55 protein-coding genes and 3 tRNA genes (1 of these 58 only partly in view) are annotated in these 57,671 nt (G+C 39.9%); 23 read left to right on the plus strand and 35 right to left on the minus strand.

The window, feature by feature from the left end:
* Positions 1-1,022, minus strand: the 5' portion of a protein-coding gene (rnr, locus tag PR809_RS10265; protein ID WP_102138241.1) for a ribonuclease R. Its footprint begins 1,441 nt before the window's first position; 1,022 of the gene's 2,463 nt are visible here — the first part of the coding sequence; it begins with the start codon at positions 1,020-1,022; the stop codon falls past the left edge of the window.
* 42 nt (positions 1,023-1,064) lie between these two features.
* Complete coding sequence (nsrR, locus tag PR809_RS10270) at positions 1,065-1,487, minus strand: nitric oxide-sensing transcriptional repressor NsrR (RefSeq protein ID WP_125890703.1); 423 nt, start codon at positions 1,485-1,487, stop codon at positions 1,065-1,067.
* Positions 1,488-1,988: 501 nt separating this feature from the next.
* Here nsrR and PR809_RS10275 point away from each other — a divergent pair.
* Entirely contained in the window at positions 1,989-3,191 is a 1,203-nt protein-coding gene (locus PR809_RS10275; protein ID WP_102138243.1) for a mechanosensitive ion channel family protein, read from the plus strand.
* A 103-nt stretch (positions 3,192-3,294) separates the two neighbouring features.
* Here PR809_RS10275 and PR809_RS10280 read toward each other — a convergent pair whose 3' ends face one another.
* From PR809_RS10280 to tsaE, 9 genes are all read right to left on the minus strand, one after another.
* Positions 3,295-4,593, minus strand: a complete 1,299-nt coding sequence (locus tag PR809_RS10280; RefSeq protein WP_102138244.1) for an adenylosuccinate synthase — start codon at positions 4,591-4,593, stop codon at positions 3,295-3,297.
* A gap of 280 nt (positions 4,594-4,873) precedes the next feature.
* Positions 4,874-5,875, minus strand: a complete 1,002-nt coding sequence (hflC, locus tag PR809_RS10285; RefSeq protein ID WP_102138245.1) for a protease modulator HflC — start codon at positions 5,873-5,875, stop codon at positions 4,874-4,876.
* 2 nt (positions 5,876-5,877) lie between these two features.
* Entirely contained in the window at positions 5,878-7,083 is a 1,206-nt protein-coding gene (gene hflK / locus PR809_RS10290; protein ID WP_102138246.1) for an FtsH protease activity modulator HflK, read from the minus strand.
* Positions 7,084-7,221: 138 nt separating this feature from the next.
* The gene (hflX, locus tag PR809_RS10295) at positions 7,222-8,502 is read right to left on the minus strand and encodes a ribosome rescue GTPase HflX (protein WP_004906004.1); all 1,281 of its coding nucleotides are present in this window, start codon (positions 8,500-8,502) and stop codon (positions 7,222-7,224) included.
* A 92-nt stretch (positions 8,503-8,594) separates the two neighbouring features.
* The gene (gene hfq / locus PR809_RS10300; RefSeq protein ID WP_102138247.1) at positions 8,595-8,888 is read right to left on the minus strand and encodes an RNA chaperone Hfq; all 294 of its coding nucleotides are present in this window, start codon (positions 8,886-8,888) and stop codon (positions 8,595-8,597) included.
* 107 nt (positions 8,889-8,995) lie between these two features.
* Positions 8,996-9,937 carry a tRNA (adenosine(37)-N6)-dimethylallyltransferase MiaA gene (gene miaA, locus PR809_RS10305; protein ID WP_206276167.1) on the minus strand — a complete coding sequence of 314 codons (942 nt, stop codon included), beginning with the start codon at positions 9,935-9,937 and terminating at the stop codon, positions 8,996-8,998.
* Positions 9,930-11,918, minus strand: coding sequence for a DNA mismatch repair endonuclease MutL (gene mutL, locus PR809_RS10310; protein WP_206276168.1), 1,989 nt, complete (start codon positions 11,916-11,918; stop codon positions 9,930-9,932). Before mutL ends, miaA begins: the two co-directional genes overlap by 8 nt.
* Before the next feature lie 9 nt (positions 11,919-11,927).
* Positions 11,928-13,214 carry an N-acetylmuramoyl-L-alanine amidase AmiB gene (amiB, locus tag PR809_RS10315; RefSeq protein ID WP_206276169.1) on the minus strand — a complete coding sequence of 429 codons (1,287 nt, stop codon included), beginning with the start codon at positions 13,212-13,214 and terminating at the stop codon, positions 11,928-11,930.
* Positions 13,215-13,228: 14 nt separating this feature from the next.
* Complete coding sequence (gene tsaE / locus PR809_RS10320) at positions 13,229-13,693, minus strand: tRNA (adenosine(37)-N6)-threonylcarbamoyltransferase complex ATPase subunit type 1 TsaE (protein WP_004906013.1); 465 nt, start codon at positions 13,691-13,693, stop codon at positions 13,229-13,231.
* 287 nt (positions 13,694-13,980) lie between these two features.
* Here tsaE and queG point away from each other — a divergent pair, with 287 nt between their 5' ends.
* Complete coding sequence (queG, locus tag PR809_RS10325) at positions 13,981-15,162, plus strand: tRNA epoxyqueuosine(34) reductase QueG (protein ID WP_206276170.1); 1,182 nt, start codon at positions 13,981-13,983, stop codon at positions 15,160-15,162.
* 691 nt (positions 15,163-15,853) lie between these two features.
* On the opposite strand, the gene PR809_RS10330 is transcribed toward queG, so the two are convergent.
* From PR809_RS10330 to orn, 6 genes are all read right to left on the minus strand, one after another.
* Positions 15,854-15,929, minus strand: a tRNA-Gly gene (locus tag PR809_RS10330).
* Positions 15,930-15,992: 63 nt separating this feature from the next.
* Positions 15,993-16,068 (minus strand) — tRNA-Gly (locus PR809_RS10335).
* Between the two features lie 40 nt (positions 16,069-16,108).
* Positions 16,109-16,184 (minus strand) — tRNA-Gly (locus PR809_RS10340).
* A gap of 224 nt (positions 16,185-16,408) precedes the next feature.
* Positions 16,409-16,699 carry a type II toxin-antitoxin system RelE family toxin gene (locus PR809_RS10345; protein WP_206276171.1) on the minus strand — a complete coding sequence of 97 codons (291 nt, stop codon included), beginning with the start codon at positions 16,697-16,699 and terminating at the stop codon, positions 16,409-16,411.
* Positions 16,689-16,943 (minus strand): type II toxin-antitoxin system RelB/DinJ family antitoxin, encoded by a 255-nt coding sequence (locus tag PR809_RS10350; RefSeq protein ID WP_206276172.1) that lies wholly within the window; start codon positions 16,941-16,943, stop codon positions 16,689-16,691. Before PR809_RS10350 ends, PR809_RS10345 begins: the two co-directional genes overlap by 11 nt.
* A 126-nt stretch (positions 16,944-17,069) precedes the next feature.
* Positions 17,070-17,615, minus strand: a complete 546-nt coding sequence (orn, locus tag PR809_RS10355; protein ID WP_102139907.1) for an oligoribonuclease — start codon at positions 17,613-17,615, stop codon at positions 17,070-17,072.
* A gap of 108 nt (positions 17,616-17,723) precedes the next feature.
* Between orn and rsgA the strand changes: the two genes are divergently transcribed.
* The 4 genes from rsgA to PR809_RS10375 all read left to right on the plus strand — a co-directional run bounded on the left by rsgA (position 17,724) and on the right by PR809_RS10375 (position 23,552).
* Positions 17,724-18,776 (plus strand): small ribosomal subunit biogenesis GTPase RsgA, encoded by a 1,053-nt coding sequence (gene rsgA, locus PR809_RS10360; RefSeq protein WP_206276173.1) that lies wholly within the window; start codon positions 17,724-17,726, stop codon positions 18,774-18,776.
* A 157-nt stretch (positions 18,777-18,933) separates the two neighbouring features.
* Positions 18,934-19,830 carry an archaetidylserine decarboxylase gene (asd, locus tag PR809_RS10365; RefSeq protein ID WP_102139905.1) on the plus strand — a complete coding sequence of 299 codons (897 nt, stop codon included), beginning with the start codon at positions 18,934-18,936 and terminating at the stop codon, positions 19,828-19,830.
* A 33-nt stretch (positions 19,831-19,863) separates the two neighbouring features.
* Complete coding sequence (gene mscM / locus PR809_RS10370; protein ID WP_102139904.1) at positions 19,864-23,205, plus strand: miniconductance mechanosensitive channel MscM; 3,342 nt, start codon at positions 19,864-19,866, stop codon at positions 23,203-23,205.
* 8 nt (positions 23,206-23,213) lie between these two features.
* Positions 23,214-23,552, plus strand: coding sequence for a hypothetical protein (locus PR809_RS10375; RefSeq protein ID WP_206276174.1), 339 nt, complete (start codon positions 23,214-23,216; stop codon positions 23,550-23,552).
* Between the two features lie 3 nt (positions 23,553-23,555).
* On the opposite strand, the gene PR809_RS10380 is transcribed toward PR809_RS10375, so the two are convergent.
* From PR809_RS10380 to pldA, 5 genes are all read right to left on the minus strand, one after another.
* Complete coding sequence (locus tag PR809_RS10380) at positions 23,556-24,359, minus strand: SEL1-like repeat protein (RefSeq protein ID WP_102139902.1); 804 nt, start codon at positions 24,357-24,359, stop codon at positions 23,556-23,558.
* 256 nt (positions 24,360-24,615) lie between these two features.
* A complete protein-coding gene (gene yigL, locus PR809_RS10385; protein ID WP_206276175.1) occupies positions 24,616-25,428 on the minus strand; it encodes a sugar/pyridoxal phosphate phosphatase YigL in 813 nt (270 codons plus the stop codon).
* Between the two features lie 13 nt (positions 25,429-25,441).
* Positions 25,442-26,437, minus strand: a complete 996-nt coding sequence (gene pldB / locus PR809_RS10390; protein ID WP_206276176.1) for a lysophospholipase L2 — start codon at positions 26,435-26,437, stop codon at positions 25,442-25,444.
* Positions 26,438-26,457: 20 nt separating this feature from the next.
* A complete protein-coding gene (gene recQ / locus PR809_RS10395; protein ID WP_206276177.1) occupies positions 26,458-28,284 on the minus strand; it encodes an ATP-dependent DNA helicase RecQ in 1,827 nt (608 codons plus the stop codon).
* A gap of 110 nt (positions 28,285-28,394) precedes the next feature.
* Positions 28,395-29,288: a phospholipase A gene (gene pldA / locus PR809_RS10400; protein WP_166263963.1), complete on the minus strand. Its 894-nt coding sequence runs from the start codon at positions 29,286-29,288 to the stop codon at positions 28,395-28,397.
* Between the two features lie 155 nt (positions 29,289-29,443).
* Here pldA and PR809_RS10405 point away from each other — a divergent pair, with 155 nt between their 5' ends.
* Positions 29,444-29,914: a thioesterase family protein gene (locus PR809_RS10405; RefSeq protein ID WP_102139896.1), complete on the plus strand. Its 471-nt coding sequence runs from the start codon at positions 29,444-29,446 to the stop codon at positions 29,912-29,914.
* A gap of 323 nt (positions 29,915-30,237) precedes the next feature.
* Here the strand turns inward: PR809_RS10405 and PR809_RS10410 are convergent, their stop codons facing one another.
* Both PR809_RS10410 and PR809_RS10415 read right to left on the minus strand, forming a co-directional pair.
* Positions 30,238-31,209, minus strand: a complete 972-nt coding sequence (locus tag PR809_RS10410) for a phage integrase (protein WP_147675426.1) — start codon at positions 31,207-31,209, stop codon at positions 30,238-30,240.
* A gap of 79 nt (positions 31,210-31,288) precedes the next feature.
* Positions 31,289-31,591 (minus strand): helix-turn-helix transcriptional regulator, encoded by a 303-nt coding sequence (locus PR809_RS10415; protein ID WP_147675427.1) that lies wholly within the window; start codon positions 31,589-31,591, stop codon positions 31,289-31,291.
* Between the two features lie 100 nt (positions 31,592-31,691).
* Between PR809_RS10415 and PR809_RS10420 the strand changes: the two genes are divergently transcribed.
* The 11 genes from PR809_RS10420 (at position 31,692) to PR809_RS10470 (ending at position 40,488) form a co-directional block, all read left to right on the plus strand.
* Positions 31,692-31,973, plus strand: coding sequence for a DNA-binding protein (locus PR809_RS10420; RefSeq protein WP_230083700.1), 282 nt, complete (start codon positions 31,692-31,694; stop codon positions 31,971-31,973).
* A 27-nt stretch (positions 31,974-32,000) separates the two neighbouring features.
* Positions 32,001-32,198: a host cell division inhibitor Icd-like protein gene (locus PR809_RS10425; protein WP_147675428.1), complete on the plus strand. Its 198-nt coding sequence runs from the start codon at positions 32,001-32,003 to the stop codon at positions 32,196-32,198.
* Between the two features lie 12 nt (positions 32,199-32,210).
* On the plus strand, positions 32,211-32,438 hold the full coding sequence (locus tag PR809_RS10430; RefSeq protein ID WP_147675429.1) for a hypothetical protein: 228 nt from the start codon (positions 32,211-32,213) through the stop codon (positions 32,436-32,438).
* 10 nt (positions 32,439-32,448) lie between these two features.
* Positions 32,449-32,742 carry a hypothetical protein gene (locus PR809_RS10435; protein WP_147675430.1) on the plus strand — a complete coding sequence of 98 codons (294 nt, stop codon included), beginning with the start codon at positions 32,449-32,451 and terminating at the stop codon, positions 32,740-32,742.
* 12 nt (positions 32,743-32,754) lie between these two features.
* On the plus strand, positions 32,755-32,985 hold the full coding sequence (locus PR809_RS10440) for a hypothetical protein (RefSeq protein WP_051420211.1): 231 nt from the start codon (positions 32,755-32,757) through the stop codon (positions 32,983-32,985).
* A gap of 72 nt (positions 32,986-33,057) precedes the next feature.
* The gene (locus PR809_RS10445; protein WP_147675431.1) at positions 33,058-35,718 is read left to right on the plus strand and encodes a toprim domain-containing protein; all 2,661 of its coding nucleotides are present in this window, start codon (positions 33,058-33,060) and stop codon (positions 35,716-35,718) included.
* A 670-nt stretch (positions 35,719-36,388) separates the two neighbouring features.
* Positions 36,389-37,432 (plus strand): nucleoid-associated protein, encoded by a 1,044-nt coding sequence (locus tag PR809_RS10450; protein ID WP_147675432.1) that lies wholly within the window; start codon positions 36,389-36,391, stop codon positions 37,430-37,432.
* Positions 37,425-39,014 carry a hypothetical protein gene (locus PR809_RS10455; protein ID WP_147675433.1) on the plus strand — a complete coding sequence of 530 codons (1,590 nt, stop codon included), beginning with the start codon at positions 37,425-37,427 and terminating at the stop codon, positions 39,012-39,014. Before PR809_RS10450 ends, PR809_RS10455 begins: the two co-directional genes overlap by 8 nt.
* Before the next feature lie 168 nt (positions 39,015-39,182).
* Positions 39,183-39,893, plus strand: coding sequence for a hypothetical protein (locus tag PR809_RS10460; RefSeq protein WP_147675434.1), 711 nt, complete (start codon positions 39,183-39,185; stop codon positions 39,891-39,893).
* 63 nt (positions 39,894-39,956) lie between these two features.
* Positions 39,957-40,235 (plus strand): ogr/Delta-like zinc finger family protein, encoded by a 279-nt coding sequence (locus PR809_RS10465; protein ID WP_261984763.1) that lies wholly within the window; start codon positions 39,957-39,959, stop codon positions 40,233-40,235.
* Positions 40,236-40,302: 67 nt separating this feature from the next.
* Positions 40,303-40,488, plus strand: coding sequence for a hypothetical protein (locus PR809_RS10470; RefSeq protein ID WP_272524522.1), 186 nt, complete (start codon positions 40,303-40,305; stop codon positions 40,486-40,488).
* 108 nt (positions 40,489-40,596) lie between these two features.
* Here the strand turns inward: PR809_RS10470 and PR809_RS10475 are convergent, their stop codons facing one another.
* Together PR809_RS10475 and PR809_RS10480 are read right to left on the minus strand one after the other, a co-directional pair.
* A complete protein-coding gene (locus tag PR809_RS10475) occupies positions 40,597-40,722 on the minus strand; it encodes a hypothetical protein (protein WP_261984863.1) in 126 nt (41 codons plus the stop codon).
* Between the two features lie 381 nt (positions 40,723-41,103).
* Positions 41,104-41,736 carry a DUF3164 family protein gene (locus tag PR809_RS10480; RefSeq protein WP_036976295.1) on the minus strand — a complete coding sequence of 211 codons (633 nt, stop codon included), beginning with the start codon at positions 41,734-41,736 and terminating at the stop codon, positions 41,104-41,106.
* A gap of 311 nt (positions 41,737-42,047) precedes the next feature.
* On the opposite strand from PR809_RS10480, the gene rarD reads away from it, so the two are divergent.
* The 5 genes from rarD to prfH all read left to right on the plus strand — a co-directional run bounded on the left by rarD (position 42,048) and on the right by prfH (position 49,478).
* Positions 42,048-42,953 carry an EamA family transporter RarD gene (rarD, locus tag PR809_RS10485; protein WP_272524523.1) on the plus strand — a complete coding sequence of 302 codons (906 nt, stop codon included), beginning with the start codon at positions 42,048-42,050 and terminating at the stop codon, positions 42,951-42,953.
* 753 nt (positions 42,954-43,706) lie between these two features.
* Positions 43,707-45,059: an APC family permease gene (locus PR809_RS10490; protein WP_102139894.1), complete on the plus strand. Its 1,353-nt coding sequence runs from the start codon at positions 43,707-43,709 to the stop codon at positions 45,057-45,059.
* Positions 45,060-45,160: 101 nt separating this feature from the next.
* The gene (locus PR809_RS10495; protein WP_206276178.1) at positions 45,161-46,879 is read left to right on the plus strand and encodes an amidohydrolase; all 1,719 of its coding nucleotides are present in this window, start codon (positions 45,161-45,163) and stop codon (positions 46,877-46,879) included.
* 854 nt (positions 46,880-47,733) lie between these two features.
* Positions 47,734-48,867 carry an RNA ligase RtcB family protein gene (locus tag PR809_RS10500; RefSeq protein ID WP_102139892.1) on the plus strand — a complete coding sequence of 378 codons (1,134 nt, stop codon included), beginning with the start codon at positions 47,734-47,736 and terminating at the stop codon, positions 48,865-48,867.
* Entirely contained in the window at positions 48,867-49,478 is a 612-nt protein-coding gene (gene prfH / locus PR809_RS10505; RefSeq protein ID WP_166263959.1) for a peptide chain release factor H, read from the plus strand. Before PR809_RS10500 ends, prfH begins: the two co-directional genes overlap by 1 nt.
* Before the next feature lie 83 nt (positions 49,479-49,561).
* On the opposite strand, the gene PR809_RS10510 is transcribed toward prfH, so the two are convergent.
* The 9 genes from PR809_RS10510 to lptM form a co-directional block, all read right to left on the minus strand.
* Complete coding sequence (locus tag PR809_RS10510; protein ID WP_206276180.1) at positions 49,562-49,831, minus strand: hypothetical protein; 270 nt, start codon at positions 49,829-49,831, stop codon at positions 49,562-49,564.
* 214 nt (positions 49,832-50,045) lie between these two features.
* The gene (locus tag PR809_RS10515) at positions 50,046-50,630 is read right to left on the minus strand and encodes a 2OG-Fe(II) oxygenase (protein ID WP_102139889.1); all 585 of its coding nucleotides are present in this window, start codon (positions 50,628-50,630) and stop codon (positions 50,046-50,048) included.
* 253 nt (positions 50,631-50,883) lie between these two features.
* A complete protein-coding gene (locus tag PR809_RS10520) occupies positions 50,884-51,648 on the minus strand; it encodes a hypothetical protein (RefSeq protein WP_272524525.1) in 765 nt (254 codons plus the stop codon).
* A gap of 195 nt (positions 51,649-51,843) precedes the next feature.
* Positions 51,844-54,015, minus strand: a complete 2,172-nt coding sequence (uvrD, locus tag PR809_RS10525; RefSeq protein WP_206276149.1) for a DNA helicase II — start codon at positions 54,013-54,015, stop codon at positions 51,844-51,846.
* A gap of 78 nt (positions 54,016-54,093) precedes the next feature.
* A complete protein-coding gene (yigB, locus tag PR809_RS10530; protein WP_102139886.1) occupies positions 54,094-54,810 on the minus strand; it encodes a 5-amino-6-(5-phospho-D-ribitylamino)uracil phosphatase YigB in 717 nt (238 codons plus the stop codon).
* Positions 54,810-55,739, minus strand: coding sequence for a tyrosine recombinase XerC (gene xerC, locus PR809_RS10535; protein ID WP_102139885.1), 930 nt, complete (start codon positions 55,737-55,739; stop codon positions 54,810-54,812). Before xerC ends, yigB begins: the two co-directional genes overlap by 1 nt.
* The gene (locus PR809_RS10540) at positions 55,721-56,425 is read right to left on the minus strand and encodes a DUF484 family protein (protein WP_206276150.1); all 705 of its coding nucleotides are present in this window, start codon (positions 56,423-56,425) and stop codon (positions 55,721-55,723) included. The genes xerC and PR809_RS10540 overlap by 19 nt, the downstream gene beginning before the upstream one ends.
* 24 nt (positions 56,426-56,449) lie before the next feature.
* Positions 56,450-57,274, minus strand: coding sequence for a diaminopimelate epimerase (gene dapF, locus PR809_RS10545; RefSeq protein WP_102139884.1), 825 nt, complete (start codon positions 57,272-57,274; stop codon positions 56,450-56,452).
* Positions 57,275-57,295: 21 nt separating this feature from the next.
* The gene (gene lptM / locus PR809_RS10550) at positions 57,296-57,481 is read right to left on the minus strand and encodes an LPS translocon maturation chaperone LptM (RefSeq protein WP_004906065.1); all 186 of its coding nucleotides are present in this window, start codon (positions 57,479-57,481) and stop codon (positions 57,296-57,298) included.
* Positions 57,482-57,671: the final 190 nt, after the last annotated feature.

Below are 57,671 nucleotides of genomic sequence, written 5' to 3' on the forward strand. Positions count from 1 at the left end.
AGGCCGTTCGATAGGACTTCCGGTAGCATAGGAACGACTTGAGATGGGAAATATACCGAGTTACCACGGCTACGGGCTTCTGTATCCAGAGCCGTTTGCTGGCGAACATAATAGCTTACATCCGCAATTGCCACCCATAAGCGCCAACCCCCGCCTTTTTTCGGTGCACAGTATACTGCATCATCAAAGTCGCGAGCATCTTCACCGTCAATGGTGACTAACGGTAAGTCGCGTAAATCCACGCGCCCTTTTTTCGCAGACTCAGGGACGTGTTCGCTCAGGTCAGCGACTTGTTTTTCAACTTGTGGTGGCCATGAGTGTGGAATTTCATGAGTACGTAAAGCGATTTCTACCGCCATACCTGTTCCCATGGTTTCGCCTAATACTTCAATGATATTCCCCACCGCTTGCGAGCGACGTTGTGGACGAGTGACTAATTCAACCACCACCACATTACCCATGCGAGCGCCAAGAACACGATCTTTCGGTATCAAAATATCAAAACTTAAACGGCTATCATCCGGTACGACAAAGCCCATACCCGATTCGATAAAATAACGGCCAACAATTTGGTTATTACGTGGTTCTAACACACGAACAACCCGAACCTCTGTGCGTCCCTTACGATCTTGTCCGTAAGGTTGCGCAAGAATAACGTCGCCATGCAGGGCGCGTTTCATTTCGTCTTGAGATAAATAGTAATCTTCTTTTTTACCATCAACGCGCAGGAAGCCGTAACCATCACGGTGACCAATGACTTTTCCTTTTAATAAGTCTAAACGCTCCGGTAATGCATAGCACTTACGACGAGTGAAAACCAATTGACCATCACGTTCCATGGCTCTTAACCGACGACGCAACGCCTCTAATTCATCTTCTGTCGATAAATTCAATAATTGTGCGATTTCTTCGCGATTGGCTGGTGCAGTACGCTTCGAGATAAGGTCAAGAATATATTCTCGACTTGGAATTGGGGACTCGTATTTTTCTGCTTCTCTTTCCTGAAAAGGATCTTGTGACATCGTTACCTCCGTTGTCATCAGAATTCATAACTACCGCGAATGCTAATCAAGCAGTAGTTGATAGAGCGGGCTGTTGTCTTTCACCATGTCCGCCAGCGTGTATTGATCAAGTTCTTGTAAAAACTGCTGTATTGCTTGGTGTAGCACACCTTTTAAACGACACGCAGGTGTAATGTGGCAAAATTCACCACTACAATTAACAAGGGTCAGGGGTTCTAGTGATCTAACGACATCCCCTATACGAATAGATTCTGCTGGTTGGCCAAGTGTGATCCCGCCATTTTTGCCTCGAGTGGCTTTAATATAACCTAAGTGACTGAGCTGATTAATAATTTTAACCATATGGTTACGAGAGACACCATAAACTTCAGTGACTTCTGTGATACTGGTCATTTTCCCTTCAGGGAGAGATGCCAAATAGATCAACGCACGTAATCCATAGTCTGTAAAACTTGTTAGCTGCACAATCACCTCAAAATTTTTTGGCTAAGCCAATAGCTATCTCGTCATGTATGTCTTATTAATCTCAAATTATAGACAAATTACTTTCTATCTTTTTGTCTTAGGCCAATATTTAGGTACAAGATAATGAAATTTACTGAGACTAATTTCGCCTCAGTTTGACATCGCAAGATAGCATTTTATTAGCGTTTAGCTTATCTACTCTACAAAGAAAAAACAGTTTTATCATGGAATAACTGGATGACCTGTTACCTTTATAGGGTATTTATTGCTCAATCTTTCTGCTATACATTTACAACAAATAACATCAAAGAACAATCGAACACATAATAGCACATATTTTTTGGCGACTCGTGTTTCTTGAGCTTACTCCACTTTATCTATACTGTTTAAAAGGGTTTACAGAGAAATCACCACTGACTTATCACTTTTAACATCAAATCTTTTTATTTGATTCGCTATACAATAAAGAGCCAGTATCATAAAGAGGTGACTTAGGAGAATATGGAACAAATCATTGAAATATATAATGATATATCAGAAAACACTTTCTTAATGGCCTCTTTTTTAGTCGTCATATTGCTATTAACATGGTTTGTCGGAAAAGTCATTTTTTTACGGGTTGCGAGAAGGTTATTACCATTATTCACTAATTTAAGTGACGATGAGTTAATTGATGGTATCGCTCGGAAAATTGCATCGATCGTCGCGGTAACGCTTGTACTTTATATTAACCAGATGCTGCCTTCCCTTTCTGATGAAGTAAACATTACATTTAAAACTATCTGCTGGGCGCTGATTATTATTAATGTTGCCGCATTAGTTAACGATGGCTTAGATGTGTTTATTATCCGTCAGTCAAAAAAAATATTACATCGTAATAATTCGATAAAAGGCTATATCGAAATAGCGAAAATTATTGTTTGGATAATTTCCTTTATCTTGATCATTGCGTTGATGACCGAACAGTCCCCGATTATTATTATTTCCAGCTTCGGTGCTATCGCTGCGGTATTAATGTTTGTATTTCAGCACACGCTATTATCGTTTGTGGCCAATATATTAGTATCAAACGGAAAGGTGTTAAAACTGTATGATTGGATTGAGCTACCAAGCAGTAATATCAGTGGCGAAGTTATCGATATCGCGCTACATACTATTACCGTTCGAAACTGGGATAACACCATTTCACGCATTCCTACCAAAGATTTTTTAACTGAAAAATATACCAACTGGCAGCCCATGTTTTCCTCTGGAGGCCGTCGCATCAAACGTAGCTTTTATATTGATCAATCGTCAATTTCATTCGCAACAGAAGATCTCTTCAACGAATTAAAAAATACCCCTCCCTTGCGCCAAAGCATAGAAAGTATGTTAGAAGCACGAGGTGAAATTGGGGATGTAAATGAATGGATGATAAATAATGGCGTCACTAACCTACAGCTATTTAGAAAATACATTCTAAATTGGATAAAGCTGCGCGGCGATGTCAGAACAGATATGTATTTGGTCATACGAACAATGCCGCCAACACCAAATGGTTTGCCTGTTGAAATCTATTGTTTTACACGCTCAACCACTTGGGTTGATTATGAAGAGGTTCAATCCGAAATTTTTGAGTATGTTAATGCATCTGCTAACTACTTTAAGCTACGTATTTATCAACACCCAGCTGGGAGTGATCTCGCTAATTTAAAATATCAGTAGTAGATAACAAAAAACACCGAACAAGTCGGTGTTTTTTTTCATCTAATTAAAAGTACTTGCTAATACATGCTATGAGCAAGCCAGTACCTAATCAGCCATTAGACTATGCGTCAAACGGGTCACGTAGAACCATAGTTTCTGAACGATCTGGGCCCGTTGAAATAATATCAACTGGAATACCCGTTAGTTCTTCAACGCGTTTGATGTAATCCAGAGCTGCCTGTGGCAGTAATTCTCTTTGTTTCACACCAAAAGTCGTTTCTTTCCAACCTGGCATTGATTCATAAACTGGCTCTAAACCATCCCACTCATCTGCAGCTAAAGGTGTTGTTTCAAGCACTTTGCCATCTGGACGACGGTAGCCTACGCAAATTTTAACTTCTTCTAAACCGTCTAAAACATCCAGTTTAGTCATACAGAAGCCCGACAGTGAGTTGATTTGCACTGCGCGATTAATCGCAACGATGTCTAACCAACCAGTACGGCGTTTACGACCCGTAGTTGCACCAAATTCTTGGCCTTTTTCACGCAGGAATTCACCCACTTCGTCAAACAGCTCAGTAGGGAATGGGCCCGCACCAACACGAGTTGAGTAAGCTTTAATGATACCCAATACGTAGTTAACATAGCGAGGACCTAAGCCAGAACCAGTTGCCACGCCGCCAGCTGTCGTATTTGAAGAGGTTACATAAGGATACGTACCGTGGTCGATATCTAATAATGTCCCTTGTGCGCCTTCAAACATCACGAATTCATTCTTCTGATTTGCTTTATAGAGCAGATCAGAAACATCAATTACCATGCCAGTCAGGATATCAGCCACAGCCATGATATCATCTAACGTTTTTTGGTAATCTACAGCAGGTTCTTTATAGTAATGAACAAGTTGGAAATTATGGTATTCAACGATTTCTTTTAATTTTTCTGCGAACGTTGCTTTATCGAATAAATCACCAACACGCAAACCACGACGAGCAACTTTATCTTCATAAGCAGGACCAATACCACGACCTGTTGTTCCAATCGCTTTGGAACCACGTGCTTTTTCACGCGCATTATCTAATGCGATATGATAAGGCAGGATCAGTGGGCATGCTTCAGAAAGACGTAAACGTTCCCGAACAGGAACACCGCGGTCTTCCAATTCTTTCATCTCTTTCATTAATGCGTCAGGCGATAAAACGACGCCATTAGCAATAATACTGATGACATTTTCACGAAGAATACCGGATGGAATTAAGTGGAGAACGGTTTTTTCACCGTTTACAACAAGAGTATGGCCAGCATTATGGCCGCCCTGATAGCGAACTACGTATTTAGCACGCTCTGTCAGCAAGTCAACGATCTTGCCCTTCCCTTCGTCACCCCATTGGGTGCCCAGTACGACAACGTTCTTACCCATTTTGAAATACACTCGGTTGCTTAAAAATGAATTCTACCATCAAAAATGAACTGTTCCAGTGATATTTTGGCAATACAAAAATTTTTTTCTGGAAAGCAAGTAAAATGGTATTTTTTATTTCTGCCGTAAACTCAAAATGAATGCCATCAGTTGAGCAGTTCAAATTTTCCCTGAAAAATCCTATACTTAAAACGACAGGCGAAAAAAAGCCCACCGAAGCGGGCTTTTCTTTAATAGATTAACAGTTATTTTGCTAGGTTGCACGCAACTTAGCTTGTTATTAATCTGTCGCGCGAAGCTTAGTTGGTGCCTTCATAAAGCGGAAGAAATCAGTGTCTGGGCTTAATACCATCACGTCTTCACCACTCTTGAAGCTTTGCTCATAGGCACGCAAGCTACGAATAAACGCATAGAACTCGGGATCTTGGTTGAATGCATCAGCAAACAGTTTCGTTGCCATCGCATCACCTTCACCTCGGTAAGTCAGTGCGGTACGCTCTGCTTCAGCCAACGTTTCTGTTACTGTTTTATCAGCCACAGCACGGATCTTAGTTGCTTCTTCTTGGCCTTGCGAACGATGCTGACGCGCGACTGCTTCACGCTCTGCACGCATACGCGCATAGATAGCTTCAGAAACTTCGTTTGGCAGTTCGATACGTTTAATACGTACGTCGACAACCTCGATACCTAACGCTGCCATACTGTTTGCATTCACAACCAGTGGCTTCAGGTTCGTTTCTTCTTCAACACGTTTTGCCGCATCCGCAATCGCTGCATCCGCTTCTTTAGTTGCGTCGTCAATTGCAGTACCTTTGTTCAAGGCATCACGCACATCAACAGTTAAACGGCCACGTGAGTCGGTGATGATATCCTTAACGCTTAAACGACCAAACTCAGAACGTAAACGGTCACTAAATTTACGTTTTAACAGGGTTTCCGCTTGGAATGGGTTACCACCGCCAGTTGCTACATAGTAGCGACTGAAATCAGTAACGCGCCATTTCAGGTAGGAGTCCACCATTAAGTCTTTGTTTTCGCTTGTCAGATAACGGTCAGCTTGAATTTCAAGAGTCTGAATACGTGCATCTAACATTTTCACAGTTTCAATAAATGGAACTTTGAAATGCAGGCCTGGCTCATAAATGATCGGTTTATTTTCAGAATCACGTAGAACCTTACCGAAACGCAATACGATACCGCGGTCAGTTTGAGGAACAATAAAGATAGATGCGTATGCAACTGCCAAGATGGCAATAACGATAACAATTAGCGATTTACGCATGATTATTGTCTCCCTACTCTAACAGCATCACCACGAACAGCGTTGTTTGGCTGTGCTGGTGTTGCAGCAGATGATGACGAATTGTTGCTTGGCGTCGCCATTCTTGCTGACGGATTAGCTTTTGACGTTGAAGCTGCATCTGAATTTGTACCGCGCATGATTTGGTCAAGCGGCAGCACTAACATGCTGTTGCTCTTATCATTCGCAATCACTTTACGTGTATTACTTAACACACGTTCCATCGTGTCGATATACAGACGCTCACGGGTGATCTCTGGTGCAGCACGATATTCAGGTAACATTTTCGCAAAGCTTGCGACCTCACCCTCTGCTTTGAAGACCACACTCGCTTTATAGGCTTCGGCTTCTTCAATCAAGCGTTGTGCGTTACCTTTTGCCAGTGGAAGAACTTCATTTCGATAAGCGTGCGCTTCACGAATAGTTTTTTGTTCTTCTTCCCTTGCTGAGATTACGTCATCAAACGCTGCTTTAACATCTTCAGGTGGACGCGCTGCTTGGAAGTTGACGTCAAGCAGTGTGATCCCCATTTTGTATGGTGCAATTGTTGCTTCGAGCTCTTTCTGTGTAACATCACGGATAAAAGCACGATTCGTAGTCAATACTTGCTCCATAGCAGATTGACCAATTACACCACGCACAGCGCTATCTAGCGCCTGACGCAGACTATTGTCTGGGTTTGTGACACTAAATAAATATTGTGCAGGGTCAGTAACACGATACTGAACGTTCATTTCAACGCGGATCACGTTTTCATCGGACGTTAACATCATGCCATTTGTTGCTTGTTCACGAACAGTTTCCACGTTGACAGGAACAACCCTATCAATGAAGGTTGGTTTCCAGTTCAAACCAGGCCCAACAACACCACTGTATTCACCAAAACGTAATACTACGCCACGGTCACTTTCTTTGATGGTGTAGAAGCCTGAACCTGCCCATACAACAACGATAGCAGCAAGAGCTAACATACCTAAACGACCGCTGATTTGTGATGGCTGTTTATTATCGCCATCACCGCCGCCGCCTTTATTTCCACCAAGCTTGCTGCCTAGTTTACGAAAGAGATCGTCGAGATCATAAGCCCCACGTTTTCGACCACCTTTGTTCCCGCCAGAGTTGCCGCCTTTATTGCCGCTTCCCCACGGATCGCGGTCTTGTCCGTCATTACCGGGCTGATTCCACGCCATGTTTTAGCTCCATTCTTTATGATTGATTTTCAGGGCTAAGAGCGATAGGGCTCTTAATATCAATTCCATTGCCTAACTATATTATTAACGACCAAAGCATATTATTAACGGCCAAAGCATTATTAATAACCAAAGCAACTAAATAACGTAGTCAGGTAATTGCTGCTCTTGTTTGCACAGACGCCGCCAATCCACCATTGGCATACGCACCTCAAGGCCAATTGAGCCGTCTTCTTCCTGCCATTCACGTTCGATTGACTGAAGTTGATAGAAACGGCTACGTAAACGGCCTTCATTCGGTGGTAAACGCAATTCAACATGTGCGATTTCACCTGAAAGACGTTCCGTCAATGCCTGTAGCAACAATGGGATACCATCACCCGTTTGCGCTGAAACCCAGACACGAACCGGCTTGTTATCCTCATCTCTGTCAATACGCGGGACGAAATCCTCCAGCATATCGACTTTGTTCATCACTAAAAGTGTTGGTATTTCATCCGCTTCGATCTCTTCTAACACGCTTTCAACTGCATGAATATTCTCATCCAAGCGATTATCAGCTGCATCGATAACGTGTAGCAACAACGTTGCTTCGCGTGTTTCTTGCAGGGTTGCTTTAAAAGCTGCAACCAAATCATGAGGTAAATGGCGGATAAAACCCACAGTATCTGCAAGCACTACAACACCCACATCTTCGACATCAATACGACGAAGTGTTGGGTCAAGTGTTGCAAATAACTGGTCAGCAGCATAAACATCAGCGGCCGTCATGCGGTTAAACAAGCTTGACTTACCAGCATTGGTATAACCGACAAGCGAAATAGTCGGGATATCGGCCTTACTTCTCGCTTGACGCCCTTGTTCACGCTGTTTTTCCACCCGACTAAGACGAGATAAGATTTGTTTAATTTTATCTCTTAATAGCCGGCGGTCGGTTTCAAGTTGAGTTTCACCGGGACCTCGTAAGCCAATCCCGCCTTTTTGTCGCTCTAGGTGCGTCCATCCCCTCACTAAGCGAGTCGATAAATGCCTTAACTGAGCTAATTCAACTTGGAGCTTACCTTCGTGTGTACGTGCGCGTTGAGCAAAAATATCTAAAATCACCCCTGTACGGTCAACCACCTTACATTGGCAAATCCTTTCGAGATTACGTTCTTGAGCAGGGCTTAGAGTATGATTAAACAACACCACATCTGCACCACTTTCCTCAACAGCTTGGGCAATTTCTTCTGCTTTACCTTCCCCAACAAAAAACTTTGGATGAGGAGCTTTACGACTGCCCGTGACTATTTGTACTGGTTTCACGCCAGCAGATGTCACAAGTGACTCAAATTCCGCTAGATTATCAACGTCTTTCTCTTGAGAAAAAAAGACATGGACCAATACAGCTAGTTCACCGCCTTCATACCTATCAAACAAGGTGTAACCTCTTAGGCTAAACAATAATTGCAAAGGAAAAACACAGGTACAGTCTCCCTACCCATGCTTTCCTTGTCTTTTAGCGTACAAACTTACTCAGTTACTTCGCCATCTTGCGCTGCTGGGTTACCTGACTGGTAATTACCATTACCTGTGCTACCAGTAGTACCGCTATGATGAGAAACAGGGCGAGCAGGGACAACAGTCGAGATAGCATGCTTATAAACCATCTGGCTAACTGTGTTTTTTAATAAAATAACAAATTGGTCAAAAGACTCAATTTGCCCCTGCAATTTGATGCCATTAACGAGATAAATAGAGACCGGAACCCTTTCACGACGTAATGCGTTCAGGAACGGATCTTGCAAAGATTGCCCCTTAGCCATTCTATGTTTTCCTTATTTTGTTGTTTTTAAAAGAGAATCTTTTAGATTCCAAAAAGTAACTACTCAAAAATTGCGCTTAACGTTCTAATTGTACACAAACATCAGTCCTATGCACGCATAACCTGCATAACGGTGCTAAGCGCTTGCTGAGGTTGTTCACTATCTAACCAATGAACATTTTCCCAGCTTCTTAACCAGGTAATTTGACGTTTTGCCAATTGGCGAGTTGCACAAATTCCCCGATAAATCATATCATCATGGCTAATTTCACCATCTAAATATGACCACATTTGCCGATACCCCACACAACGAATTGAAGGGAGATCGACATGTAAATCATTTCGTTGATGCAACTTGCGAACTTCTTCTTCAAAGCCCGCCTCTATCATCAGATGAAAACGTTGTTCTATGCGCTCATGTAAAATTTTACGATCTTGTGGCGCAATAGCAAACTGAAACACATTATAAGGCAATTCTTCCCCAGCTGTTTGTGTCATTTCAGTCAAAGTTTGTCCCGAAATGAGATATACCTCTAAAGCACGGGATAATCTTTGTGGATCATTAGGGTGGATCCTTGCCGCAGCAACTGGGTCAACCTCAGTAAGACGGCGATGAATTTCCCCCCACCCTTGTTCTTTAGCAATGTGTTCAATTTCAGCACGCACTGTTGGGTCAGCTGAAGGAAGTGGTGAAAGTCCTTCTAACAAGGCTTTAAAATACAACATTGTGCCGCCAACTAATAATGGAATTTTACCTTGCGAGGTAATTTCGTCCATGGCATTTAATGCGTCACGGCGAAAATCGGCAGCACTGTATGGTAGAGACGGATCGAGAATATCAATCAGACGATGGGGAGCTTGGCTGAGTTCTTCTGCTGTTGGTTTTGCTGTGCCGATATTCATCTCTCGGTAAATTAGTGCCGAATCGACACTAATAATTTCCACAGGCAAATGCTTGCGAAGTTCTATCGCCAAAGCGGTTTTACCTGAGGCAGTTGGACCCATTAGGAATATTGCGTCAGGTTTTTTCTGAGTTGCTAAATCACTCATTTGTTAGTGTAGCTACCACGGATTGTAAATTAATTAATTGTAATAATGTTGGTGGAGGGTTTTTCACCCACTGCGGGCATACCCGCTCAACATCTGCCAACAACTGAATAGCCTGTGCTAAACTCCAACTTTCTTCTGTTTTAACCTGTGAAACTGCTTTAGCAAGCCATTGTGCAATCTCTTCGTCAGTGACGCTTTCTTTTCCCGATAAAAAATCGAGTAGCTCAGAAAAAAGTTGTGATAAATTTTGTGTTCTTAATGGTAACGATACCGTATGAATTGTTACTTTTCCATGTAATATCGTGGCTTCGATACCAAATATTGTCAATTGTTCCTTGTACCGCTGTAAAACCTCTATTTCCTCATTTTTAAGTGACACTTTTAGAGGTATTAATAATGGTTGGGGCTTCAATGCTCCACCATCCGGTGACAATTGTGACAATTTCAATAAATAGTTAGCTTCCGTTAAGGATAACAGGATTAGCCCTAACGAAGACTCAATTAATGCAAAGTTTTTTGCGTAAATTGTCAATACTTTGCCAAAAAGGTAGTTATCCGCATTTTTTGCTACAGGTTGTGACGATATTTGCGGTGAGTTTATCGGTTTACGTTCAGGAAAAAGCGGTTTTTTATCTTCAGGCGCAACAGGAATAGACATTAGGCTCTGATACAGTTCACCGGCTTTTTTGTCATAAGTTGAACCAAATGTTTTTGCTTGCGCATTTTCTGAAAAACCTGACGTTGATTTCGGTGAAGAAAAGGCGTGATTTACCGCACTATCCTTTAAGTAACTTGCCTTTAAGTGGCTAGCCTGTCTATCAGGTGTTTTAGACTCTTGAACGGTATTTTCGATTCGCGTATGGTTTTCTGTCTTAAATTGCTTAGGGGCCACGCTAGGAGGAGAAGAAAAATAGTTTTCCCCCGCAGAAGACCGATTTTCCAGTTCTGTATTCACCGGCTCGATACCCGGGAGCTCATCGATAGATGCAGCTTCTAATAATACCGTTCGTACCGCTTGATAAATAAAATCATGTACCAGACGTGCTTGGTGAAAACGAACCTCATGTTTTGCAGGGTGTACGTTAACATCAACTTGTTTTGGGTCAATGGTTAGATACAAGACATAAGCTGGCTGCTGGTTTTCGTCTAAATGCCCTTCATAAGCTTGACGGATCGCATGATTAATCAGGCGGTCACGCATCATGCGGCCATTAACATAGCAATATTGTGTTTCGCTGCCCGAAGTCATTGATGGAGAAACGACCCACCCTTTGATTGCAAGATCGCTATGTTCCCAAGACAACGCTAAAGCGCCTTGCATGAAGCCTGTCCCACAAATCGTACCGAGTCGTCTCTCTTGCTGTGCCTCATCATGAGCAGCACGGTATTGTTTCACCAATTTGCCATTATGAGTCAGATTGATAGCGACATCAGGGCGAGACAGCGCAATTCGACGAACAATTTCATCAATGTGGCCGAATTCGGTTTTTTCTGTGCGCATAAATTTACGGCGAGCTGGCGTATTATAGAATAAATCTAATACTTCAACCGTTGTGCCATTAGGATGAGCGGCTGGTTTAACCATCACCTCCATCTCGCGCCCTTCTGCGTATGACTGCCACGCTTCGCTTTGCTCTGCTGGTTTTGATGTCAACGTTAAACGTGAAACGGAGCTAATACTCGCGAGTGCTTCACCGCGAAACCCCATACTCATAATGGCTTCAAGGTCATCCAATGTGGCAATTTTACTGGTCGCATGGCGAGCTAAAGCCAGAACAAGTTCATCTTTACCGATGCCACAGCCATTATCACGAATACGGATCAGTTTTTCTCCACCACGTTCAATGTCGATATCAATACGAGTTGCCCCGGCATCAAGACTGTTCTCTACGAGCTCTTTAACCACTGACGCAGGCCTTTCGACCACTTCACCTGCCGCGATTTGGTTGGCTAGTTGTGGGGAGAGAATATGAATTGCCATGTCTCCCCCTTATTGTGGCGCTGCTTGTATTGGATTTGCCAAGAAATATTGACGTAATCCTAAATGAATTGCTTCTGCGACTTTATCTTGGAATTCATTCGATTTTAGCAACTGCTCTTCTGCGGTATTACTAATAAACCCAGTTTCCACTAAAATCGATGGGATATCAGGGGAACGCAATACACCTAAGCTTGCATGCTCAGGTGTTTTTTTGTGAATATTACCGACTTTTCGCAGCTGTTCGATCACTTTAACCGCAACATCATACCCAACACGTTGAGAGTGACCGAATTGCAAATCTAAAACGGCTTGGCTCAAATAAGGGTCCGCACCACTGAGAACATCACCCGCCCCGCCTAATAATTCTGATTGTTTTTCACGTTGTTCAAGCCAACTACCCAGCTCACTATTTGCACGTCGATTAGACAATACCCACACTGATGCACCCCGTGCGCTGCTATTCGGGGCCGAGTCAGCGTGAATAGACACCAACATATTAGCCCCTTTCTTACGTGCCACATCAGAACGACCACTAACGGAAATAAAGTAGTCTCCGTCACGTGTCATCGCGGGCTTAAACATCGGATCGGCTTCAAGGCGTTGGTATAACTTACGTGCGACACTGAGAGTCACATCTTTTTCTTTATAGCCATTCTTACCTATCGCACCAGGGTCTTTACCACCGTGACCCGCATCAATGGCAATCACGACCTGCTTACTGCCTTTTGGCATACTCTTATATTTAGTCGGTGTTGGTGTAGCAACAGGCGCAGGCTCACTCATCTTCAACGGTTTATCTTGAGTGCTATTTGTTGCTGGTTTAACCGTATTATTAGTTCGATTAAAAGAGGTAGAACCGGATGAATTTCCAGTCGATATTGTTAACACCAACTGATATTCACCTGAAACCTGTTTAAGTACCGCTTTCGTTTTCGCCGCTCGAGATAGCTCTAAAACTAAGCGCTTGTGTTGGTTATCAGAAGGTTGGCTTGTTCGTACTAATTTCACAAGGTCCCCTGCAGGAACTTTAAGGGGTAACCCCATAATCTCACCTCGCTGTTTGATATCAACAACAAGGCGCTCAGGTGAATGCAATGGAAAATAGGCGTAATCGGGCTTTCCATCAATAAAGCTTAGCACCACTTCTGCTTGTGATGGGCTATTATTAACTTGAATATTCGATAATGTTGCCGCTTGTGCTTTTGCAGCAAACAGCCACATGACTGATACCATAAACAAGACGAAAACAGTAAAAAAACCCTTTTTTGTTATTCTGTGCATTGATGCATTCAACATGAGCAATAGCTTCCTTAGAGTAGGGGTAATGCTTCTAACAACGACTCCCCATTGGCAGAAAAAGCAACAAAGTGAGCCTGACGCCCTTCGCCTTGATAGGTCAGATGGAGCTCAAGATCCGCTTCAGGTAAAAAACCTTTACCTTGTTGCGGCCATTCGACCAAACAGATCGAATTTCCAGAAAAATAGTCACGAATTCCCATAAATTCAAGTTCTTCAGGATCGGCTAACCGATAGAGATCAAAGTGAAAAACTTGACGATCTGCTAATTCATAGGGTTCAACCAAGGTGTAAGTTGGACTTTTTACGTGACCTTGATGGCCCAGCGCTTGTAAGAAACCTCGGCTAAAGGTGGTTTTCCCTGCTCCGAGATCACCATATAAGTGAATAATTGTGCCTTGATGGCAAGCCTTAGCGATAGCATTACCTAACGCAACAGTTTGCGCTTCGTTGGCAAGTTGTATTGTACGTTCTTTCATATTGTTCTTTTATTATGTCATTAATAGGCAGTGTCGCCTGTTTATCCTTTAAATGCATAGTTTATATCGCTGTTCAAAATGCATAAAGAGATATCAACAAACATCAATATTGCCGTTTATCTTAACCTAAGATGGGGCTTTTTTCTTAATTAACATTACTTGAATGATGAGTTCAGAAATATCCTATAATTGCTCTCAATACTGAAGGCATTTTTCATCCGTTTTGATGAACAACGCTGGCCATGATAAAGTGCCTGCCGTTTTACCCTTTATCAATATAGGATCTGATGGCAAGATACCTCGATCTCGATCTTCTCGCTCAAAATATTAAACAATGGGGCGTTGACGCAGGTTTCCAGCAAGTCGGGATCTGCGATACTGACCTTTCCGCGGAAGAGCCGAAATTACAAGCGTGGCTAGATAAACAATTTCATGGCGAGATGGAATGGATGAGTCGCCATGGGATGATGCGAGCCAGACCACACGAACTGCACCCGGGCACGTTGCGTGTCATTAGCGTGCGCATGAATTACTTGCCAGCTAAAGCCGCATTTGCCAGCACACTAAATAACCCTGAATTAGGTTATATCAGCCGTTATGCGCTAGGACGAGACTATCACAAGCTGTTAAAAAAACGCCTAAAACAACTTTCAGATCGTATTTTAGACTATTGTCGTGAATTTAATGGGATGATACTGCCCGATGGTACCACCATCGATGATCTCAATTTTCGACCTTTTGTCGATTCCGCTCCAATCTTAGAGCGTCCTCTTGCGGTAAAAGCAGGTTTAGGATGGACAGGAAAACATTCATTAGTCTTAAATCGTGAAGCAGGATCTTGGTTTTTCCTTGGGGAATTATTGATTAATTTACCCGTTCCTGTCGATAAACCTATCGAAGAAGATTGTGGCCGCTGTGTTGCCTGTATGACAACTTGCCCAACAGGTGCAATTGTCGAACCTTACACTGTCGATGCAAGGCGCTGTATTTCTTATCTCACCATCGAGCTGGATAGCGCTATCCCTGAAGAATTTCGCCCGCTAATGGGAAATCGGATTTACGGTTGTGATGACTGCCAGCTCATTTGCCCGTGGAACCGTTTTTCCCAGCTCACTGATGAAGACGATTTCAGCCCAAGAAAGGAGTTGCATACACCAGAGCTGCTTGACTTGTTCTCATGGGACGAAAAAACCTTTTTGAAAGTTACCGAAGGCTCTGCGATCCGCCGCATTGGCTATATCAAGTGGTTGCGAAATATCAGTGTGGCGCTAGGCAACGCACCTTACCAAGATAGCATTATTGTCGCATTACAAAACCGGCTTGGAATTAACGCTATGTTGGATGAACACTTCCAATGGTCTATACAACAACAGCTTAACCAACGCAATACAAACCAAGTTACAATTCAAACTTCGCAACAAAAACGCCTTGTACGAGTTATTAACAAAGGTTTACCGAGAGACGCCTAGAAAAAAGCCTGCCATATATCTGAAATCAAGAATTGTCAAATCAATGTGAATAAAATAAAAAATGCTTAGCTGACAATAGGTAAAGAATTTGCAAGCTGTGCTAGCCTCATTTTGACAAAATAACCCACAAACTAAAAAAATCAACAAGTTACAATAATGCAACTTAAACGCTAGAATTAATTAGCACAACAGAAATTTGTTAATTACCCTGTGGATAACTCTGTGTAATAAGTTATTTCAAATCGCGATGAAAACCGAGGCTGATTAAGCCAGCTGTGGATAACTTTCTAATAGCATATTAACAAGAAAGGTACTGATTTTATATTAACTCGCAATATAAAAGTGACCAAAATGCAAGGTTAAAATGAAAAACTAATCGAAGTAAATAAAAATCATATTTTTGTTTATTATTTAAACTTCGTATTTTCATCTTAGAGATGGAAGTAAAACACCCTATTGCTAAGGGGTGGCTATTCTATGGTGCCCTGAAAATGAATGCAAGCACAAATCTGGATATGATCCAAAAAAGATCGCGAAGCCCGCACTGATCCTAGCATTCAAGGTAAAAAAAGATGAAAATAGTAAACAAGTACAATTTATATTCACTAAGTGAATTCACTTAATAAAATAAAATTAAAAGCTGCTATATGAGATTTAGTAAAAAAGGAAGATTAAGAGAAACTAAAAATATTGGAGCGGGAAACGAGACTCGAACTCGCGACCCCGACCTTGGCAAGGTCGTGCTCTACCAACTGAGCTATTCCCGCATTTGGTGGGTACTACTGCCTAGTCAGAATACTAAGGCATTTAACTAAAACACTAAGAAAGTTTGGAGCGGGAAACGAGACTCGAACTCGCGACCCCGACCTTGGCAAGGTCGTGCTCTACCAACTGAGCTATTCCCGCATCACGAAAATAGTGCTTTAGTTAAAACATCAAGAAAATTTGGAGCGGGAAACGAGACTCGAACTCGCGACCCCGACCTTGGCAAGGTCGTGCTCTACCAACTGAGCTATTCCCGCATCACATTTCTGGATGTTTCACGTGCCGACTCAATCACAAAAACTTCATCGGTACGGGGAGCGCATTATACGAAAAATTCAGATACTAGCAAGCCCTTGCGCTCAAAATTTTTATTTTTTTATCCGTTTGCCGACAAAACAATCACAATGGTGATTTTATCGACAGCCATTGTAATAAGCTGATTTCAATACGTTAACATTGTTAACTTATTGGGAGAAGATGGCTATGGAAGCCTTTCGATCGCGGAGTTATAAACCTTTTTATCTTCTCTTTTACCAACAGCAACGACAAAAATAACAATTTCATCATCAACAACTTGGTACACAAGGCGAAATCCTGATGCCCTTAATTTAATTTTATAGCAATTAGACAATTCACCATGTAGCCGCAGAGACTCTATATATGGGTTTAATTGTAATTTCTTTAACTTCTTTTTAAATTGTTCTCGAATACTGCAATCAAGCTTTTTCCACTCCCTTAGAGCACGCTCATCAAATGCAATATCAAATATCATCAATGTTCACTCTTATTCGCTTAGCGGGTTTTTTTAAGCGATTACGCACAACTGCTAAAATATCCTCATCTTCATCGGCATCACTTACAACAATAGAAACTTCAGAAAACGGGAGCTTTTCATTCTCGGCAACATAACGGAGAAATAACCTTAACGCATCAGAAGGTGAAAGGTTTAATTTATCAAATGCTTGATATGCATCTTTTTTTAGTTGTTCATCAACCCTAATTTGTATTGTACTCATAATGGTCTCCTTTCAGGATCTACTGCTAGAATAATGTAATGACAATTGTAATGCAACACGTAATACAACATCACATTTGAACACAAAAAAACCGCCTCAAAGGCGGCATCTTCGTTAATTCAACATTTATTCTTTAATAAATGTTTCTCGGTAATAAGCTAATTCAGCCACTGATTCACGAATGTCATCAAGAGCTTGGTGGGTATTTTTCTTCGAAAAACCCGCTAAAATTTCAGGTTTCCAGCGACGAGCGAGCTCTTTTAGTGTGCTAACATCAAGATAGCGATAATGAAAATAGTTTTCTAATTCAGGCATATAGTTGAACAAAAAACGCCTATCTTGCCCAACACTGTTCCCACAAATAGGTGATGCCCCCTGTGGAACCCATTGCTCTAAAAATTCAATCGTGGCTAACTCAGCTTCACGCTCACTTACGGTACTTTTGCGTACACGTTCAACTAAGCCGCTGTTAGTATGAGTGTTTACATTCCATTCATCCATTAAAGCGAGTTGTTCATCCGTTTGATGTACTGCAATGACAGGGCCTTCTGCTAAAATATTAAGATGACTATCTGTTACAATGGTCGCTATTTCAATAATACGATCACGAACAGGATCGAGCCCTGTCATTTCTAAATCGATCCAAATTAAATTATTCTCATTCTTTTGCATGATATACCCTAACTGCATTCTATGAAGTTAAGGTATGATAGCACTCTTCATGCCATCAGTGACAGGCGTGAGTAACCCTAAAATACCGCCATAGTAAAGAGAGGACAGGTGGCTAAACAGAAACTTTCGAAAGGCCAACAGCGCCGAGTTCAAGAAAATCATCAAAAAAGGCTCAAAAAACAAAAAACAGTTGAGATTGATGATAGCCAATTAGGTGAAGCACAAGAAGGCTTAGTCATCAGCCGTTTTGGGCAACATGCTGATATTCAAGCGAGTGACGGGACTATCCAGCGCTGTAACTTACGCAGAACCATTTCTTCCCTCGTTACAGGGGATAACGTGGTGTGGCGGCCTGCCCTGAACACACAAAGCGATATCAAAGTAAATGGCATTGTTGAAGCGGTTCATGAACGCCACTCTGTTCTAACTCGTCCCGATTATTATGATGGTTTGAAACCGATTGCCGCTAATATTGACCAAATTGTTGTGGTTTCCGCTATTTTACCTGAGCTTTCGCTGAATATTATTGACCGTTATTTGGTCGCCTGTGAAACCACGGGGATTAAGCCTGTTATCGTTCTTAATAAAGTCGACTTACTCAACGACGAAAACCGCGAGTGGGTAAGCGATTTGATGACGATTTATAGTGATATTGGCTATCAAGTTCTCGAAGTTTCAAGCCATACCAATGAAGGCATGGAAGCGCTTACTAACGCGCTAGCAGGTAAAGTATCAGTGTTTGTTGGGCAGTCTGGTGTGGGTAAATCCAGTTTATTAAACGCATTGCTTCCACACAATGAAGAAGCCATTTTAGTCAATGACGTTTCAGACAACTCAGGGCTGGGGCAACACACAACAACAACAGCCCGCTTATACCATTTCCCATTGGGTGGAGATGTGATTGACTCCCCTGGTGTGCGTGAGTTTGGTTTGTGGCATTTAACCACGGAACAAGTGACCAAAGGATTTGTCGAATTTAAAGATTACCTTGGTGGCTGTAAATTCCGTGACTGTAAACATTTGGATGACCCAGGTTGCCTGTTACGTGAAGCCGTAGAAGCAAATAAAATTGCTGAATCACGTTTTGAAAACTACCATCGCATTTTAGAAAGCATGGAACAAATCAAACCTCGCGGCAATTTTACGGCAAAAGAGAAATAATGTTAGTGAGTACTTACAAAATAACTCACTAACGTTAAACCAGCTCTAAATAATTTAATCACGGTTAGTCAGTTACGCAACCGTTTGAAATATGACGAGTAAACTGTGTACAATAGCCGCCCTTTTGCTAACATACCTTTAAAAATCAGAGGTTAACGTGCTAGATAAAATCAAAATTCGCTTGCAATATATGCTTCCAAAACAATGTCTTACTGAATTTGCAGGCTGGTTCGCAAGTCGCAATGCGGGTTTCATGACGCAATGGGCAATTAAACTGTTCGCAAAAGTCTATAAAGTGAACATGAACGAAGCACAAAAAAGCGAGCTTACGGCTTATGCCACTTTTAATGATTTCTTTATCCGCCTGCTAAAAGAAGGCGCTCGCCCGATTGTCGAAAAAGAGCATCAACTTGCTCAACCTGCTGACGGTGCCGTGAGCCAATTAGGCCCGATTAATGATGACCTTATCTTCCAAGCTAAAGGCCATAATTACACCGTTGAAGCATTACTTGCTGGCCAATACCAATTAGCAGAACGTTTTCGTGGTGGTGACTTTATTACCACTTACCTCTCCCCTAGTGACTATCACCGTGTACACATGCCATGTGATGGCTTACTCAAAGAGATGATTTATGTGCCAGGTGATTTATTCTCTGTAAATCCATTAACGGCACAAAATGTTCCCAACCTGTTTGCACGAAATGAACGTTTGATTTGTGTCTTTGACACCCCTGTTGGCCTAATGGTACAAATCCTTGTAGGTGCAACCATCGTTGGTAGTATCGAGACAGTTTGGAGCGGTTGCGTTAACGCCACGCGTGAAGGTGTCATCAAGCGTTGGGTTTACCCTGAGCTGGATTCTGAAGGTGCTGTTTTCTTGAAAAAAGGTGAGGAAATGGGGCTGTTTAAACTGGGCTCAACGGTGATTAATTTATTTGAACCGAATAAAGTAACCTTTAATTCATCACTGATCCCTGGTTATGCAACTCGGATGGGTGAATTACTCGCTGAAACTGTTACAAGTACAGTGGCAGAAGAGTCCGTTGACGCTTAATTAAATTATTATCCCTTGAAGGAGCTCCTCACTGTGCGTGTGATTATCAGTTTTTTTCTTAGCCTGTTAATCGTTTTCTCTTCCGTTGCAGCGCCGACTGCAGCGCAGGACGAAGCACAGATTAAGCAGGAGCTCAAACAACTCGAGTCAAGCACCAATCCTAAAGATGCAGAGATAGCGCAAGCATTGCAAGGTGCGCTAAATTGGATGAGTGAGACACGCGATTCCGATGCAAAAGCCAAGTCTTATCAAGAAGCAATTGATAACTTTCCTAGAATTATCAAAGAAATAAGACAAAAAATTCTCAATGAAAGTGATGAGCCCGCCCCTATACCGGTTGGTATCAGCTTAGGTGAACTTGAACAACGCATTATTCAGCTTAGCAGCCAATTACTTGATCAAAGCCGCTTAACTCAACAAGAGCAAGATAAAGGCCGCGAAATCAGTGAATCACTCAGTATTCTGCCACAACAACTTTCTGAAGCCAGACGTTTACTCACTGATGCCTCCTCGCGTTTTCAGTCTCTGAGTACACCATCAACGCCATTAGCCGATGCCCAATATACGTTGGCTCAAGCCGAAGTAAGCGCTCGCAAATCAACAGTTAATGAACTAGAGATGGCGCAGCTTTCGGCGAATAACCGCCAAGAAATCTCACGCCTTACGTTGGAATTATACAAAAAACGCTATCAACGTATGGAACTTGAGTTGCAAAACCTGCGTGATTTCCAAAATACCCAACGCCAACAAAAAGCAATTTTAGCGTTAGAACATACAGAAATGTTGGCTGCGCAAGGTGAGCTGACCCCATTTTTAACTGAGCAGCTTGATATTAATCGCAAAATGTCTCAGGAATTAACCGCTCAAGCACAGCGTATGAGCGCAATTACCAATAGCCAAGCCGAAATATCAACGAGTATCCGTGATGCTCGCCAAGCACTCACAACTATTCGCGAGCAAGCTCAGTGGATAAGCAGCTCAAGTACATTAGGGGAAGCACTCCGAACACAGCTTTCTCGTTTACCGGATATTCCAAAAAGCCAGCAACTTGATCGTGAAATGGCTGATTTACGTGTTCAACGCTTAAATTATGAAGATAGCCTCGATAGACTAAGTAAAATAGATACAACCGAGCAAGAAACGGCTAATGAGCTCAATACGGCTCAAGTGCAAGTTTATCAGTCATTGATTAAAACTCGTCGTGAGCTGCTAACCTCTTTAATTTCGGGTCTCGATGCCGAAATGTTAGAGCTGACGAAACTCAATGTCGCTACAGGGCAATTGACCGATGCATTGAAAGAGGTCAAAGACGCTTCAAACCGTTATCTTTTCTGGGTTGCAGATGTTCCACCAATCAGCATCAGCTACCCGGTCATGTTAGTAACTGATATTACTCAATTACTCTCACTGGATACTTTATCTCAACTGGCTGGCGCACTGCGTATTATGGTAACGACCCAAGATACCTTTTTGTATCTTCTCGGTTCAATAGCCTTAGTCATTTTCAGTATCAGTACTCGCAAGCACTACCAAGCATTTCTTGACCGTTCCAGTTTACGTATTGGTAAGGTGACACAAGACCGGTTTTACTTAACCATTCGTACTATTTTCTGGTCAATTATTGTCGCACTTCCTCTCCCTATGATGTGGTCCGCCATCGGTTATGGCTTACAAAGTGCCTGGCAGTTCCCGATGGCCGCTGCCATTGGCTATGGCGTTAGCGCCACGACACCGTTGCTGTGGCTATTTATGATCAGCGAAACGTTCTCTCGCCCTACAGGGTTGTTTATTTCTCACTTCGGTTGGGATAGAGACTCTGTTAAACGTGCGATGCGCTATTACCGAATGGCTATTTTTGTCATCGTCCCATTAGTCATGGCAATTATTACTTTTGAACATTATAGCGACAGAGAATTTGCAGCCAGTATTGGCCGTTTCTGTTTTATCTTTTTATGTGTCGCACTTAGCTTAATTACCAATAACTTACGTCGCTCACAGATCCCTCTCTATTTAGATAGACATGGGTCCGGTGAAAATATTGTTAATAAAGCATTGTGGTGGATGATATTACTCGCACCTATTGTTGCTGGGTTTTTCTCCATTTTAGGTTATTTTTCAACCTCACAAGCCTTACTAGCGCGCTTAGAAACCTCTGTCGCCATTTGGTTTGTCATTCTTATCGTTTATCATACAATTCGCCGTTGGATGTCGATGCAGCGCCGTAAATTAGCCTTTGAGCGGGCAAAACAGCGTCGTGCTGAGATATTAGCGCAACGTGCTAAAGGTGAGGACGATAACCAGCAAGCAAACGCTAGTAGTGAAGGGAATATTGATATCGAAGAGCAGGTTATCGACTTAGATGCCATCAGTACCCAATCCGTTGGGTTAGTTCGTTCGATTTTAACTATGATTGCCTTGGTTTCATTGATTTGGCTGTGGTCCGAGCTACATACCGCATTCTCTTTCCTTGAAAATATTCGCTTATGGGATGTAACATCAACGGTTAATGGCGTTGATACCGTACAAGCTATCACCATGGGCTCTATTTTCATTGCCATTTTGACTATTATCGTTACCGCCCAATTAGTTCGTAACTTACCCGCTTTACTTGAGCTGGCCGTACTCCAACATTTGGATTTAACACCCGGTACCGGCTACGCCATCAGTACATTAACAAAATATACGATTACTATTATCGGAACCATTGTTGGCTTCTCTATGTTAGGGATTGAGTGGTCAAAACTACAATGGCTTGTTGCGGCAATGGGGGTCGGGCTTGGTTTCGGTTTACAAGAAATTTTCGCCAATATTATCTCAGGGTTGATGATCTTATTTGAAAAACCGATCCGAATTGGAGATACCGTAACTATCCGTAACTTAACGGGGAGTATTACCAAGATCAACACCCGTGCCACGACGCTGACAGACTGGGACAGAAAAGAAATTATTGTGCCAAATAAGGCGTTTATTACTGAACAGTTTATTAACTGGTCACTTTCTGACACGATCACTCGTATTGTAATGACCATTCCTGCCCCTTCTGACGCCAATAGTGAACTGGTAACAGATACCATTTTACGGGCAGCTAAACGCTCTACCATGATCTTAGATAACCCTGCACCAGAGGTTTATCTAGTTGATTTACAACAAGGTATTCAAATTTTCGAATTACGGGTCTATGCTGCTGAGATGGGCCACCGGTTACCTGCGCGCCATGAAATTCACCAAAACATCTTAGTTTCCTTTGCTGAACAAGGGATTACCTTGCCATTCCCACCATTCCAAGCAAGGGTGGATGTCCGTGATAATTCGCTACAAAGTGCGACAAACAATCTTTCAGGACGTAATCCAAGTCGTAAATCAGGGGAACTGTAAGCCGTATTATGCCATTAAAATCAGATGATAAAGATGAGTTAGTGATGTTAAAGATCGCCCAACTTGAACGTGTTGGGTCGATTTTATTCTTTTTAATTCCATTAATTATCTTATTAATTGTTGGGAAAGCTTTTGCATTTAATACACTGTACCTCTGGCAAGTATATTGTGCAGTTTATATCGTTGGGTTTCGTGTACTTTGTGGCAAGCTATCATCGCAACAGCAACAGCTAGCTATTCGTCGAGGCTGGGGAAACAACCGTTTTTATCGGCTTTCTTGGTGCTATCTTGTACTGTCTGTTGTCATACTAGTGGGATACAAAATCGTATCCCACACATCCGCTTAATCATTAGCTGGCTTTAAAACCGTACGATTTAATATAATCTTCTGCTAACTTTTGTGCTTGCTGTAATTCTTCAGGGCTTAACTGAGCCGCTATCTTATTTTGTAGACGATGACTTTCTGCGTTGCCACTGAACACTGCAGTTGCAAGCCATGCGTAGGCTTGCTGCAAGTTTTTCTTCACGCCGCGCCCTTCAGAGTACATGACGCCTAAGCGGTCTTGAGACTTCGCATCTTTTTGTTTTGCGGCTTTTCTAAACCAAAACACCGCCTTTTCATCATCTAAATCAACGCCACTGCCAATCGAGTACATTTGGCCTATTTGGAATTGAGCAAGTATATTTCCGCCTTGCGCTGCTTTTCTAAACCAAAATGCCGCTTTTTCTAAATTTTGAGTGACACCTAGGCCTTGCGCATACATCATCGCCATATTGGTTTCAGCTCGGGTATCACCTTGTTCTGCGGCTTGCTCATACCATAGCATCGCTTTGTCATAATCACGACGTACACCAAAACCATTTACAAACATAGTGCCAAGACGGAATTGCGCATCTGAATTCCCTTGGTTTCCTGCCTTGATAAACCACTCAGCCGCTGCTTTAGAGTCTTGAGAAACACCTAACCCTTTAAAATAACGTTCACCTAGCTGGAATTGGGCTTTAGGATCACCTTTTTGTGCTAACTGCGTAATTTGTTCAATCGAGGGTTCTTGTGCTGCTGTTGCCGGTGCTGGCACAGGGGTAGGTTTAGCGGTTAAAACGGAACTATAACAAATCGAGCCCAACAACAATACTAACGCAATTCTTTTCATCCTAAGGAACCCTCAACAGTGCAATATGCAAACTGTGAAAACAGTGCTATCCATTAATATCGACCTAAACACTCATCCCCCTAGTTTAAATTTACTTTTTGTCAGAAAAAATAGGAAAAATGGCCTAAATTTCACAAAAAGCACGTTTCGCTGCATTTTCGCTATGGGAACTTACGTTTTTCATCTAATTGAGATAATAAAAAACCAGATAAACATATTGCCTATCTGGTTTCTCTATTTCAAATAACAAAATAAATTATGCGTTATTAAGGTATTTATTTCTCAGATAACGAGCAACAGCATCATCACTATTCGAACCAATGACTTCCATGTGCGGTAACGCATCTTTTAGCAATTGATGAGCATTTTGCATGATGCAGCCTTTTCCAGCCATCGTCAGCATTTCTTTGTCATTCATGCCATCGCCAAAAGCAATACTATCACTCGGGGTATAGCCATGTAGTGCCGCAACTTGCTTCAGAGCCTCACCTTTAGAAACAGCACCAGCCATAACTTCTAAGCAGCTACGCAGTGAAAACGTGACATTCACTTTATCTTGCCAACGTGCTTGAATGCGCTGCTGTAAATCCACCAGCAAGTCATGGTCTTCACTAGTATAGTAAACCTTGCAGACCTCAGAAGTGACAAAGTCATGGCGATCAAATAACTGATAGTTAAATACCGATTCTTTAAAAAATTCTTTTTGTTCAGGGCTTTCACGGTTGATAAACCAATCATCACCATGGTAGTAGTTAGTGATAAGTTCAGGGTTATCAAATTCCATCAAACACAACTCGTGAGCAATTTGAGGATCAACATTGTGCTCAAAAATTAAATCACCGCGAGTATTATGGATCCGGGCGCCGTTAGATGTGATCATATACGCGTCGATGCCTAAACCATCACGGATTTGAGCAACATCCACATGGTGACGACCTGTTGCAAACACAAAATGCACATCTTGCGAAGTCACTAGCTGTTTCAAGGTGTCTTTTGTATAAGACGTTAAGTCATGATTGGGAGATAACAGTGTCCCATCTAAATCGGAAGCAACTACAGGATATTTCATATTCAAACCCTAACTAATACTGCTCAAAAAAATCACAGATAGCATTGAGCGCCATCGCTCTTAATGCATCCACTTCAAATAGGATTTCATGGTGTGCCCCTTCAATAATGAGAGGTAATTTTTCTTCTCGTCCTATTTGCGCTTTTTGCCTGTTTTGACAAAAAGCTTGTAGCTCTTTATTGCTGACCACTTTTTCTTCACTGGCTTCCAGCACCATCAGTGGTACATCAATTTCTCCCGCTTTCGCAATTAGCTCATCGCCAATCACAAAACTTTCACGTAGCCAATGGTAAGTTGGCCCACCTAAGCGCAATTCGGGATAATCGGCATAATAGCGTAAGTAACGCCGATAACGCTCCGGGCTGTGTGTTAATACGTTGATTAAATAAGGTAACGGCTGCCATTTCCCCGTAGAAGCCGCATAGTCATTACGGACACTTTCGCGAGATTCGGCTCTATCAACAATAAAGCTCGCCATCCAACGAGGCATCGGTAGATTAATTCCAATCATCGGTGCACATAAGGTTGCTGCATCAAATGTGACGTTATCTCGCAATAAATACCCTGCTAAGATAGCGCTCCCCATTGAGTGAGCTAACGCGTAACATTTTGGATAATGCCGATATTTAACTTCAAGCTCAATGAACTTTTCAAAATCATCAATGTAATCAGTGAACTTTTCAACATGGCCTTTTTGAGGATCCGCTAACATTCGCCCTGATCGGCCTTGGCCACGATGATCAATAATAAAAACATCATAGCCTAAATGATAAAAATCATAAGCCACTTCCGGGTACTTTACATAGCTTTCACTGCGCCCTGGTGAAATGACAATTGCTTTGTGATGCTTGGGATGAATAAAACGGACATAGTGAATGGGAATATCATCAACACCTATAAATTGAGATTCTTCACGGTGTTGCCAGAAATCTAAAAGTGGGCCATTTGTAAAAGCAGAAAATTGAGTTTCTCGATTCAGCCAACTCTCTTTTAGGTATTCAGGCGTCATCCAACAGCTTCCTTATTTATTCATTCATAACCTTCAAGATGGTCTTGGATAAGTGCCATAAATGCCTCCCCAAAACGTTCGAGTTTGCGTTCGCCAACACCATTAATTAACAATAATTCAGCTGGTGAAGTCGGAGTATGCTCAGCCATTTCAATCAATGTTGCATCATTAAACACCACAAATGGCGGAATATTTTCTTCATCTGCAATGGATTTACGCAGTTTACGCAGTTTCGCAAAAAGCTTTTTATCATAATTGCCATGATAAATTTTGTTTTGTTGATTACGGCTTTTTACCACTAAAACACGCGGAACGGCGAGTTTCAGTGTCGCTTCACCCCGTAATATAGGCCTTGCAGCCTCAGTTAATTGAAGCGCTGAAAAATGCGTAATATTCTGGGTGATCATTCCCAAATGGATCAGTTGACGGATCACGCTGACCCAGTGTTCATTCGTTTGCTCTTTGCCAATACCGTAAACAGGCAATTTATCATGACCTAATTCGCGGATACGCTGATTATTCGCACCACGCAATACCTCTACAATATAGCCGATACCAAAGCGCTGACCAACACGATAAATGCAAGACAGCGCTTTTTGCGCATCCACTAACCCATCGTACTGTTTTGGTGGATCTAAGCAAATATCACAGTTACCACAAGGTTGCTGACGATTTTCACCAAAATAATTAAGTAGCACCAAACGACGGCAGGTTTGCGCTTCTGCAAAAGCCGCGATAGCATTCAGCTTATGTCGTTCAATATCTTGCTGCATACCCGCTGGTTTTTCTTCAAGACAACGACGTAACCATGCCATATCTGCTGGGTCATAAAATAAAATGGCTTCGGCTTCAACACCGTCGCGCCCTGCTCGCCCTGTTTCTTGATAATACGCTTCGATATTACGCGGAATATCGAAATGAGCGATAAAGCGAACGTTTGATTTGTTAATTCCCATTCCAAAAGCGACTGTCGCCACAACAACTTGTAAGTTATCTTTTAGAAATGCGTCTTGTACCCATTCACGTTGTGCAGCGTCTAACCCTGCATGGTAAGCTGCGACACTTAAGCCGCGTTTTTGTAAGCGCTCTGTCGTTTCTTCAACCTTATTGCGACTATTACAATAAACAATACCCGCTTTACCTTTTTGGCCTTTAATAAAAAACCAAAGTTGGTCTAACGGCTTATATTTTTCGACTAAGGTATAACGAATATTTGGCCTATCAAAGCTACTCACATGGACGAGTGGCTCATGTAGCTCTAATAAACGAATAATATCTGCACGAGTGGTTTCATCCGCAGTCGCGGTTAGCGCCATCACGGGTACATTGGGCAATGATTGCCGTAATTGGCCTAGTGCGCGATATTCAGGGCGAAAATCATGTCCCCATTGGGAAATACAGTGGGCTTCATCCACCGCTAGCAAGGTGATATTCCATCCTGCTAATTGGCTTAGAAAATAGTCAGTTAACAACCTTTCAGGGGCAACATACAGTAGTTTTATTTCCCCTTGGCTGCACATTTCCATGATTTGGCGCTGCTCTTGTGACGTTTGCGATGAATTTAAACACGCAGCATTAACCCCATGTAACCGCAATTGGTCAACTTGGTCTTTCATTAATGATATTAATGGCGAAACGACCAGTGTGACGCCCTCTTTAACTAAAGCAGGAACTTGATAGCAAAGGGATTTCCCGCCCCCAGTTGGCATTAACACTAAGCAATCACGGTTATCCAGGATAGCCCCAATGACGGCATCTTGCCCAGGGCGAAATGACTGATAACCAAATGTACTATTGAGCACATTTTCAGCCAATGAAAGTTGGTTAATGACGCAAGCAGTGGACACAAACTTCCTCAATCGATAAAACAAGTCGCTGCCCAATTGAGCAGCGAATTTGTTGATTTATGACTTGGTATACAACTCAGAACTGAATAGAGAACTGAGTTTTTCTTCCATTACAACATATCGTTTAGCATAACACCGATACCAAAACGTGTTTGGCGATAATTGTAGTCTATCATCGACTCGCCATATCCGCTAAACAACTGGGTATAAAAACGCACATGTTTACTAATTGGATAGCTCCACCCCAACTCGGCGCCACCATAACCCGTATTCCAGTTATAACGCCCAGTTGTAGTAAATACGCTGTCTCCCAATGCATACCCTACTTTTAAGCGATAGTAGCCCATATATTTGGTAATATCGGAATTATCATCTCGCCCTTCACTTTCATGAATGCGGTACCAAGGTTTAAGGTCAACTTGCCAGTTACCATTTTGCGCCATCGCTCTCGCATATACTCGGTTCCAGCTGCGAGAGGTTGGTTCTGAACGCCCATTTGACTCGTGGTTAAAGCCCGTTTCAAACTCACGTAACGTCCAACCCGCAAATTGGTAATCGGTTAGCCAGCCAACAAACACTTGAGGCTCATAGTTGGTTTCTCTAAATGGTGAAGACTCTTTTTTATTACTTAACTGCCACCAAGAACGTTGAGTATAAGAAACGGCTAAAATAGAGTCATCACCAGCAATACCCGCCCATAAAGGAAAAGCTAAACTTAATTGAAATTTAACTTCATCCTTTAACGCATCATCACCCCAATTGTAGCTAGAAATCGCATTTTTATTCATCGATGAAGTATAGGTATAAATGATGTAATTCGATTCATACGGGTACAATACAAATGGGTTATCGTGGTGCTGTAGTAACCCTGAAATGATGCTACCACGAATTGGTAGGGTATTTTTTACATCGTCAACAGGCTGAATATCTGTATTTTCGGCTGCAAACAGTGAAGCAGACCAAAAGCTGAGCACTGCACTTAACAAAATCGGTAAAGCGCGCATTAGTCATTCCTATTTTCAACATCGTCCAAAAAAAGTTTGTCCTATTTTACACACAAAACTAAATAACTGTTGAAAGATTATTCATTCGTTTGTTAGAGACATCATTTACACATAATGTTAACTTATTATTTACATATTTTTAAAGGATGAAAACGATGAATGACCGTACTTATACTTTAGAAGAAGCCAGTGAGTTAATGAGCCATGCTTTTATTTATAAAATGCCATTTAACCAGCTACTTGGTATTAAATTAATGAGTCTAAATGATGATTTTGTTCAGCTTAGCATTGAGAATCGTCAGCAATTAATTGGTAATTTCACTCAAAACATCCTACATGGCGGTGTGATCGCTTCGATTTTAGATGTTGCAGGGGGCATGGTGTGCATTAACCGTATTTTGCAGCGAATTAACCCATTAACCCATACTGAGATTGTCGACAAAATGTCCCGTATGGGGACAATTGACCTACGAGTTGATTATTTACGCCCCGGTCGAGGCCAACTTTTTACCGCCAGTGCCAGCTTATTAAGAGACGGTAATAAAATAGCCGTTACCCGCTGTGAGCTTCATAATGAAAATAATCAACATATTGCGACAGCAACGGCAACTTATCTAGTTGGGTAGAAATAGAATATAAATAATTAGTCACCTGCTAAACTAATAACTTGTAAAAAAACCTGAGCAATGTCACATTAGTGGTATCAAAAATCGAGCCGCTTAAGTCGGCTCGGTCTCTCTGTATAAGTTTCTTTTAGTCTTTAATTCAATTTCAGAGCCAACAATGAGCCAGCAAAATACTACCAAAGGCGTATTATGTGTCTTAATCGTTTTTTGAAAATCATGCATTTACATTAATTTCAATTAGTTACATACCTTATACTACCCTAAACTACCTTAATCTATTCACCCAATGTGGTCACTTTGTGGATCAACGATACAGATTTGATTCACATACCAGATAAAGGATTTAATCTAATAGCATCTAAAAGATAATCAGGTGCAAGATGTGCATATTTCATCGTTTGTTGAATACTGGAATGTCCTAATAATTTTTGTAAGGTAAGAATATTCCCACCATTCATCATAAAATGGCTTGCAAATGTATGCCTTAATACATGTAAGGCTTGACCTTTCGGTAAGTGAGGAGCGACTTTTTGCAACGTATTTCTAACATTGTCATAACTGACCTTATCAAATAGCAATCCATCACTAACATTATGTAATTCAGACTCAAGCTCTCTCGCTATTGGAACGGTTCTATTTTTGCCGTTTTTGCTGTTAACAAAAGTCACTTTTCCATGCACAACCTGACTACGAGTTAAGTTCAGAACTTCTCCCCATCTAGCTCCTGTACTCAAACACAATTTAACCGCCAACAACTCCAGCCCTTTTAAGCTCTCAATCAAAAGATAACAGTGTTCTTTGGTTAAATAGCCCATTTCATGTTCAAATGTTTTTAAGGCTGTAATTTCTTTGATTGGATTTGATTGGTTAAAATGACCAGAATCAATTAATGATATAAACATGCCGCTTAATGCTGATAACTCTCTATTAATTGTTTTTGGCTTTATGCCTTTTTCAATTCTGGTGATCCTATAATCTGAAATTGAAAGGGCATCTAACTTGTTAATTGATGGGTAGCCCATATCCCTATTAATTCTTTTTAATTTCAATAAGGCGGAGTGACCCGATTTCATTAATTGTCCGTGGTACTTCCACCATAAATCGATTAAAGCTGATAGCTCCCTCCTGTCTGCTGGTTGGCTTATCCACTCTTTATTATGATATCGAGCAAGTATCCATTTTTCATATTGGATTGCTTCGGACTTAATGGGGAATTTCTTTCTAAATCGTTTCCCTTTGACACCATTAGGTCGAATATCCACCAAGTAGCCATCTTTAACTGACTTAATACTCATAGAAAAAAACTCCTACCACCACATAAGCCACCATTTCCCCATCTAATACTAATTTGATGTTTTATCATCGTTTTTTTAATCATTTGCCAGCATTCGATACCTTCAATAAGTTCTGGGTTCTCTCTTGCCCATCAGGGGAGAGAGATGGCGCTATTTGTCCATTAACTTCGCTTGTTTCGCCAGTCATTAACCACAACGTATATTTTTTAAAGTCCTTTGTGTTTAAAACTTGATCTATTATGTTCAGTCCAACATTTCGTTTACCATTCTCATAATTCCTTATCGAACCAATGTTAATCCCAGTCAATTCAGCGAAAGCAACCTGAGTTAATCCTTCTGCTACCCTAATTTGTCTTAATTTTTTCTCGTATTCACTTGACATCATGGTCTCCTGACTATTAAAGTTAACACATGGTCAATTGACCATGATTAATCATAAGATAGCTTAAAACTGCGTTAAGCTGCGTTTATTAGGATGGTACATGATGAGTGATTCCAAGAAAAGAAAACAGATAAAGCCAAATGTGATCTGTGTTCCTGTTGTGATGCCGCCAGATTATCCCTATGGCGATAAAGTTTCCGAGCCAATATCCGCATATGCAGAGCGTATTGGAGCTAAAAAAGCAACAATTAGGACACAGTGTGATAATGGAGTTTTACCAATTATTCAGCGTAGAAAAGGCGCTAAACGAGAAATAAATTTATATGCCCTATATTTACGGGCTAAATATAAAGCAGAACAATTTATTAAAGATAATGAATAATTAAAAATATTGTATTAAGGATAAGATATGAATCATACTCATTATCAATATTCTCGTTCAAAAAAGAACATGCCTTTATTTAAATGGTTATTCCTTGCATATGAAAGAGCAGATATAAAAAGTAAACCACAAAAAATAATTATACTGGCTCACTCATATAAAGAAGCAAAACAAATTATTTCTCAAAACTATATTAGCTCATGGGCGGGAAAAATCCCTATTTAAAGAAGTGCGCTTATGCTGAATTTATTCTATGTCGAAATGACAGCCAATTATCAGGGAAATAAACATAATGACTCATTTAAGTTAATCATTGAGTCTTATTCAAAAAATAGCGCTGCTGCAAAAGCAATTAGTTATCTCTATCAGCAAGGTTTTCATAATGTAGAGGTGGCGCAGTGCCAAATTGCAACCAGTGAAAATATAAAATCTTATTTTGAACATTTAAATATCACTCTCCATTAAGGTGGTAAATATGATATTTCCAAAATTAGGCGAGGTATATCAAAGTAAAAAAACAAAACATTGTTTCTATTCTTTGGGTTATAAACGCAATGATAAAAAACATGCTCAATCTCAATATGACGCATGTTTGATTTGTGTAGAGCGTCATATTTACTCGGAGATCCCCCTGAGCTGGTTTAATGCTATCTATGAAAAAATCCAAGAAGCTGAACCACTGCCCGAATTAGAGGTGATTACATTTTATCGTCAACAGCTTTTGCTCGACGATTCATATAATGCGCCAGACTATAGCTATTATTTATAAAAGGTCATATTTATGAAAAAGCCACATATTAGCATTGAAGCCTTTCACAAATTAAATAGAAGTAAATTATTAGCCCATAGTATTTATTTAGATTTGAAAACAAGACCTCTTGATGGAATGCATAACTTATATATTCCTACGCTATTTTGTTATTTAAATGAAGATATTTGCGATGTACTTGAAGAGTTAAAATCATTAGGCCTCTGTGATGAATGGTTAAAACAGAAAACAACGAAAAAATAATTAATCATGACTCACTGTTTGATCAAATAAAAAGCGCCCTGAGAGAAAGGGCGCTTAAGGAGCTTATAACTAATGAACAATATCAATTCAGAATTAATTATAAACAAATTAATCCATGATTTCCAGTTTAAAAGTCAAAATGGTTATTTACGCCAAGGCTTATGTCCCAATTGTAAAAAGAAAGAACTATTTACCTCAATTGAAAAACCATTTGTATTACGTTGTGGTCGAGAAAATAAATGTGGTACAGAATTAATCGTTAAAGAACTTTACCCTGAATTCTATGATAACTGGTCAACTTATTATCCTAAAACCAATACTACACCGTATGCGGCGGCTGATGCCTATTTAAAACAGGCAAGAGGCTTAGATATTGTTTCACTTAAGGGGCTCTATACCGAAGAGAGTTATCATGCTAACGGTCTAGGTGCGGCAACGGTACGCTTTACTCTGCCTAACGGAGCACAATGGGAACGCATTATTGACCAGCCAAGCCGATTTGACCGTAAAGCGAATTTTATCGGAGCATACAAAGGGCATTGGTGGGCGTTACCTTCACAGGATTTAACCGCAGCAAATGAAATCTGGTTAACCGAAGGTATTTTTGATGCGCTCAGTCTCGCTCAGAATGGGCTGGTCGCGGTTTCTCTTATGAGTTGCCACAATTACCCTGATGTTGCCTTAAAAACGCTTAAAGAGGAGCTGGGCGATAAAAAAATGCCTGTTTTGGTCTGGGCGTTGGATAATGGTCCTGCTGGCGAACGAGGTATGAAAAAATTTGTTGAGCGCAGCCGCAATGAAGGATGGGGAGCCACTGCCGCAAAAACAGCAAATAAGCCTTCAAATCTTGATTGGAATGACCTACACTTGCAAGGAAAGTTAACGTCTAAAGATATTAATCAATATCGCTATTATGGCGATTTGTTATTAGCCCAAAGTGCCTCCGATAAAGCATTGCTCATGTTTCAGCGCACTGAGCGGCATGAATTCGATTTTGAGCATGATAACCGCTTATACTGGTTTAAACTGGATGTTGAGCGCCACATGAAAGCCGTTGACCGTATTCAAATGTCAGATCCACATCTGACTGAGATTGACGCACGGAAAAAAGCCTTACAAGAATCGGGAGCCGTTGCTGAGATTGCAAATTGTTACCCAACCCCACTCTATTTCCAAAAAGCAGAAGAAACCGATGAATCATGGTATTACATGAAAATTGATTTTCCTCGGCACTTACAACCCGTAAAAGCCACATTTACCGCAGGTCAGCTCACTAGTGCATCTGAATTTAAAAAACGGCTATTACATGTGGCAAAAGGTGCTGTCTATACCGGTAATACAAATCAACTAGACCGATTTTGCAAACACGCCTTACCAGAGATTAAAGAAGTCAAAACCCAAAATTATATTGGCTATAACAAAGAGTTCGGCGTGTATATTTTTAATAACGTCGCCGTACAAAATGGCAAAGTATACACCTTGAACGTCGAGGATTATTTTTCCTTAGATAAGCTCGACATCAAAACGATTAGCAGTAGCCCTAATCTTGATTTTAATATCGAGTTTGACGACTTTACACCTGATTGGCTCAATGATTTGTGGTGCGCGTTTGGTGTTAAAGGATATGCCGCGTTGGCGTTCTGGCTCGGCTCATTGTTTGCAGAGCAAATCCGAAAAGCCCATAAAAGCTATCCCTTTTTAGAAATTGTGGGCGAGCCAGGCTCTGGGAAAAGTACGTTATTAGAGTTCTTATGGCGCTTGAGTGGGCGGGCGGATTATGAAGGGTTCGACCCCTCAAAATCAACATTGGCAGGGCGTTCCCGAAATTTCTCACAAATTAGTAATTTGCCAGTTTGCCTGATTGAAAGTGACCGCAATCAAGATAATGCAAAATTACGATCATTTGACTGGGAGGAACTTAAATCGATTTATAATGGACGTGCAACCCGCTCCACAGGAATAAAAACTAATAATAATGAAACATATGAGCCTTTATTTAAAGGTAGCATTATCATTGCTCAAAATGCCGATATCGACGCCTCACGCGCCGTATTAGAGCGGATTATTCACCTTTACACTGACAAAGCTGAACAGAACAGTGAAACCCGATTAGCCGCTATCGCACTAGAACGTTATCCAATAGAGAAAATTTCGGGTTTTATCCCTTTGGCCACCATGAAAGAAAATGAAATTTTAACGCAATATGGCCAATCTCTTGATGCAATACAGAAGCAGCTATTTGAAGATCCCGATATTAGCCATGAACGGATTGCAAAAAACCATGCTCAACTCATTGCACTATTAGAAACATTGCACCATGTATTACCTGTTAATGCTGACCGAATCGTCCAGACGCGAGAATTTATTGTATCTTTGGCAAAAGAGCGAGTTCAAGCCTTAATGGTTGATAACCCTGCCGTAATTGAGTTTTGGGATATGTTTGATTATTTGGATGCTAACGAGTCATGCGGCGTCAACCACAGCAACGAAAAAGGCGTGTTTGCTGTTAACTTTAACCATTTAACCCAAGTCGCCAGCGAGCACCGCCAGAGTGTTAACTTAAATACGGATATCAAAAACTTATTAAAAACCGCTCGAGCACGTCGTTTTATTGGCGTAAAAACGGTTCGTAGTGCTGTAAACAGCCTATTCAATTCAACCCTTCCCAAAGGAAGTACACTAAAAAAGCCTGAGACACTGAAATGTTGGGTATTCGAATATAGCGACGAATAAAATCACTCTCGGTCATCATAATGGATTAAAACAGAGCCCTAAACCGCTCTGTTTTTTTATGTGTCAGTGGCAGCTACCACACCATTATAGCTGAACTAGGTATCCCGTCGTTTTCACCTTGCTTTATCTCGTAAAAACCAAATACAAATACCTAAATAAATGATAACAGAAAAGGTCATTATTTAGCCTATTGATAAACCATTCAGAATTTTAGGGGGGGGCTCGGAAAACGGTCACAATGGTCACAATTTTTTGAATGAAACTTAATGTATTGATATATATATCATTACTGACAATATAAAAGGTCACAAAAAAGTCACAACAGAGTCACATGTGTCTGTCACAGAACGTCACAAATATAAAATATAACCTATTGATTTATATGCCTGTTACCTTTTAGCACTTCATTTGTGACCGTTTGTGACCCTAAAAAAGTCACAAACACTTTGTTTAAAATCATAAGATTACAATATTTTTCTAAGGTTGTGACCATTGTGACCGTTTTCCGAGCCCCCCTCCCTATTCTTTCAAAATATAATGAAACTAAATTGTTTCAAAATATAATGAAACTAAATTGTTTCAAAAAATGTGACAGCTGCACTTATTTTTTTTGAGAAAGACAGTAATAATTAAAAAAATTTTATAAATTATAGTCAATGAGGTTTCCAGAATGGCACGTGTTCAGCTTTTAAAGAGTGCATTATTTAATGTATCAATAAAAGATAATTCAGTATTAGAACGCACAATAGAGCATAATGACGATTTTGTAAGATACTGTAAGAATGTATTACAAGAATTGGTTGATACAAAAAGAAACAAAAGCTATAAATTCAAAGATACTAATGAATTAGTTCCTCGCCATGTCGTTTCACTTATAGAAAATCAAGACGACTGGGAAGAGAGAACAAAAAATATTGCTGAAAAATTATTAAATGTTGAAATTGACGTTCAAGCAAGAATGGAACATCTCGACATAGAAATACAAAAAGGGGCTCTTTTAATTCTATTATTACTAATAGACAACGAAAAAAGATTCGCAATTCTTAAAATCGAGCATAATGGTTTCTTAGACGAAAATGATGTAAAGTTAAAACAAGGACTTCCTGAAAAAACACGACTTCAAAAAACCTGTTTAGCTTGTATTAATAGTAATAATAATGAAATTGAGCAGCTACTCATTTCTGATAGTGGAAAAGGCATCAGTGAGTATTGGTGGAACCGCTTTTTATCCACAGAAGAACTATCAAATTCAGAAAAAAACACTACAAATGCATTTATGTCTATTGATAATTTTTTGAGAAAAGAAATAAAGGATAAATCCCCAGCTGATTACTGGCTCATTCGTAATGATACAATTAGTTATTTTAGAAACAATGAAACCTTTGCCTTCAACGATTTTGTAGAAAAAATCAAATCACATAAATTTGAAAATGAAGAATTAGAAAATCAAAAAGATCAATTTATTGCAAAGCTTAATAAGCTACCAGAAGATAACCGAAAAGGATTTGACACTCAATTTGAATTATCTGCAAAAGTCCTTAAAGCAAGGATGAAAAAAACCATTATTCTCGATGAAAATTTCGAATTGAAAATCAATGGTGAAATCACTGATTTTTCTAACAAAATAAAGGCAGATATTGACTCAGTAGGTAAATATATTAAAATATACACTGATAAAGGCTATAAAGAATTCGGCGGGATTGAAGATGAATAATGTTAGTTTGCTTGAGAAAATCTCAAACTTCTTGTTACAAACAGAACTTGTTTCTGTTTGTGATGATTTTCATAAATGCCAAGCTAACTATAAGATTCAAAGCACCAATATGAACGATAATGGTGCTTCCCTATTTCAATCAATTACAGAAACTTGTAACAATTATAACCTTAATTTTGATATTAATTTCAATTTTGACGGATATGATCCGATATTAATTACGAATAAAACTTCATTAACAACACTGCACGATAATATTTATAACATAAAAAATAACTTTGATTTTTTAGACGCTGAACCTAACGAATTAGATAGTACTATCAGTATTGATATTACTATCTACAAAGATGAGGCAATTAGCAGAAGAAATACTACTCACATCTTTGATTGTGAATCATTTTTTTCTAACTTTAACAGTGGAAAAGAATTACAGTTTTTATTTAAACTAAAAGACTTTAATGTAAATGAAAAAATACAATTCATTTTATGGAACAGCGAAACCAGCTTTAATACATGTTCCTTGTATTTTATTTCGGCCTATAACCATATTAATTATTCTACTGAAAATATCGAGCGTCAGTTACTAATTAGCAAGAGAAATAAATCTTGTCATTTTACATTTGACTCAGAATTAAAATTCATACCTGATGATTTTAAATTATTGACCAACTGTCCGTATGAATCAATCAAGTTATTATTTGATAAGTTGCTCATTACTTTATCATTAATTTATCTAAGTGATTACAGTGATTTAAAAATTGAAAGCAACGAAGTTATTTTCAAATTAAAAGGTTATCGATTAATTAATAACACTATCTTAATTAACGAGATAACAAGTGAGTCACTACATATAATTTATGATATTTACTCATGGGTTTATACCGATGGTAACTTCATTGATAAATTAGGTTTAGCTAGAAATATAATTTCACTTTATACAAAAGAAAATGATATAACCAAACTTTCCGATGGCGTACTAAAGTCTATAGAGTCAGGCTATGATATTTATTTAAAAGAAAATGTAAAACAATATATTGAAATAAAAAATAAAATATCTGAGTTCTTAATATCCCAGTCTGACAAAGCATCAGATATCACAAAAAATATGTTTTCATCATTAAAATCAAGTTTTTGGAGTATCATAACATTCTTTCTTAGTATATTTCTCATCCGAATATTACTATCTAAATCTTATAGCGGAGCTATTACACTAGAAGTAGTTGTAGTAACATTATTTTTCGTAGCTTTTTCATTTGTTTATTTATACCTATCATTAAAAGAGGTAAATGAAGAAAAAGATAGATTACTAAATAGATACGATACAATCCGAGATAGATATAAAGATCTATTAAATGAAGATGATTTAAAAAATATTATTAATACAGAAGAGTTAAAGAGTAACGATAAGGATTATATTGATGGAAGAAAAAAAACCTATACAAAAACATGGATTACATTTAATATTCTCATGATCGTTATTGTTCTTATTTTATTTTTTTACATGAACTCTAATGACATTTTGTCAGATACCGTAGAAAAAATTTCAAAGTTTTATAATGTCACGCTATTTTATTTTGAATAACACATTATAGTTAGTTAGCTTTAAATAATTATAAGATTTAAAGCTAACTGTCATTTGCCAATATTCCTTCAGATGTTTAAATTGTATCATACATGATACAATTTAAACCTATATCTATTTTGTATGATCTACAACACAATTAAAAAAAATTCAAAAGTAGGGATCATTATGGATAAGGCAACGACACTACCTGATGTATTAAAAAAACAACTTCAGCCATTTCTCGAAAAGAAACTCGCGTATAACGAAGCAAAAAAAACCGTTGAACAAAAAGAGTCTGACATTCAATTGATTAAACAACGAAAAACTGAGTTAATTGAATCCACTCAGAAACATGATGAAACATGGCGCAAACTTTTTCATGAAAATAATGGCGTAATGACGGATGAAATGAAGCAACTGCGTACGGATAGTGCGTTGAGCAGAGAAACAATCACTGAGTTCGATAAGTTAATTAGCGTACATCAAGATGAATTGCAGCCACTTGAAAGCCAATTAGGGTTATGTGCGAGAGCACTTATTCATCAGCAAGGAAATTTAATTAACGCTTATTCCCGTTATTTGTTTGATAAATTCATGCTTACTCATGGTAAAGAATTAAATAGTCTCATGAAGCTTTGTTACTTATCATTCAAGGTTAACGAAAGCAGTAATGCAGGAAATAGCGGTGTTTATGAAGGCATTAATGATGCAAAAGTTAATTTTAATAACTTTATTCAAGATAAACTTATCAGTTATTGGCACAGCGATATAAGTCAATCAGAAATGAACTTTTTATCTAAAGAGATTAATTTTAGTGTTGGTAGCGAGGTTTATTTCGATAAGAATTTAAAATCGAACCTTTGGGAACAAAGAAAAAAACAACATTCCAACAAATAATCAAAAGTGGTATAATGAATTTAATTATCACTCAGTGATATTAACCAACCAAGAGTTAACACTATGGCAATGAAATGTCCTATTTGTGAAGAAATAGCACACACCCGTTCTAGTGAGTACCTTTCCTCTCAAACAAAGCGCAGTTACATGCAATGTAAAAATATTAACTGCTCTTGCACTTTTGCTGTATTAGAATCTATCGATTATATTATTTCTCGACCTACACAGGAAAAAGAAATAAAAACAGAGAAATCAATTCAAGACGTCAAGCCTAAAAACTTAGACCGATGTTTAAATAAATACGGTGATAATTTTCAGCATAAAGACCGACACGCACAATAAAAATGTTAAATAATGGCTAACTCAATAAACGTGTTGAGCTAGCCTTTTTTATATAAGGAAAATCACCATGTTATTTATTCTCGATATTCCCAAAAACTCGATTATTCGAATAAAAATCTTCTTTCAATGTTTAAAACTTATTTTTCGTTTATTGGGAACCCCCTGCTTTTTATTAATTCATGATGGAAAAAATATGTTGGATAGACAGCAAATGCAAAAAATCATTGATTTACTCTATACTGACAAGAAATAAATAGAAATTTGCATTATTTAAAATATGAATATCCGCATTAAAATAGCACAAAGCAATATCATAATTAATTTGATACATGGTACCCCCCCTAAACAGACCTTTTTTCACTCATTCACGCACCAATGCCACAGTAACAACACCGCCTGAAATGGTGGTTTTGCTGTTCACTTTTTCGCTTGCCTGATTTTGCAAGTTTCTGCATGAATTCGCATGAATAATTGCTGCTATTCTCACACAGAAAACCCCTGTAGTGGCACGCTTGAGCTAAACTCATGCAGGTGCATGAAAACCGACCTATTTAGTGGGCAGGCGTGGCGGGGCTACGATTGCGCGGCGAGGTGTTTAGTGTTAATTATCCGTCTGCAAAATCTCAGCGTCATAGGCGAGTTAAAATCAATTTTCTATAACTCAATAGCAATTATTTTTGCGTCTCGTAGGGTGGCGTACAGTGCGTTTAAATCATCGTTTAGCGTGGGTGAATTTTCGAGAATTCGTATTCATGAAGCGGTCTTGATATAATACAGTGGGGATTAATCATTATTAGGTCAATTAAATCTCTCTTCCGCTGACAAAAAAATGCCGCCATTCTAGGCGGCTCTTATGCTCTTCACGGGGTTAAGCCGCTGAGATATCTAAGGCTATCTGTTTATATTGGTCAGTGTCGCCAATGCGTTCATAGACTCGAATATAAGACTTACTCCCTATCACCTGCAACGCTTCACTGATTGCATTCATGGCTTTATTCCAACGTTCATCATCAATCTCTAATCGACGGAGCGCCAACACACGGGCAGGATTAATTTCCCCCTCTTTATCGGTTGAGAATGCTTGAGTGATAATCGCGTGTACTTCGGGTCTGGCTCCCTCTGTCCAATCCATTAGACAAGCATCAATGAGCTGTTTAGCTGCTTGAAAGCGTTCATCAAATGCAATACGGTCTTGCATTGCTCGCTGTATCTTAAAGCGTCCATCGTATGAATACAGGGTCACATTACCTTTAGAACCGCCAAGATTAGCGCCGTACTTTTCACTGGATAAATCAATAAACGCTTGAATGTCAGCAAAAGAACGTGATTTGAACTGTGTTAATTGGGTATTTAAAGCAATTGCCATTGAAGCTACTTCATTGACTAATTGGTCACGTTCTTTGTCAATCTCTTTTATCATCGACTCAGGTACTAAGCGCCCTTTGGCATCCATCCAATAACCATCTGGAATGCTCTTACCTTGTTCTTTTTTTACATTCATTTTTATTTACCTTAGTAAATTATCATTAGAATTAAAAATACACTGAATCAAGTAAAAAACAACACAAATTGAAATTTTAACTATAAATTTCAATTGGTTATAAATGAAGAATAAGGTGAAAACAAATAACTATTGTATTAGATATAGCCACAAGAACACAAAGTAAGGGAATAACAAGTATTTTGATTTAGTTAAAAGTATATTGATGTAACAAAAAGTTAGTTAGCATTAACTTTATATACTGCTTAACGCACTTATCATATAATTGACTTAATAAGACGTGGTCAAAATGTGGTAACGGAAAATAATAAATGCATAATAATCAAAATGATAAGTCTACATACAAAGGCGTATTATGTGCCTTAGGCGCCTATTTTATTTGGGGTGTCGCACCTATTTATTTTAAAAGCATCCAAGAAGTGCCCGCAGAAGAAATTCTGACTCATCGTATTATTTGGTCATTTTTCTTTATGATTTTATTATTAACCGTTTCAAGGCATTGGAGCTATGTCCGCCAAGTACTGAAGCAACCAAAGAAAATATTAGTTCTTGGTGTGACTGCAACGACGATTGCTTGTAACTGGTTAATTTATATTTGGTCAGTTAATAATGGTTATATGCTACAAGCTAGCTTAGGCTACTTTATCAACCCATTAGTTAACGTACTGTTTGGAATGTTATTTTTACAAGAACGTTTTCGTCGTATGCAGTGGATTGCTGTTGGTCTTGCATTAACGGGTGTCTTGATCCAGCTATGGCAATTTGGCTCAGTACCTGTGATAGGGCTAAGTTTGGCTGTTACATTTGCCACCTACGGCTTATTACGCAAAAAATTAGGTGTCGATGCACAAACAGGAATGACATTCGAAACACTTTGGCTTCTTCCTGTCGGTATAATCTTCTTATTATTTTTTGCAGATAGTCCAACTAGCGATATGGCAATGAATGATTGGCATTTGAATGCCCTGCTAATTGCCGCAGGGGTAATTACTACGGTGCCACTGTTACTCTTTACAGAAGCCGCTAACCATTTAAGACTTTCAACTCTAGGCTTTTTCCAATATATGGGGCCAAGTATTATGTTCTTACTTGCCGTCTTTGTGTACGGTGAAGTCATGACATCTGAATTGTTAGTCACTTTTGGGTTTATCTGGGTTGCATTAATTTTATTTACATTAGATGCTTTATATACTCAGCAAAAACTGAGAAGAAAATAACGGATAATGGTTTTCAGAAATTCAGATAGCCGATAAATAGCGCTAATATTAAATACCGACTCTCGTTTTATATTTTAAACGAAGTCGGTGTTTCATTATATGGAACTTAAATAGTTAAATTAATTAATGCAAACAGGCTATTTAATTAAATACTCAATTCCTCATCTACCTTGTACTAAATTAAGCTTAAATTAAATCTCTTTGTTCTTATCTATATATGTCATTGAAGATAAATAAATTTAGTCAAAATAATCAACAAGTTAAACAACAAAATTTCATCTTGATTTTCTATACATAATGGCTATCATTTAACTTATCTTAAATCCACTTCAATTAATAAACATATCCATCAAACAACCCTTTGAAATAAAAGTAGTTGTTTATTTTTTTCAATTAATGATTGCTTAATAGGAACTTGGTAATTATATTGTACGCCGCTTGTATTCACCCCAGCGGATGGTGATGGTCCGATTCATCACTGACGTTTCATTAAAGTGCGCACGATGACATTTCATTTGAAAAATGTCCTGGTGCGAGGTTTTCTGAAATTGAATGCAGACGGTTCTAAAATTTAATTTTATACAATCATGTAGCGTTAAGACTCTAAATAGTTCGAAAACATAACTAGGCGGCGAGCAAAGCCAACAACGTTGTAATTCGAAGTATGACGAGTACGGCTGCATTTTAGGTTCACTCGGCCTGAACATTCAGACAGAGTTGACGTTGTTAAAGGCTTTTGGGAAGGGCTTAAAAATGCAACAGAATACCGTTCAAATGAAACGCGTACTGACCGTGCCTGCGTTAGTTTTTTTCGGGCTGGCTTATATGGTGCCACTCGGAATTTTCACCACCTATGGACAAGTGACTGTATTAAGTGAAGGCCATCTGCCTATCGCTTATTTAATTACATTAGCTGCTGTCTTTTTCACTGCCATGAGCTATTGCCGCATGACAAGCGCACTTCCGCTTTCAGGATCTGCTTATTCATATGTGCAAAAAACCTTTGGCGGCACACTCGGTTTTTTAGTGGGTTGGGCACAACTGCTAGATTACCTCTTTCTACCTATTATTAACTACATTGCGATTGGGATCTTTGTTCACGAAGCGTTCCCCGATATCCCAATGTATGTGATTATTTGCAGCACAATTACAATTGTTAGCATTATGAATATTTTGGGAATTAAATTAGTTTCCTCAATGAATATGCTAATCATTTTAATGCAATTTATCTTTATTGCCGTGTTCCTATACTTGAGTTTCAAAACTTCATTTGTATTGGATACTGATGCTTTATTAGCACCGATTACGGTCATGTCAGAACAAGTATCTGGGTTATTTGCAGGTGCTGCGGTACTCTGTTTAGCCTTCCTTGGATTTGATGCGATCTCCACCATGGCAGAAGAAACCAAAGATGCGCGTAGTGCGTTACCCAAAGCTATCTTATACACCGTGTTTATCGCGGGTACCCTGTTTGTCGTCATCTCCTATGGTGCGCATCTGGTTTACCCAATGTGGCAGGATTTTATTCCTAATACCGATATTGCTAGCCTTGCGGTAATGAAACAAGTGGGTGGTGCGATGATGGCATCTAGCTTTATCACCGCTTATGTTATTGGTGTATTTGCCTCAGCAATGACCTCACAAGCCAGTATTGTGCGTATTTTCTATGCGATGGGCCGTGAAGGCGTGTTACCACGTTCGCTGTTTGCCTATTTGCATCCAAAACTCAACACACCGATTTACTCGATTATTTTTGTTGCGCTAGCGTCATTACTTTCATTGGTGCTTTCACTCAGCATGGTCGCCTCAATGATCAGTTTCGGTGCCTTAATTGCGTTTACTTTTGTGAATTTATCGGTCATTAAACATTTTTATATTGACCGTAAAGCACCGCTGGATAATACAAAAATTATCACTTGCCTGATTATGCCTTCTATTGGTGTTATCCTAACATTATGGTTATGGACAAGCCTTGATAGCGAAGCCTTTAAAGTGGGTTTATGGTGGTTAGCTGCAGGTGCAATTTACTTAGCACTTCTGACCCATGGTTTTACTCGTCGTCCACCTGCAATCTCTGACGATGAAACTGAAATGATTATTAACTAAGCATTTCAAGTCTTATAAATGATTACGGGGGAGCACTTGCCTTCCCCGTTGTTTTTTTAGCGCTGGTGCCACCAAAGCACCACTGATACAGACGGTTTACAATGAATAATCAATTAGCTGACGTTATTTATTTTAACGGTTATATATATACCGCAGATGATAAAAATCGCGTTGTCGATGCGGTTGCTGTTCGTGATGGTTACATTCTTGCCGCAGGCACCTCTGATGAACTTCATCAATATGTTGGCCCTGAAACAGAGAGTATCGATCTCGAAGGCAAAATGATGATGCCTGGCATCATTGATGGTCATATGCACCCTTTTTGGGGCGGTATTCAACTCTTCGGTTGTCATTTAAATTATGAATCGTTAACTATCGACCAAATTTTAACGCGTGTACAAGATCACCTCGATAAAGACCCTCGTACAGGGGAAAATGATTGGCTCAAAGTCACAGCATGGCTACGCCAAGGTATGATCCCTGCGGGTGTTGATATGTACCGTGAAGATATGGACAAGCTCAATACAAAACGCCCTGTCGTATTATTTTCAAATGACTGCCATACATTGCTCGCAAATAGCCGTGCACTCGAATTATTTGGTATCACCAAAGATACGCCTGAGCCACCCGATGGTAAGATTGGTAAATACGAGAATGGCGAGTTGAACGGTATCCTTGAAGACGCGCCAGCTATGCGTGCTGCCGATAGCATTCCTTCAATTCGTGACGACCAAGCTATTGAAGTTGCTGAATTAGTACAGAAAGTACTTAATCAGCAAGGTGTGACTATGGTGATGGATGCCCGCGTTTCAGAACAACAGCTTGAAGCCTTTTCTCAATTACAGCAACGTGGCGACTTGACGATCCGCTTCCAAGCAGCTCGTGAAATTACCCCAGATGAAACACCTGATGTTGCCTCAGTAGCAGCAGCTGTGGATAAAGCCGTTGCATTTGCCAAAAAATGGCACCAAGCCGATTGGATACCAACCCCAGGTATTGGCTTAAATAATATTAAAATGTTTGTTGATGGTGTCATGCAATTTCCAACGATGACAGCGTCGTTATTGCAGCCATACCGCATCAATCAGGGCACGGATGACGCGCCAAATTGGGTAGAAACCGATAACTACGGTGATTTGTATTTCACGGCTGAGATTCTTGATGAATTAATGGAAAAAATTGCCGCAGCGGGCTATGACCCTCACTTGCATACTGTAGGTGAAGGCGCCGTTTCCATCGTTTTAGATGCGATAGAAAAAATGCGAGCTGCACACCCAGAAAAAGATATTCGCCCAGGACTCGCTCACAATGAATTAGTCCATGCCGATGACTATGCACGTTTTGCGCGTTTGAAAACCATCGCTTGCTTATCTTTCCAGTGGGCCGCTCCAACGCCAGAACTCGCCGCTTTTGAGAAAAAAATGCTCGGTGATGAACGTTTTGAGCAACTTGAACCCATCGCTAAATTTGTTGACGCGGGCGCGGTTGTTGCATTTGGTAGTGACTGGCCAATCGATGATTTCGACGAGTGGTATGACTTAAAAGTGGCAGCAACACGCCGTGGCCGTGATATTAATGGCCAAAAAGCACCGAGGCTGGATAATGACCGAGACTTAACGGTAATTGAAGTTTTGCGCTCTGCTACGATAGACTCCGCTTATGCACAGCACCGTGAAGATGTACTTGGCTCATTAGAAGCTGGAAAATTTGCAGATATGATCGTGCTAGATCGTAATGTATTTGAGATCCCAGCTGATGATATTGAGAATGTAAAAGTATTACGCACAATTATTGGCGGAAAAACTGTACATATTGCTTAATAATTTAATTATTTATTTAGATAGATAAATAAATAAACACCCCAAAGATTAAATAATATCTTGGGGTGTTTTTAATTGGGCACTTAATTCCAAACCTGAATACTCACAATTAAATCGGGAAATTACGAGGGAATAACTTCCCTCGTAAAGCAACATTACTCTTCGTAAGAAAACGTTGTTTGAACAACTGTATTTCCATGACTAATGACAATTAGACAAAGTCTGTCTCGTATTAGTACTGAAATACTAAACACGGTAATACACGCTGAAACAAACGCAATCACTGCGAACTTGCTCATTTCCCTTGACCTCTTAATGGTTAAGAGGCACAATCCTAACTGTCGGGTTAGGTTTGGGCCTCGTTGGTTAATAATAACTAACGGGGCTTTTCCATTTCTAATCCAAACATTTTATCCAACTTAATATGCTTGAACCAGAAAGGCTCAAGCACCCGCAAAAATAATAACAAACTTTTATATTTCACTCACGCTTAATTCCATTAAAATAAATAAAAATATAAATCTAATCATCTAATTATTTATTTGAAAATTATTAAATAAAATATCATTAATAGATTTAAATTATTTGTTTCTATATTGTTTTTATATATTAACTTCAGAAAAAGACTAAAAATCCGCAATTTTAAAAATTGCGCTTGCAAAAGAAAAAAGTTACCGTTAGTATCCGCAACGTTTTCTATTCATCTACTAACTGCAAGGAGGTTTACCATGACAACAACTAATCAAACTCTTTGCGGGCACTCTCAGAAATAGCCACTCTCGTTAGTTAATCTATTTTCTTAATTTTGCCTGCTAATTCACCTTATTTTTCAATTAAAAATGAGTTAATAGCTTATGGGCAATACCTTACATACTGTGGATCAGCAAGTTAGCTATATCGCCACAGGGTCTACATGGATTGAAAGTAAAGCAATCCAACAATTACAAACAACTGCAAGCTTACCTGATATGGTATCTGTTGTCGGCATGCCTGATCTTCATCCAGGTCGAGGATACCCGATTGGCGCGGCATTTTTCTCTACCAAGCGCTTTTATCCCGCGTTAGTTGGCAATGACATCGGCTGCGGAATGGCGCTGTTCCAAACTGATCTTAAAAAATCGAAAGTTAACCTCGATAAGCTCGAAAAACAACTTTCTGAGATGCCAGATCATGCGCCTTTATCATGGCTTGAAGAGCATGTTCCAAATAACATGCAATCACATGATTTTATGTCATCATTAAGTTCTATTGGCGGTGGAAATCATTTTGCTGAATTTCAATCTGTTGACGAAATATTAAATACAGAATTATTCAGTATGAGTGGCTTAGATAAACAACAATTACTGTTATTAGTTCACAGTGGCTCTCGTGGTTTAGGCCAATCAATCCTTCGCCAGCATGTAGAAAGTCATAGCCATAATGGGCTTATAGACAGTACTCAAGATGCAAAAGATTATCTGGAAGCACATCAGAATGCCTTGAATTTTGCCCAGCTAAATCGTCAGATGATCGGTTTACGTATGCTGCAGCAAGTTAAATCTAAGGGTAAACGCATACTCGACCTCAATCATAACCTAGTTGAAGCTTGTAAAATTAATGGTATTGATGGATGGATACACCGAAAAGGCGCCACACCATCAGATCGCGGGCTAGTCGTTATCCCAGGTTCTCGAGGTGATTACAGTTATCTGGTTTCCCCACAGCCGAATGAAGTTTGTCTGAATTCTCTTGCTCACGGCGCTGGGCGTAAATGGATGCGAACTGAGTGTAAAGGGCGTTTATCGCATAAATATACACCAATTCAATTATCAAGAACGGCTCTAGGTAGTCGTGTTATCTGTGCAAACAAACAATTGATTTACGAAGAAGCTCCACAATCTTATAAATCTATTGATACTGTCATTGAAAGTATGGTGAATATTGGTGTCATTCAAGTGGTTGCACGCCTTAGACCCATCATCACATACAAAACCAGTGGAGAATGTTAATGATCTTATTACAATTCTCCTCAGCTCAAGGGCCGGAAGAGTGCTGTATTGCTGTCGAAAAGGCTCTTGCCTGCTTTCTGCAAGAGGCTAAAAAATATCATGTCACTTATGATGTCTTAGAGTCTTTTCCATCTAAAAAAGGGCTGAGGTCTGCCCTAGTTTGCTTAGAGGGTGCAGGTGCTGAACCTTTAGCAAGCAATTGGTGTGGTACGATCCAGTGGCAATGCCAAAGCCCTATTCGGCCACGGCATAAACGAAAAAACTGGTTCTTAAGCGTAACTCAATTTTCCCCTGTTCAACCTATCGAAGAAAGTGAAATTGAATTTGAGTTTACCAAAGCGCAAGGGGCTGGGGGGCAGCATGTTAATAAAACGTCCTCTGCGGTTAGAGCGAAGCATGTAGCCACGGGGATCACTGTCAAAGTGCAATCTGAGCGTAGCCAACACGCTAACAAAAAGCTCGCAAAACAATTAATACAATGGAAACTGAATGAGCACCAGTCACAACAAATTAATGATCTGGATAAACAACGCCATCATTCTCATTATCAAATAGAAAGAGGAAACGCAGTAATTACTTTTTTAGGAAATGAATTCAAGCGATTGATGTAAAATTAGTGCCACCTCTTATTAGGGTGGCACATAATTTAATGCAATATTAGAGAATATTTAATTATTCGAATTCTAAAATAAACCTATTTAAAATCATAAAAAATCGAACTATTCAATTTAGATGAATAACCGCCTACTTCAATCACTAATAAATAGTCTTTTTGCGCTGGGAAATGATTTACATTTTGAATTAATGATGACATATCATTATTAGAATTAACTATCACAGTATCGCCTATATTTTTCTCACTTAATTCCTTCAATGCTTTTTCTAATTGGCGCTCATACTCTATAACGCTAACACCTTGTTGGGATTGTTTAGAACCATAACCAAATTTATCAGTATCGTTCATTTATAAACTCCTTTTATATAATTGATTAACAGAATAGAAAATACAGTCAATAATTGAATATTAAAACACTAAGACTCGAATAACTTTAATATCAAGAAAAACAAAAAATCAAATTAATATATTGAAACCGCTGTTATAAAATTTGTTGTATGTATAAATAATGAGAATACTTCTATCAGCCACCTCAGTCAGAGGTGGTAATAGCCTGAACGGATTAGAGTATTTTTTCTGTTAAAAACCAACCAGCAATGCTTTCTCGTTTTTGTTGAGTCGGTAACACTTCATGTGGAAATTCTTCAGACATGAAAAAAATCATTCGGCCAGCCCGAGGTTCTAGTTCAAACAGTTGATTGTTTTCTTTGTCGTAGACAACAAGTTCACCGCCATCTCCTGTTTGCCATGTTTCATTCATATATAAAACAGTAGTCACCTTACGACGCCCTTGTCCTCTTGGGTTATCAAGATGCTTTTTATAAAATCCACCATTAGGATAACGGCAGAAATGCGTTTCAAAATCACGTAGCCCTAGATAAAGCTGGCAGTTTAACTCTTGCCTTATCTGTTCCATTTTATCGAGATAATGGGTGATAGGCGCCCCCATTTCAGGTTCTAACCAAATAGTTTGATCAGCGCGAACAGCTTTATTACCTTGTAATGAATCTCTATGCCCAATACGTGCATCTTGCAATGTGTTTGGTATACATTGTTTTATCGTTTTAATATCTGACAAGGTCAGAAAATCGTTCCACACATACCAACCTTGTGAGGAAAGTGAATCAATGAGTTTATTGATAGACATGATGAATATAAGAATGGTTATTAGGTAAGATTTTATACTTTATTGTCGGAAAAAATTAAAATAAAAAACGTGAATCTTGATGATTCAACAACTATATCGATGATTAATCCTAAAAGTAGGCGTTTCTAAATGCAGGCTTTCGAGTGAAATCTACTATATTGATACTAAATGAGTTTCCCCCCTCGATAGGATATTAATTAAGGGGCCTCACGGTAACCAGTGAGCCCCCCAACCAATTAGCAAGATGATATCTTTAGTGTGTTATTCCACACATTGCCGTTCTTCCGACACAACCTTTAATTTGAATGATGGGTTTTTGATCCAATATTAGTGAATCAATACTTGATGAAGCATTACTCTCATAAGCCGGTTTGAATCCTACAATTTGCTCAGCGAGTGTATCTGGCTGTTGGAGTTGAGTAGGCGATGATGTAGGTATATTCATATCTTTAAAGAAATGTAATTCAATATTTAAACGCTCTCGATTCATTTCTTTCATTAACATTTCAACTTCATAAATCTCTTTAGCTAACTCATTACTTTTTCTATTGAAACTAGAAATAGGTGTGAAAATCATGCCCCGTAATCCGCCATGATTAATAAAATCTATTTTCTTGAAATTATTTTCTGGCTGATTCCAAATCTCATTATTTTGCAAATCTTGATTGACTTCCTTGATATATATATCAATTTCAAATTGACTATAATGCCAATTTTCTTCTTTCAAATCGGTAAGCATGGACTCTTGCTTTAATAACATATTAGAAATTTGTTTTACTTTATTATACTGCTCAGATAATTTTTTCATTATTTTAACTTCAACCGTATTCATGGTATTTTTAATTTTATCCGAATCACGCCTTTTAGATACTAACAAACCCTCACGAACAGAATCCATTCTCTCTATTGATTCATCAGCACTATTATTTACACTAATTAATAACTTATTAACTCTTTCTACTTTCAACCTAAGTAAATCTAGCTTTTGATTTATATTTTCAAAAATTTCATTTTCCATATGAATAATCTCCATTAATTAATTTAATCAAAAATGAGAATAAAGATTATCGCAAGTTAAAATAAAAAACAAACAGTTTAAATATATCATTAATTTATAAAATAAAGGATACATTATTCAGTGTTATATAATTTCTATTATATTTATTTGTAGATTAGTACCGCAATTCTTCGCGGTACTATATTGAATTGAGATCTACAGCATTTCTAGCCGTGCATAAGAAGCCACCAGCCATTTAATCCCTTGCCCTTGAAAAGCAATTTGTAGACGACAGTGCTCGCCACTACCTTCTAAATTAATAATCGTGCCTTCACCAAATTTTGGGTGCATCACTCGTTGCCCTAATGAATAACCCGAATCATTTTGGCTAATCGGGGTTCCAAGACGCTGGTGGCTAACAGGCCGAGAAACTGTCGCTCTTAAACGTACTTCTTCCACACACTCGGTGGGTAGCTCACCGATAAAACGTGAAGGACGGTGATAAACTTCTTTACCATATAACCGACGGCTTTCTGCGTAGGTGATCGTGAGTTTTTCCATTGCTCGGGTAATACCGACATAGGCAAGGCGACGCTCTTCTTCAAGGCGACCGCTTTCATCCATCGACATCTGGCTTGGGAACATACCTTCTTCCATTCCCACAATGAATACAACTGGAAACTCTAGACCTTTAGCTGAATGCAAAGTCATCAATTGAACCGCATCTTGACTGACATCCGCTTGCCCGTCCCCCGCTTCCAATGCCGCATGAGAAAGAAAAACCTGCAGTGGCATTAAGTCTTGGTCTTCATCTTGATAACTAAAGTCACGAGTCGCGTTGACTAGCTCTTCCAAGTTTTCAATACGTGCCTGTGCTTTTTCACCTTTTTCTTGCTCATACATCGCTCGTAAGCCTGAGTCATTAATCACTCTATCAGCTTGAACGTGTAATGGCATGTCTTGGGTTTCTTTAGCTAATGCATCGACTAATTCTAAGAAACGCTCAATTGCAGCGGCTGCCCGCCCTCCCAAAACCTGCTCGCGAAGTAAGTACTCACAACTTTCCCATAAGGTCAGTTGTTGATCCCGTGCAGTTTGGCGAACAGTATCTAAGGTTCTGTCCCCAATCCCGCGTGTTGGTGTATTGACCACCCGTTCAAAGGAAGCATCATCATTGCGGTTTGCGATCAGCCTTAAATAAGAAAGCGCATCTTTGATTTCTTGGCGTTCAAAGAAACGTTGCCCACCATAGATACGATATGGCATAGCACTTTGGATGAGCGCTTCTTCCAATACACGAGACTGGGCATTACTACGGTACAGCATCGCGCAATCTTGTAAAGCTCCCCCATTTTCATGCCATTGCTTAATACGCCCAACCACATAGCGGGCTTCATCTAACTCATTAAAAGCACAATAGAGGGAAATTGGCTCGCCATCTCCACCTTCCGTCCATAAATTTTTTCCTAAACGGTCACTATTATTCGCGATCAATGTATTCGCTGCTTTTAATATATTATTCGTTGAGCGATAGTTTTGCTCAAGACGGATAGTTTCTGCACCAGGAAAATCATTAAGAAAGCGCTGGATATTTTCGACTTGAGCGCCACGCCAACCATAGATTGACTGGTCATCATCACCAACAATCATGACTTTGCCTGTATCCCCCGCAAGTACACGGATCCATGCATATTGAATATTATTGGTATCTTGGAATTCATCGACAAGAATATTGGTAAAACGCTCACGATAATGCTGCAATACATGAGGCTTGTTTAACCACAGTTCATGGGCACGTAATAATAGCTCAGCAAAATCCACGAGCCCGGCTCTATCACAGGCTTCTTGGTAAGCTTGGTATACTTTTAGCCATGTGGCTTCGACTGGGTTTCCGTAAGCTTCAATGTGCTGAGGACGCAGACCCTCATCTTTTTTACCATTGATGTACCACATCCCCTGACGTGGTGGCCATTGTTTTTCATCTAAATTCATCGCTTTAAGTAAACGACGAATTAAACGGTATTGGTCATCGCTATCGAGAATTTGGAAATCTTGGGGTAAATTGGCATCCATATAGTGTTGGCGCAATAAACGATGCGCTAAGCCGTGGAATGTTCCTATCCACATTCCGCCTTCACTGGTTCCAATCAATTGATTGATTCTGTACCGCATCTCTGCCGCTGCTTTGTTCGTGAACGTCACTGCCATAATTGAAAATGGAGAAGCATTTTCCACAGACATCAGCCATGCGATTCGATGCACTAGCACCCGAGTTTTACCACTACCCGCCCCCGCAAGGACAAGTAAATTGGTACGCGGTGCGGCAACCGCTTCGCGCTGTTTGTCATTAAGACCTTCAAGCAGATAAGAGACGTCCATAGTTACCATCAAAGCAAAACAGTGGCTAACACCACTGTGAGGTTATTGACAATGGCGATTGCCACTGTTTTTTTATACAGTAAATGATTATACCAATGATAAGAGAGAATCCAACCGCGAAATTTCCACATGCGGTAATAAACGCACCTCTTTCTCTTCCATCAGTGTTTTTTGATTTGTGTTGATCCAGCAGGCTTGCATGCCGCTGTTAATTGCACCTTCAACATCCGTCAGCAAGTTATCCCCAACATGAAGAATAAACTGTGGCTCCATCTCAAGCCGCTTCGCAGCTAAACGGTACATATCACAAAATGGCTTTGAGCGGCCGTCGGGCCCTGCTTTCAATACAAATTGAAAATATTGGCCTAACCCACATGCTTCAGGTTCTGCATTTCCATTAGTAATCGCCACCAGCGGAACTTTCTCTGCGAGCTGACGCAGTGTTTCATGGGTGGATTGCGGGATATCGATTCTATTTCGCCAATATGTGAAGTGCGCCATGATATCATCCGCCCCTTTTTGTGCGGCGTCTTTCGAGTAACCATAATGGCAAAGCATCATTTTGGAAGAAAGCCAACGCCAGCGTGATATATCATGATAAATATCAGGCTCTTGTTCTTCAACAAGACGCCGAAAAGCATAAAGATCTTCATTATTAAAATGATTAAAGCGCGGGTCATATTCACGAACAAAACGTAAAACTTCTTCTTCCGTTTTATCAATAACGGGATGGTTATCGTAAAGCGTGTCATCCAAATCAAACGTGATCGCCAAAATGGGTGATAACGGACGGTAAAAATGCATTAAGGTTTCTCCCTCTTTGCTCTCGGATGAGCCACATCATAAACGTTTGCTAAGTGCTGAAAATCAAGGTGCGTATAGATTTGTGTCGTCGATAAATTTGCATGCCCAAGAAGTTCTTGCACTCCACGTAAATTCCCACTTGATTCAAGGATATGTGTCGCAAAAGAGTGGCGTAATTTATGGGGATTAATGTGGCTATTAACCCCTTGTTTTATTCCCCATTGCTCAAAACGTTTCTGTACGTTCCTATTCGAAATACGTTTGCCACTTTGGGTTGAGATAAAAACAGCGTCATCTTCTGGGTCATAGAGTTCTCGCATCTCAAGCCAACGCTGCAGCCAGCTCACCGCTGTTTTACCCATTGGCACTCTGCGCTCTTTGCTCCCTTTTCCCATCACCCACACTTCACCCGTATTTAAATCAAGATGACGAACGTCCAGCCCAACGAGCTCAGATAAACGTAACCCCGCACCGTACATCACTTCAAGCATTGTTCGGTCACGTACAACAAGGGGGTCGCCACTATCCATATTCAACAGTTGGGAAACTTCATCCACATCCATATTTTTAGGGAGACGCTTTTTAGATTTAGGGGCATGGATTGCTTTTGCCGGGTTTGCTGGTAGTTCCCCTTGATGAACCATCCAATCAAAAAAACTACGTAGCGATGATAACCGCAACGCCATACTTGCCGCTTGCAAGCCCGATTTACGACTTTTAGCGGCAACATTGCGCACAATAGTCGCATCCACTTTTTGCCATTCGTGGATATTTAAGGAGGCTAACATTTCCACGATAACGCTGAGTTGGCGGCGATAATTAGTGATAGTGACAGGGCTTAACCGGCGTTCAACTCGCAAATAATGCAGAAAAGCTTCAATTTGGCTCATCAGCCCTTCTGGCTGATTTTTTACAGGCGTTCTATCCATTGGCATAATAACCTCGGTAGAATTTGAGCGACTTTTTCCAACATGACTGTTCCCATATCATGTTGATAGTGTTCACGATCCCGGCTAGTAAAAATGACCATACCTGATTCACCGTGATGACCAAACAGTGAAATAGCGACTGAGCCGACATTTAATGCATCTGGTAAAAGTAGTTGGATTTCAGGGCCATTTAGCCGACCGAGGTAGTTACGGTTATCGCCAAACCGTTGAATTCTTACGGGTTCAAAGACACGACGCGAAATAACTAATTGATGTGCATCCATAGGTGCGGACAAATGCCAGCTATCACTAAACAAGCGTACCTGAGCACCGGATAAACCCAGCCTTTTTGCCCAACGATTTAGTGCTAACAGCATTTGCTGTAAACTTTCTGCTGATGACATTTCAATCACCAACACTAACAACTCTTCAAAAAGCTCCACATTTTCATAGGCTTGTTCAACCATAAAACGAATATCTTGTTCGAGCTCTTTGATTTTCAACCGTTGACGGCTCATCACTAACTCAGGCAATGAAATCGCTTCCCGCACGACATGTGGGACTTTTAGTTGCTCCAACAGTTGTGCATTACGAAGAAAAAAATAGGGGTTTTCCGTTAAGTAGCGCACGACATCAAGCTCATCAATCTGATGAACCAACTCCTGTGCTTTTTTGGTTTTATCCATTTTTCCCTCTTCAGCTATTCAAAATTAGAGTTGAATGACTCCGTCATAAACATGCGTTGCAGGGCCTGTCATATAAAGTGGCGACCCTGGGCCTTCCCACGCGATATCTAATGAGCCCCCCGGCAAATCGACTTTGACCCGCTTCGCCAGTAGCCCTTGAGTAATTCCAACTGCGACAGCCGCGCATGCTCCGCTACCACAAGCTTGAGTTTCCCCAGCCCCGCGTTCATAAACACGCAAGCGAATGTGGTCAGCGCTGATAATTTCCATAAAACCAATATTGGCACGTTCTGGAAAACGCTCATGATTTTCTAAAGCGGGACCTAAAACTTCGACTTCTGCCGTATGAATACTTTCAACTTGAATCACACAATGCGGGTTACCCATTGAGACAACCCCACACAACACTGTACGTTCTTGTGCTCGAATAATATAGGTCTTTTCTTCTTTGACGGCGCGAAATGGTACTCTCTGCGGTTCAAAATCAGGTTCGCCCATATTAACGCTGACATCATCATTCTCATTTATGGTTAATGTCATACGGCCGGACTGAGTACTGACTTTAATTTTTTGCTTATTCGTTAAGCCTTTGAGCCTAACAAAACGAGCAAAACAACGGGCTCCATTGCCACATTGTGCAACTTCACTGCCATCCGCATTAAAAATACGATAATGAAAATCAAGGTCAGGGTCATAAGGAGCTTCAACTAATAGTAGTTGATCGAACCCAACGCCTGTGTGCCTATCTGCTAACCGACAAATCAATTCAGGCGAAAAATACACATTTTGTGTAACACCATCGACAACCATGAAGTCATTGCCTAAGCCATGCATTTTAGAAAATTGCATTTCACGCTCCATTGAGGCGACTTACTGATTATTTGTGGTTTGAGCCGGCTCTTTGGCAGTACTGTCTTGTGCGGTAGGTTGCACATCAGATGCCTTAGCCGGAGCTGCAGTTTCTTCCGGCGGAAAATACAACGGGCCTTTTAAGCCACAGCCAGAAAGGGTAAATAAAACAACTAGTGCACTAAGCCCAATTAAACTTTTTTTCATTCTTTTTCGCCCGTAATACTTACTTTTGACATCTGATATTTTACACAATAACAGGAGTGGCCTCGCAAATCACGCCTGTTTATCCAGCATGCTGATATTATATACTTTAGGCTAAATTTAGTCTGAAATTTTTAGTGGGTATGCTTAGATTGACCCCAATGTAGGTTCCCTCCTATAATTTCAATTAACA

Source organism: Providencia sp. PROV201 (assembly GCF_028479545.1).
GTDB lineage: Bacteria > Pseudomonadota > Gammaproteobacteria > Enterobacterales > Enterobacteriaceae > Providencia > Providencia huaxiensis.

Excerpts from the sequence above, each read along its gene's own strand:
- rarD (WP_272524523.1), top strand. The coding sequence starts at position 42,048 with ATGCATAATAATCAAAATGATAAGTCTACATACAAAGGCGTATTATGT.
- PR809_RS10415 (WP_147675427.1), bottom strand. The coding sequence starts at position 31,591 with ATGTCAAGTGAATACGAGAAAAAATTAAGACAAATTAGGGTAGCAGAA.
- pldA (WP_166263963.1), bottom strand. The coding sequence starts at position 29,288 with ATGCGCGCTTTACCGATTTTGTTAAGTGCAGTGCTCAGCTTTTGGTCT.
- PR809_RS10455 (WP_147675433.1), top strand. The coding sequence starts at position 37,425 with ATGAATAATGTTAGTTTGCTTGAGAAAATCTCAAACTTCTTGTTACAA.
- PR809_RS10425 (WP_147675428.1), top strand. The coding sequence starts at position 32,001 with ATGAATCATACTCATTATCAATATTCTCGTTCAAAAAAGAACATGCCT.
- PR809_RS10375 (WP_206276174.1), top strand. The coding sequence starts at position 23,214 with ATGCCATTAAAATCAGATGATAAAGATGAGTTAGTGATGTTAAAGATC.
- PR809_RS10480 (WP_036976295.1), bottom strand. The coding sequence starts at position 41,736 with ATGAATGTAAAAAAAGAACAAGGTAAGAGCATTCCAGATGGTTATTGG.
- tsaE (WP_004906013.1), bottom strand. The coding sequence starts at position 13,693 with ATGAAAGAACGTACAATACAACTTGCCAACGAAGCGCAAACTGTTGCG.
- dapF (WP_102139884.1), bottom strand. The coding sequence starts at position 57,274 with ATGCAATTTTCTAAAATGCATGGCTTAGGCAATGACTTCATGGTTGTC.
- PR809_RS10275 (WP_102138243.1), top strand. The coding sequence starts at position 1,989 with ATGGAACAAATCATTGAAATATATAATGATATATCAGAAAACACTTTC.
- uvrD (WP_206276149.1), bottom strand. The coding sequence starts at position 54,015 with ATGGTAACTATGGACGTCTCTTATCTGCTTGAAGGTCTTAATGACAAA.
- hflK (WP_102138246.1), bottom strand. The coding sequence starts at position 7,083 with ATGGCGTGGAATCAGCCCGGTAATGACGGACAAGACCGCGATCCGTGG.
- PR809_RS10445 (WP_147675431.1), top strand. The coding sequence starts at position 33,058 with ATGAACAATATCAATTCAGAATTAATTATAAACAAATTAATCCATGAT.
- PR809_RS10450 (WP_147675432.1), top strand. The coding sequence starts at position 36,389 with ATGGCACGTGTTCAGCTTTTAAAGAGTGCATTATTTAATGTATCAATA.
- PR809_RS10460 (WP_147675434.1), top strand. The coding sequence starts at position 39,183 with ATGGATAAGGCAACGACACTACCTGATGTATTAAAAAAACAACTTCAG.
- PR809_RS10490 (WP_102139894.1), top strand. The coding sequence starts at position 43,707 with ATGCAACAGAATACCGTTCAAATGAAACGCGTACTGACCGTGCCTGCG.
- PR809_RS10350 (WP_206276172.1), bottom strand. The coding sequence starts at position 16,943 with ATGAGTACAATACAAATTAGGGTTGATGAACAACTAAAAAAAGATGCA.
- pldB (WP_206276176.1), bottom strand. The coding sequence starts at position 26,437 with ATGACGCCTGAATACCTAAAAGAGAGTTGGCTGAATCGAGAAACTCAA.
- PR809_RS10440 (WP_051420211.1), top strand. The coding sequence starts at position 32,755 with ATGAAAAAGCCACATATTAGCATTGAAGCCTTTCACAAATTAAATAGA.
- amiB (WP_206276169.1), bottom strand. The coding sequence starts at position 13,214 with ATGTTGAATGCATCAATGCACAGAATAACAAAAAAGGGTTTTTTTACT.
- queG (WP_206276170.1), top strand. The coding sequence starts at position 13,981 with ATGGCAAGATACCTCGATCTCGATCTTCTCGCTCAAAATATTAAACAA.
- PR809_RS10410 (WP_147675426.1), bottom strand. The coding sequence starts at position 31,209 with ATGAGTATTAAGTCAGTTAAAGATGGCTACTTGGTGGATATTCGACCT.
- PR809_RS10500 (WP_102139892.1), top strand. The coding sequence starts at position 47,734 with ATGGGCAATACCTTACATACTGTGGATCAGCAAGTTAGCTATATCGCC.
- lptM (WP_004906065.1), bottom strand. The coding sequence starts at position 57,481 with ATGAAAAAAAGTTTAATTGGGCTTAGTGCACTAGTTGTTTTATTTACC.
- miaA (WP_206276167.1), bottom strand. The coding sequence starts at position 9,937 with ATGAGTGATTTAGCAACTCAGAAAAAACCTGACGCAATATTCCTAATG.
- PR809_RS10465 (WP_261984763.1), top strand. The coding sequence starts at position 39,957 with ATGGCAATGAAATGTCCTATTTGTGAAGAAATAGCACACACCCGTTCT.
- PR809_RS10520 (WP_272524525.1), bottom strand. The coding sequence starts at position 51,648 with ATGGAAAATGAAATTTTTGAAAATATAAATCAAAAGCTAGATTTACTT.
- PR809_RS10540 (WP_206276150.1), bottom strand. The coding sequence starts at position 56,425 with ATGGATAAAACCAAAAAAGCACAGGAGTTGGTTCATCAGATTGATGAG.
- xerC (WP_102139885.1), bottom strand. The coding sequence starts at position 55,739 with ATGGATAGAACGCCTGTAAAAAATCAGCCAGAAGGGCTGATGAGCCAA.
- PR809_RS10405 (WP_102139896.1), top strand. The coding sequence starts at position 29,444 with ATGAATGACCGTACTTATACTTTAGAAGAAGCCAGTGAGTTAATGAGC.
- PR809_RS10495 (WP_206276178.1), top strand. The coding sequence starts at position 45,161 with ATGAATAATCAATTAGCTGACGTTATTTATTTTAACGGTTATATATAT.
- PR809_RS10430 (WP_147675429.1), top strand. The coding sequence starts at position 32,211 with ATGCTGAATTTATTCTATGTCGAAATGACAGCCAATTATCAGGGAAAT.
- PR809_RS10435 (WP_147675430.1), top strand. The coding sequence starts at position 32,449 with ATGATATTTCCAAAATTAGGCGAGGTATATCAAAGTAAAAAAACAAAA.
- mutL (WP_206276168.1), bottom strand. The coding sequence starts at position 11,918 with ATGGCAATTCATATTCTCTCCCCACAACTAGCCAACCAAATCGCGGCA.
- PR809_RS10470 (WP_272524522.1), top strand. The coding sequence starts at position 40,303 with ATGTTATTTATTCTCGATATTCCCAAAAACTCGATTATTCGAATAAAA.
- PR809_RS10510 (WP_206276180.1), bottom strand. The coding sequence starts at position 49,831 with ATGAACGATACTGATAAATTTGGTTATGGTTCTAAACAATCCCAACAA.
- PR809_RS10420 (WP_230083700.1), top strand. The coding sequence starts at position 31,692 with ATGATGAGTGATTCCAAGAAAAGAAAACAGATAAAGCCAAATGTGATC.
- yigB (WP_102139886.1), bottom strand. The coding sequence starts at position 54,810 with ATGCATTTTTACCGTCCGTTATCACCCATTTTGGCGATCACGTTTGAT.
- hflC (WP_102138245.1), bottom strand. The coding sequence starts at position 5,875 with ATGCGTAAATCGCTAATTGTTATCGTTATTGCCATCTTGGCAGTTGCA.
- PR809_RS10380 (WP_102139902.1), bottom strand. The coding sequence starts at position 24,359 with ATGAAAAGAATTGCGTTAGTATTGTTGTTGGGCTCGATTTGTTATAGT.
- orn (WP_102139907.1), bottom strand. The coding sequence starts at position 17,615 with ATGCAAAAGAATGAGAATAATTTAATTTGGATCGATTTAGAAATGACA.
- PR809_RS10280 (WP_102138244.1), bottom strand. The coding sequence starts at position 4,593 with ATGGGTAAGAACGTTGTCGTACTGGGCACCCAATGGGGTGACGAAGGG.
- hfq (WP_102138247.1), bottom strand. The coding sequence starts at position 8,888 with ATGGCTAAGGGGCAATCTTTGCAAGATCCGTTCCTGAACGCATTACGT.
- prfH (WP_166263959.1), top strand. The coding sequence starts at position 48,867 with ATGATCTTATTACAATTCTCCTCAGCTCAAGGGCCGGAAGAGTGCTGT.
- PR809_RS10345 (WP_206276171.1), bottom strand. The coding sequence starts at position 16,699 with ATGATATTTGATATTGCATTTGATGAGCGTGCTCTAAGGGAGTGGAAA.
- PR809_RS10515 (WP_102139889.1), bottom strand. The coding sequence starts at position 50,630 with ATGTCTATCAATAAACTCATTGATTCACTTTCCTCACAAGGTTGGTAT.
- yigL (WP_206276175.1), bottom strand. The coding sequence starts at position 25,428 with ATGAAATATCCTGTAGTTGCTTCCGATTTAGATGGGACACTGTTATCT.